Annotated in this window: 47 protein-coding genes, 1 pseudogene and 1 riboswitch (1 of these 49 only partly in view); of the genes and pseudogenes, 12 read left to right on the top strand and 36 right to left on the bottom strand. The window is 46.3% G+C overall.

The features are described 5' to 3' along the window. Nucleotides 1-31 precede the first annotated feature (31 nt). The 6 genes from I3X05_RS09660 to I3X05_RS09695 all read right to left on the bottom strand — a co-directional run bounded on the left by I3X05_RS09660 (nt 32) and on the right by I3X05_RS09695 (nt 3,880). Entirely contained in the window at nt 32-541 is a 510-nt protein-coding gene (locus I3X05_RS09660) for a ClbS/DfsB family four-helix bundle protein (RefSeq protein ID WP_176314209.1), read from the bottom strand. Continuing rightward, on the bottom strand, nt 519-914 hold the full coding sequence (locus tag I3X05_RS23790) for a hypothetical protein (protein WP_425304502.1): 396 nt from the start codon (nt 912-914) through the stop codon (nt 519-521). The genes I3X05_RS09660 and I3X05_RS23790 overlap by 23 nt, the downstream gene beginning before the upstream one ends. Beyond that, entirely contained in the window at nt 830-1,030 is a 201-nt protein-coding gene (locus I3X05_RS09670; protein ID WP_337970659.1) for a hypothetical protein, read from the bottom strand. Before I3X05_RS09670 ends, I3X05_RS23790 begins: the two co-directional genes overlap by 85 nt. A 1,559-nt stretch (nt 1,031-2,589) precedes the next feature. Next, on the bottom strand, nt 2,590-2,754 hold the full coding sequence (locus I3X05_RS09680; protein WP_157722376.1) for a hypothetical protein: 165 nt from the start codon (nt 2,752-2,754) through the stop codon (nt 2,590-2,592). A gap of 58 nt (nt 2,755-2,812) precedes the next feature. Continuing rightward, entirely contained in the window at nt 2,813-3,367 is a 555-nt protein-coding gene (locus tag I3X05_RS09685; RefSeq protein WP_337970660.1) for a hypothetical protein, read from the bottom strand. A 210-nt stretch (nt 3,368-3,577) separates the two neighbouring features. Next, nucleotides 3,578-3,880 carry a hypothetical protein gene (locus tag I3X05_RS09695; protein ID WP_193168296.1) on the bottom strand — a complete coding sequence of 101 codons (303 nt, stop codon included), beginning with the start codon at nt 3,878-3,880 and terminating at the stop codon, nt 3,578-3,580. 208 nt (nt 3,881-4,088) lie between these two features. Here I3X05_RS09695 and I3X05_RS09700 point away from each other — a divergent pair, with 208 nt between their 5' ends. Both I3X05_RS09700 and I3X05_RS09705 read left to right on the top strand, forming a co-directional pair. Continuing rightward, the gene (locus tag I3X05_RS09700) at nt 4,089-4,337 is read left to right on the top strand and encodes a type II toxin-antitoxin system Phd/YefM family antitoxin (RefSeq protein ID WP_045571639.1); all 249 of its coding nucleotides are present in this window, start codon (nt 4,089-4,091) and stop codon (nt 4,335-4,337) included. Continuing rightward, nucleotides 4,327-4,617 (top strand): type II toxin-antitoxin system RelE family toxin, encoded by a 291-nt coding sequence (locus I3X05_RS09705; protein ID WP_337970661.1) that lies wholly within the window; start codon nt 4,327-4,329, stop codon nt 4,615-4,617. The genes I3X05_RS09700 and I3X05_RS09705 overlap by 11 nt, the downstream gene beginning before the upstream one ends. A gap of 170 nt (nt 4,618-4,787) precedes the next feature. Here the strand turns inward: I3X05_RS09705 and I3X05_RS09710 are convergent, their stop codons facing one another. The 10 genes from I3X05_RS09710 to I3X05_RS09765 all read right to left on the bottom strand — a co-directional run bounded on the left by I3X05_RS09710 (nt 4,788) and on the right by I3X05_RS09765 (nt 14,771). Then, a complete protein-coding gene (locus I3X05_RS09710; protein WP_337970662.1) occupies nt 4,788-5,165 on the bottom strand; it encodes a hypothetical protein in 378 nt (125 codons plus the stop codon). A 194-nt stretch (nt 5,166-5,359) separates the two neighbouring features. Then, the gene (locus tag I3X05_RS09715) at nt 5,360-5,704 is read right to left on the bottom strand and encodes a hypothetical protein (protein ID WP_337970663.1); all 345 of its coding nucleotides are present in this window, start codon (nt 5,702-5,704) and stop codon (nt 5,360-5,362) included. Between the two features lie 147 nt (nt 5,705-5,851). Next, nucleotides 5,852-6,187 (bottom strand): hypothetical protein, encoded by a 336-nt coding sequence (locus tag I3X05_RS09720; RefSeq protein ID WP_038964898.1) that lies wholly within the window; start codon nt 6,185-6,187, stop codon nt 5,852-5,854. A 608-nt stretch (nt 6,188-6,795) separates the two neighbouring features. After that, nucleotides 6,796-7,437: an alanyl-tRNA editing protein gene (locus I3X05_RS09725; protein ID WP_096036974.1), complete on the bottom strand. Its 642-nt coding sequence runs from the start codon at nt 7,435-7,437 to the stop codon at nt 6,796-6,798. Between the two features lie 194 nt (nt 7,438-7,631). Then, the gene (locus I3X05_RS09730; protein ID WP_337970664.1) at nt 7,632-8,288 is read right to left on the bottom strand and encodes a hypothetical protein; all 657 of its coding nucleotides are present in this window, start codon (nt 8,286-8,288) and stop codon (nt 7,632-7,634) included. Nucleotides 8,289-8,911: 623 nt separating this feature from the next. Beyond that, a complete protein-coding gene (locus tag I3X05_RS09740; RefSeq protein ID WP_080608937.1) occupies nt 8,912-9,376 on the bottom strand; it encodes a GNAT family N-acetyltransferase in 465 nt (154 codons plus the stop codon). Nucleotides 9,377-9,523: 147 nt separating this feature from the next. Further along, nucleotides 9,524-10,036 carry a hypothetical protein gene (locus tag I3X05_RS09745; RefSeq protein WP_115340102.1) on the bottom strand — a complete coding sequence of 171 codons (513 nt, stop codon included), beginning with the start codon at nt 10,034-10,036 and terminating at the stop codon, nt 9,524-9,526. A gap of 138 nt (nt 10,037-10,174) precedes the next feature. Further along, entirely contained in the window at nt 10,175-10,996 is an 822-nt protein-coding gene (locus I3X05_RS09750; protein WP_045571652.1) for an NAD-dependent epimerase/dehydratase family protein, read from the bottom strand. 152 nt (nt 10,997-11,148) lie between these two features. Then, nucleotides 11,149-11,592: a hypothetical protein gene (locus I3X05_RS09755; protein WP_337970666.1), complete on the bottom strand. Its 444-nt coding sequence runs from the start codon at nt 11,590-11,592 to the stop codon at nt 11,149-11,151. A 1,568-nt stretch (nt 11,593-13,160) separates the two neighbouring features. Then, nucleotides 13,161-14,771 (bottom strand): IS1634-like element ISSpu7 family transposase, encoded by a 1,611-nt coding sequence (locus I3X05_RS09765; RefSeq protein ID WP_337970596.1) that lies wholly within the window; start codon nt 14,769-14,771, stop codon nt 13,161-13,163. A gap of 223 nt (nt 14,772-14,994) precedes the next feature. Between I3X05_RS09765 and I3X05_RS09770 the strand changes: the two are divergent. After that, nucleotides 14,995-15,968, top strand: a pseudogene (locus I3X05_RS09770) (IS3-like element ISVpa4 family transposase); the annotation flags it as partial. Nucleotides 15,969-16,146: 178 nt separating this feature from the next. Here I3X05_RS09770 and I3X05_RS09775 read toward each other — a convergent pair. The 6 genes from I3X05_RS09775 to I3X05_RS09800 all read right to left on the bottom strand — a co-directional run bounded on the left by I3X05_RS09775 (nt 16,147) and on the right by I3X05_RS09800 (nt 22,913). Next, entirely contained in the window at nt 16,147-16,278 is a 132-nt protein-coding gene (locus I3X05_RS09775) for a hypothetical protein (RefSeq protein WP_264299425.1), read from the bottom strand. A gap of 238 nt (nt 16,279-16,516) precedes the next feature. Beyond that, entirely contained in the window at nt 16,517-17,965 is a 1,449-nt protein-coding gene (gnd, locus tag I3X05_RS09780) for a decarboxylating NADP(+)-dependent phosphogluconate dehydrogenase (RefSeq protein WP_045571834.1), read from the bottom strand. 36 nt (nt 17,966-18,001) lie between these two features. Beyond that, entirely contained in the window at nt 18,002-18,718 is a 717-nt protein-coding gene (gene pgl, locus I3X05_RS09785) for a 6-phosphogluconolactonase (protein ID WP_045571835.1), read from the bottom strand. Continuing rightward, nucleotides 18,715-20,217 (bottom strand): glucose-6-phosphate dehydrogenase, encoded by a 1,503-nt coding sequence (gene zwf, locus I3X05_RS09790; protein WP_045571836.1) that lies wholly within the window; start codon nt 20,215-20,217, stop codon nt 18,715-18,717. The genes pgl and zwf overlap by 4 nt, the downstream gene beginning before the upstream one ends. A 393-nt stretch (nt 20,218-20,610) precedes the next feature. Then, nucleotides 20,611-21,297: a response regulator gene (locus tag I3X05_RS09795; RefSeq protein WP_045571837.1), complete on the bottom strand. Its 687-nt coding sequence runs from the start codon at nt 21,295-21,297 to the stop codon at nt 20,611-20,613. Next, nucleotides 21,294-22,913 (bottom strand): ATP-binding protein, encoded by a 1,620-nt coding sequence (locus I3X05_RS09800; protein WP_045571838.1) that lies wholly within the window; start codon nt 22,911-22,913, stop codon nt 21,294-21,296. Before I3X05_RS09800 ends, I3X05_RS09795 begins: the two co-directional genes overlap by 4 nt. 343 nt (nt 22,914-23,256) lie before the next feature. Between I3X05_RS09800 and I3X05_RS09805 the strand changes: the two genes are divergently transcribed. The 5 genes from I3X05_RS09805 to I3X05_RS09825 all read left to right on the top strand — a co-directional run bounded on the left by I3X05_RS09805 (nt 23,257) and on the right by I3X05_RS09825 (nt 28,303). Further along, a complete protein-coding gene (locus I3X05_RS09805) occupies nt 23,257-23,484 on the top strand; it encodes a hypothetical protein (protein WP_045571839.1) in 228 nt (75 codons plus the stop codon). Nucleotides 23,485-23,620: 136 nt separating this feature from the next. Further along, the gene (locus I3X05_RS09810) at nt 23,621-25,039 is read left to right on the top strand and encodes a TolC family protein (RefSeq protein WP_045571840.1); all 1,419 of its coding nucleotides are present in this window, start codon (nt 23,621-23,623) and stop codon (nt 25,037-25,039) included. Then, nucleotides 25,036-26,010 (top strand): HlyD family secretion protein, encoded by a 975-nt coding sequence (locus tag I3X05_RS09815; RefSeq protein ID WP_045571841.1) that lies wholly within the window; start codon nt 25,036-25,038, stop codon nt 26,008-26,010. The genes I3X05_RS09810 and I3X05_RS09815 overlap by 4 nt, the downstream gene beginning before the upstream one ends. A gap of 11 nt (nt 26,011-26,021) precedes the next feature. Then, nucleotides 26,022-27,179 carry an ABC transporter permease gene (locus I3X05_RS09820; RefSeq protein WP_045572041.1) on the top strand — a complete coding sequence of 386 codons (1,158 nt, stop codon included), beginning with the start codon at nt 26,022-26,024 and terminating at the stop codon, nt 27,177-27,179. Beyond that, nucleotides 27,176-28,303 (top strand): ABC transporter permease, encoded by a 1,128-nt coding sequence (locus tag I3X05_RS09825; protein WP_045571842.1) that lies wholly within the window; start codon nt 27,176-27,178, stop codon nt 28,301-28,303. The genes I3X05_RS09820 and I3X05_RS09825 overlap by 4 nt, the downstream gene beginning before the upstream one ends. Before the next feature lie 56 nt (nt 28,304-28,359). Here I3X05_RS09825 and I3X05_RS09830 read toward each other — a convergent pair whose 3' ends face one another. Together I3X05_RS09830 and I3X05_RS09835 are read right to left on the bottom strand one after the other, a co-directional pair. Beyond that, nucleotides 28,360-29,097: a chromosome partitioning protein ParA gene (locus I3X05_RS09830; RefSeq protein WP_045571843.1), complete on the bottom strand. Its 738-nt coding sequence runs from the start codon at nt 29,095-29,097 to the stop codon at nt 28,360-28,362. Nucleotides 29,098-29,127: 30 nt separating this feature from the next. Beyond that, complete coding sequence (locus I3X05_RS09835; protein ID WP_039429357.1) at nt 29,128-29,286, bottom strand: hypothetical protein; 159 nt, start codon at nt 29,284-29,286, stop codon at nt 29,128-29,130. Between the two features lie 330 nt (nt 29,287-29,616). After that, nucleotides 29,617-29,716: riboswitch (glycine riboswitch) on the top strand. Nucleotides 29,717-29,851: 135 nt separating this feature from the next. Here I3X05_RS09835 and I3X05_RS09840 point away from each other — a divergent pair. Further along, complete coding sequence (locus tag I3X05_RS09840; RefSeq protein WP_045571844.1) at nt 29,852-31,228, top strand: alanine/glycine:cation symporter family protein; 1,377 nt, start codon at nt 29,852-29,854, stop codon at nt 31,226-31,228. Nucleotides 31,229-31,292: 64 nt separating this feature from the next. Here I3X05_RS09840 and I3X05_RS09845 read toward each other — a convergent pair whose 3' ends face one another. Both I3X05_RS09845 and I3X05_RS09850 read right to left on the bottom strand, forming a co-directional pair. Next, complete coding sequence (locus I3X05_RS09845) at nt 31,293-31,862, bottom strand: threonine transporter RhtB (protein ID WP_242402039.1); 570 nt, start codon at nt 31,860-31,862, stop codon at nt 31,293-31,295. Beyond that, the gene (locus I3X05_RS09850) at nt 31,859-32,494 is read right to left on the bottom strand and encodes a LysE family translocator (RefSeq protein WP_045572043.1); all 636 of its coding nucleotides are present in this window, start codon (nt 32,492-32,494) and stop codon (nt 31,859-31,861) included. The genes I3X05_RS09845 and I3X05_RS09850 overlap by 4 nt, the downstream gene beginning before the upstream one ends. A gap of 238 nt (nt 32,495-32,732) precedes the next feature. Between I3X05_RS09850 and I3X05_RS09855 the strand changes: the two genes are divergently transcribed. After that, nucleotides 32,733-34,208, top strand: a complete 1,476-nt coding sequence (locus I3X05_RS09855) for a carboxypeptidase M32 (RefSeq protein ID WP_045571845.1) — start codon at nt 32,733-32,735, stop codon at nt 34,206-34,208. Nucleotides 34,209-34,288: 80 nt separating this feature from the next. Here the strand turns inward: I3X05_RS09855 and I3X05_RS09860 are convergent, their stop codons facing one another. Continuing rightward, nucleotides 34,289-35,107, bottom strand: coding sequence for a PhzF family phenazine biosynthesis protein (locus I3X05_RS09860; protein WP_082069780.1), 819 nt, complete (start codon nt 35,105-35,107; stop codon nt 34,289-34,291). Between the two features lie 248 nt (nt 35,108-35,355). Between I3X05_RS09860 and I3X05_RS09865 the strand changes: the two genes are divergently transcribed. Then, the gene (locus I3X05_RS09865) at nt 35,356-36,303 is read left to right on the top strand and encodes an integron integrase (RefSeq protein WP_337970667.1); all 948 of its coding nucleotides are present in this window, start codon (nt 35,356-35,358) and stop codon (nt 36,301-36,303) included. 445 nt (nt 36,304-36,748) lie between these two features. After that, nucleotides 36,749-39,460 (top strand): NB-ARC domain-containing protein, encoded by a 2,712-nt coding sequence (locus I3X05_RS09870; RefSeq protein ID WP_337970668.1) that lies wholly within the window; start codon nt 36,749-36,751, stop codon nt 39,458-39,460. 287 nt (nt 39,461-39,747) lie between these two features. Here I3X05_RS09870 and I3X05_RS09875 read toward each other — a convergent pair whose 3' ends face one another. From I3X05_RS09875 to I3X05_RS09915, 9 genes are all read right to left on the bottom strand, one after another. After that, nucleotides 39,748-47,133, bottom strand: a complete 7,386-nt coding sequence (locus tag I3X05_RS09875) for an LPD38 domain-containing protein (RefSeq protein ID WP_337970669.1) — start codon at nt 47,131-47,133, stop codon at nt 39,748-39,750. A 97-nt stretch (nt 47,134-47,230) separates the two neighbouring features. Next, a complete protein-coding gene (locus I3X05_RS09880; RefSeq protein ID WP_337970670.1) occupies nt 47,231-48,751 on the bottom strand; it encodes an ATPase in 1,521 nt (506 codons plus the stop codon). Further along, on the bottom strand, nt 48,751-48,990 hold the full coding sequence (locus I3X05_RS09885) for a bacteriocin (protein WP_172565589.1): 240 nt from the start codon (nt 48,988-48,990) through the stop codon (nt 48,751-48,753). Before I3X05_RS09885 ends, I3X05_RS09880 begins: the two co-directional genes overlap by 1 nt. Before the next feature lie 3 nt (nt 48,991-48,993). Continuing rightward, nucleotides 48,994-49,314 carry a hypothetical protein gene (locus tag I3X05_RS09890; RefSeq protein WP_337971188.1) on the bottom strand — a complete coding sequence of 107 codons (321 nt, stop codon included), beginning with the start codon at nt 49,312-49,314 and terminating at the stop codon, nt 48,994-48,996. A 152-nt stretch (nt 49,315-49,466) separates the two neighbouring features. Beyond that, nucleotides 49,467-50,129 carry a hypothetical protein gene (locus tag I3X05_RS09895; protein WP_337970671.1) on the bottom strand — a complete coding sequence of 221 codons (663 nt, stop codon included), beginning with the start codon at nt 50,127-50,129 and terminating at the stop codon, nt 49,467-49,469. After that, nucleotides 50,129-50,392: a hypothetical protein gene (locus I3X05_RS09900; protein ID WP_337970672.1), complete on the bottom strand. Its 264-nt coding sequence runs from the start codon at nt 50,390-50,392 to the stop codon at nt 50,129-50,131. Before I3X05_RS09900 ends, I3X05_RS09895 begins: the two co-directional genes overlap by 1 nt. A gap of 327 nt (nt 50,393-50,719) precedes the next feature. Next, nucleotides 50,720-55,849, bottom strand: coding sequence for a phage tail tip protein (locus tag I3X05_RS09905; protein ID WP_337970673.1), 5,130 nt, complete (start codon nt 55,847-55,849; stop codon nt 50,720-50,722). After that, nucleotides 55,849-57,453, bottom strand: a complete 1,605-nt coding sequence (locus I3X05_RS09910) for a hypothetical protein (protein ID WP_337970674.1) — start codon at nt 57,451-57,453, stop codon at nt 55,849-55,851. The genes I3X05_RS09905 and I3X05_RS09910 overlap by 1 nt, the downstream gene beginning before the upstream one ends. Nucleotides 57,454-57,522: 69 nt before the next feature. Further along, nucleotides 57,523-57,671 carry the 3' end of a hypothetical protein gene (locus tag I3X05_RS09915; protein WP_337970675.1) on the bottom strand. It continues 649 nt past the right edge of the window, so the window shows 149 of its 798 coding nt (coding positions 650-798); its start codon lies beyond the right edge, outside the window — the gene reads right to left on this strand; its stop codon occupies nt 57,523-57,525.

The following is a 57,671-nucleotide window of genomic DNA, read 5'->3' on the forward strand; positions in this document are numbered from 1 at the left end:
CAAGCGTTGTGAATCCCTCTTAAATTGCTTGTTATGTGAATTCTCGATTGAAACGCCGAACTTTTGTACGCATATTTTTCATCGGTGATGATGTATTAAACTGAATCATGCGCCCCAACGTCCATTGTTCATACCACGCAACACCATACAAATCATGGTCGCTTAGGCTTGAAATGAGTAAAAGTATCTCGTTAACTGTAGACTCAAGCTCAATGAGTAAATCATCATATTTCCACTCACAGTACTCTTCGTGGAAGCTTTCAGCGAGTGAGCCTAATTGGTTCCATTTATAACCAGTTTCTGGGAAATCAACATGTTGGTTTTGAGATCTTAAGTAATGCCATTTAAGAACGAGTTTTCCCCAACCAATCAAGTAAGCCACTGTATCACTAACGCTAATGACTGTACCTTTGACGTTTCCCTCTACTCCAGGTGTGCGAGCTTTGCTTTCCGGAATTGAACGATAGTCAGCCATGAGTTTCGGAAATATTGAGTTTATAGCTAACTCCAATTCATCCTTATTTCTTGGCACAGAAGACATTTTGACCTCCATTCACATAACGCCGCGTTAAGGGGTGAGTGCCGCACAAACCAACTTTCCGCAGACCACTTTCACCACAAAAATTACCGCATACCAAAAATGCCACGCGGCACGAATCCCTCTTGAACGCTTTGTTATGTTTAAGCTTCAAGGGCTTACGTTTTACCAAAACCAAGATTAACTCAGCGTTGACTCGCAAACAAAAGCCAAGACCTAAAAAACTGAAATGACTCATAGATTTGAAAAACAGACTTCGAATTTTAGCAATGCAAGCCCAAAAAATTGTGGTCAAAATACTGATTGAGCCAACCGCCTTAACCTCGCGCTTGCCCCAAAAATTGATTGAGGCAATTCTCTGAATTTCCAGCGCCAAAGAATAAATGTCCAGAAAACAGCGCCAAACGAAGCCAACTTGCCGACGTGCACAAAACCAACAAGCCGACGGAGCAAAGAAAAGATACAACCCACTGATTTGACGTGATTAAACATAACGCCGCGTTAAGGGGTGAGTGCCGCATAAACCAACTTTCCGCAGACCACTTTCACCACCAAAACCAACCGCATACCAAAAATGCCACGCGGCACAAATCCCTCTTTAACGCTTTGTTATGTTTAAGCTTCAAGGGCTTACGTTTTACCAAAACCAAGATTAACTCGACTTTGATTTACAAACAAAAGCCAAAGCGTAGAAAACTGAAATGACTCATAATTTTGAAAATCAGACTTTGAACTTTGGCAGATAAAACCGAAAAACTAAGATCAAATTTCTGATTGAGCCAGCCGCCCTAACCTCGCGCTTACTCGAAAATTGACTGAGGCAATTCTCTGAATTTCCAGCGCCTAAGAATGAATGTCCGGAAAACAGCGCCAAACGAAACCAACTTGCCGACAAGCACAAAACCAACAAGCCAAGGGAGTAAAGAAAAGATACAACCAACTGATTTTGCGTGATTAAACATAACGCCGCGTTAAGGGGCGCAGGCACGCACTACAAACGTGACCGCATACAACTTAACCACTAAACAAACTGCAAGCCAAAAATGCCACGCGTGCCAAGTCCCTCTTGAACGCCTTGTTATGCTTAAGCTTCAATGACTTACGGTTTACCAAAACCGAGATTAACTCAGCTTTAACTCACAAACAAAAGCCAAAAACCAAAAAACTGAAATGACTCATAATTTTGAAAATCAGACTTTGAACTTTGGCGATAAAACCGAAAAACCTAAGATCAAACTTCTGATTGAGCCAACCGCCCTAACCTCACGCTTGCCCGAAAATTGATTGAGGCAATTCTCTGAATTTCCAGCGCCAAAGAATAAATGTCCAGAAAACAGCGCCAAACGAAGCCAACTTGCCGAAAAACTAGAAACTAACAAGCCGATGGTACAAAGAAAAATCACAAAGCACTGAATTTACGTGATTAAACATAACGCCGCGTTAAGGGGTGCAGGCACGCAATACACAAGTTACCGCACAATGCCGTAACCACCAAACCTAACGCAAACTGAAAATGCCACGCGTGCCAAATCCCACTTGAACGCTTTGTTATGCTTAAGCTTCAATGACTTACGTTTTGATAAAACCAAGATTAACTCGACCTTGATTCACAAGCAAAAGCCAAAACCTAAAAAACGGAAATGACTCATGATTTTGAAAATCAGACTTTGAAATTTGGCTGCTAAAACTTAAAAACCTAAGTTCAATTTGCTGATTGCGCCAACCGCCCTAACCCCGCGCTTACCCGAAAATTGATTGAGGTATTTCTCTGAATTTCCAGCGCCAAAGAAAAAGTGTCCGGAAAATAGCACCCACTGAAGCCAACTTGCCGACAAACTCAAAACTGAAAAGCCAAAGGAACAAAGAAGAACCATAACCCACTGATTTTCGTGATTAAGCATAACGCCGCATTAAGGTGTGACGCACGCTTGGCTACACTTGAGCGAAGCGAAAATGCCAAGCGTAAGGAATCACTCTTAAATGCTTTGTTATATGCTTTTTTGCGCATAAAAAAGCACCGCCTATGCGATGCTTATTGTGTTCAGCTTTCTTTATGCTTTTGGCGGACCAGCGAGTCGACCGTATGTAGCACTAGGAGCTTTAACTTTTAAAGACTTAGCAAATGAAGACTTACTTTTATTTGCATGAGATAGCATACGTTTCAAAGCTTTATCTACACTCAAGTCATTTGTATTTTTCGCTGTTGATGTCAACATAGTTTGCCCCCTTAGTTGCTATAACTATAACCGATCATTCTTTAATTGGGAAGATTAGTTAATCTCCATCCACCACTACTCGTTTAAACAAAGCATTATTACGTGGGTCAAATGGATCTCGTTCATCAAACCCTAACTCACGATAATAATTTATGAGATCATCTTCATCGATTGGGTCCTGTATACCAACCCAATCGGCTTCAATTGCTACAGCAAAGAGTTCGGCACACCTTGAAGCTATTGGAACGACAAAGCCTTTCATCGGATTATCGATCTCTCCACCTTGAACATAATTAATCTTAACAACCAATTTACCTTCGCTAGCTTTACCTAACATCAAACCACATAACTGATCATCATGCCATACAGCTAACTCCAATCGAGCCATATGGTCTCGTCTATACTGGTTGCGAACTATACGCCAATCCCAACCAATCTGACGATTAACCGGAATAACCCATTCGCCTTGAGACAGTAGTGCATCTTCTGTTATTTCCGTCAAATCAACGTGACCGACAAAGTCAGGCTCAAGAAGCTCAAATTCATCTTGAGTTTGAGCTAATGCAGCATTTCTAAGCTGTTGATATTTATTAGCTATAACTCTGTTGCCCATCACTTACTTCCACTTTAACTGATAATTGGAGATAGAATATCACGGTTTGCAATCGTTTTGCATATAACGCCGCGTTAAGGGGTGAATGCCGCATAAACCAACCTTCCGCAGAACACTTTCACCACCAAAAATCACCGCATACCAAAAATGCCACGCGGCATGAATCCCACTTAAACGCCTTGTTATATTGATGCAGGACAAGTCAACTTATTAGTTCAACTGAGATGAAAGCAGCAGTAACGAAAAAATCGCAAAACTGTATCTAAGGTCATTCCTAAGCTTTAGCAGCCTGTTATTATTCAATTGGTCTAAATCTTTACCAAAGAGCATCGGAATCGGAACAAATAAGAACATACCAAAATGGAACACTACAAACGGTGGAGCACCTCTAGATCGCCAATGTTCATTCTCCATTTCACTCCATTCCTCATAAAAGCCCTTGCTAGATTTTATAAGCGGAAACAGTGATACCAACACTGCACAAACCATCAGAGTATTTAATAACTCATTCATATTAGCTCCAAAACTCAAAAAACAATATAACGCCGTGTTAAGTGGTGAGCAGCGCTACCACCAAAACTAAAGACATTGTGCCATAAACACATAAGCAAAACTTTGAACTGAAGCCGCCGAGCGTTGCGAATCCGTCTTAAACACCTTGTTATACCGCTTGCTTGCAACTAAAATGACCAAGTTAAAGACCGCTTTAAGGAGCTTTTAAATGACTGCTAGAATATTAGCTGATGTTGCTGCAAGTATTACTGAGTTTAAAGCAAACCCGATGAAGGTTGCTTCAAGTGCTTATGGTGAACCAGTAGCCGTGCTAAACCGAAATGAGCCAGCATTTTACTGTGTGCCAGCTGCCGCATACGAAATGATGATGGACAAACTTGAAGATATTGAGCTACTTGCTATAGCAAAAGAACGCGAGTCTGAATCAAGCATTTCGGTGAGCATCGATGACTTATAATCTTGAATTTAAAAGTAGCGCACTTAAAGAGTGGAAAAAACTCGGCGCTACTTTGCAACAGCAATTTAAGAAAAAACTGATTGAGCGTTTAGCTAACCCACATGTTCCTGCATCCAAATTATCCGGGTCAGAGAACATGTATAAGATCAAATTACGCCAATCTGGCTATCGCTTAGTATACAAAGTGCAAGACCACGTAGTTATTGTTACCGTTTTAGCCGTAGGTAAACGTGAACGTAGCGATGTATACAGAAAAGCGATGACAAGGCTCAACGACTGATTGCGGTATAACGCCCTGCTAAGGGGTGAGCAATGCACTACAAAAGCTACCGCACACCAACTTAATCACAAAACCCACCGCATGCTGAAAATGCCACGCATTGCGAATCCCTCTTAAGCAGTTTGTTATAAGCGTCTAAAAGTTTTTACCGAAACTATTAAGGAGTGTTTCTATAAACTTATTGGCCTTGTGAAAAATGTATTGGATAATTTTCTTCTTGAGTCAGTATACTTGTTCATAGCTTCTAGCCACTTATCTTGATCTGGATTAATGACCAGATAGTCAATATATGCCGTTAGCAAGTCAATCACATTACAAAAATATAAATAAGAAATTCGGTTTGCCCCTTCACAGTTCAAAAAACCAGAAATATACGTTACTTCTTTATATTCAAATATTTGCTTATGAAACGTAGCCATAAAATCTATTTGTAACCTAAGCTCTCCTATTTCATCACGTAGAAGTGAAACTTCCTTTGATGTAAGCCCCAGATGACTTTCACTTAGTTCAAAAGCTAGCTCAAGTGAATTAGCCAGATCACTTTGCAACTCTCCAATTTTTTTAGTGTTGTCTTCAATTATTCTCTTATAAAGCTCAAAGCGCTCAGACTCCTTACTATCAGCATCCGAAAAACCATCTGAAATACAGTTACTCAGCGCTGTAACATTATTGTCAGCAGATTTATATTCTGTACCATTAGGAGTAGACGCAAAGATATCAGGTGTCGGCTGGCAAATGTTGTCTAAGTGTTTTTTAACTTGCGAAGTTGTATTCTGGAATTTACAGCAGCATCTATATATTTATCAAAGGAGATTTGTTGCCTCCAATTGTTTGCAGAGTCTTGGGCTGCTTTCGCAGCTTGAGCTGAAGAGCGAGCAGCAAAACCAGTTGCTATAGCTGCTACAGATGTTGAAATCCCAGCTATCCATGCCCCCGCATTGGCAATACTTTGTTGCCCCCAATCAATTGAGAGCCACCATACAAAGAAACCATCTATCGGGTTAAAGATCAATAGCCCTAAAATAAGCCCAAGGCACAAAGGAAAACTGAATGAGAGAAATGCACTAATTTTTTTATCTGAACTCATAACATACCACTAAGCTTATAACGCCGCGTTAAGGGGTGAGTGCCGCCTAAACCTGCTCTCCGCAAACCACTTTCACCACCAAAATCACCGCATACCAAAAATGCCACGCGGCACGAATCCCACTTGAACGCTTTGTTATGTTTGTAATCAAAGCGTACAACTTACACTTTTAGAGTAAGAATGAGCAATTTTGACATTGTTCACTCTTATATAGTGCTCCATACGCCTTCTTAGCGATGTAGCGTCATGGCCTTTATCTTCTGTTGGTTCCGAAACTAAATAACCATGTGGGCAAAGCTCATTAATTTTTTCCACGAAAATACTATCAATTTCAACATTTGAACTTGTTAGATTCTTTTCACTAATAGCTATCAATGTGTAATGGTTATCATCAACTTCATAACTGAGAACTTCTATTGGTGCTGCCTGACTAGCGGCACACCCAGTCAAAAATACTAAACTCATAAAAACTGATTGTTTCATTTTTATCCTTAAAACATAACGCCGCGTTAAGGGGTGCAGGCACGCAATACAAAAGCTACCGCACAATGCCGTAACCACCAAACCTAACGCAAACTGAAAATGCCACGCGTGCCAAATCCCACTTGAACGCTTTGTTATGCTTAAGCTTCAATGACTTACGTTTTGATAAAACCAAGATTAACTCGACCTTGATTCACAAGCAAAAGCCAAAACCTAAAAAACGGAAATGACTCATGATTTTGAAAATCAGACTTTGAAATTTGGCTGCTAAAACTTAAAAACCTAAGTTCAATTTGCTGATTGCGCCAACCGCCCTAACCCCGCGCTTACCCGAAAATTGATTGAGGTATTTCTCTGAATTTCCAGCGCCAAAGAAAAAGTGTCCGGAAAATAGCGCCCACTGAAGCCAACTTGCCGACAAACTCAAAACTGAAAAGCCAAAGGAACAAAGAAGAACCATAACCCACTGATTTTGCGTGATTAAGCATAACGCCCAATTAAGTGGTGAGCAACGCACTGGCCAAGCCGCTGCATTACACCGTAAACACTTTACCTGACGCATAGTAAAACTGCCACGCGTTGAGAATCCACTTAAATTGTTTGTTAACTTACGATCGCAAGGCTATTTCTACCCTTTCTTTCCCTTTACCGATATTCTTACGCTTTAGTTGAACTTGGCCAACTTCTGATGTGCGCTTTAAATGAGTACCACAACAAGCTACCTGCGAAAAACCGTGTACTTTCCAATACCTTTTTTCATTCGCTTTATCAGAAAAATCACTAATGATTACTGAGTCAGAATCGATCAGCTTTTGGGCTTCAGTTTCCATTTCTTTCAACAACGGACTAATACTTTCCGGCCACTCAAAATCGATACGACTCTTATTTTCAGAAATATGAGCACCAATCTTTACAATCCCTTTGTGTCGCTGATAAAACATCTTCAAGACCACTTCAGCTGCAAAGTGCAGCTTCATTAAGGCATATCTACGCTCCCAGTCAATGCGCGTTATGACTGTATCACCAGGAATAAAATTTGGAGGATATTTCAACGTGTAAATAAGTCGAGTGCCTACTTTGCGTGCAAGCAATACAGGAATACCGTTAATCGTACCTCTATCGCTTTCTTGACCACCAGACTCCGCATAGAAAATCGTTTGGCTTAATTCAACGTTACTACTATCTACACAAGTTACCGTTGAACTAAGTTCTGTTTGGTAGGGATTAGCCCAAAATACTTTTTCGCACATACTACTATCCTTGCAGTAAACCAATCTCGAGATAGTACCCTAAGCAATAACCAAGTCAATTCGATAGACTAGTAAGTTAACGCTCTGTTAAGGGGTGAGCAACGCAATACCGAAGCCGCAGCAAACCACCTTAATCACTTAAACCAACGCATAGTGAAAATGCCATGCGTTGCGAATCCCACTTAAACAGTTTGTTATGCCATATAGCTCAAAAGGAATGACTCAACATCACGTATCATATTTCGGACATCTTGCTCAGAAAATAATTCTGGTTTTCCATGAGCGGCACTATTACGAATATCGGCTATTGCGGTAATTTGCTTCTGCTGCAACTTACTATAGAGTCCTGATTTGGCAAGTTGGGAGTTCATGGAATCCAACTTGCCATGCGAAATACCATTATCAGTACAAAGATCTCGAAGTGCTGTTTCTAGAACTACACCGGCAATGACTGCAGACGCTAATTTGTAACCGCTGTTGAGCAATTCTTCAGCTTGTTCTAACTCACTCTCAAAAACTTCTGCCTGTACAAGCTGTTTTAGTGAGATTAGGTAACCCCCTTCAAAATCTTCTTTTGCAGCACCAAAAATAGCACCTACTCGTTTTTTGATGCCATAGTCAGATTCCATCGTTCGGCGCTTTTCACCTTCAACAAATGCGATGAAATGCTGCGAGTTTTCACCGCATGCAGTTACAAGTAGATTCTTTGCCTTTACTTTCCAACTTGTAAATAGTTCCGTATCAATTGTTTCTGCTGAGCCATAAGCACCATTTACAGTTTTTTTCGTTCCTTCTATTGTATCTAGTTGGTCTTGAAGTTCATTAAATCGCTGGGCTAATTTTTTATTCATTTCATACTCCTAACCTTTTAGCTACCATTTGGCATAACGCCCGGTTAAGGGGCAGCCAACGCCACAACCAAGCTTCCGCATAACACAGTAACCACAAAAACCAACACATAATAAAAATGCCACGCGTTGGCTGTCCCTCTTGAACCGTTTGTTATGCTTAAGCTTCAATGACTTATGTTGTACCAAAACCAAGATTAACTCAGCTTTGATTCACAAACAAAACCCAAAAACCAAAAAACTGAAATGACTCATGATTTTAAAAATCAGACTTTGAACTTTGACCGCTAATTCTAAACAAACCTAAGATCAGATTGCTTATTGAGCCAACCGCCTCAACCTCGCGCTTGCCCGAAAATTGATTGAGGCAATTCGCTGAATTTCCAGCGCCAAAGAATAATTGTCCGGAAAACAGCGCCCACTGAAGCCAACTTGCCGAGAAACACCAAACTAAAAAGCCAAGGGAACAAAGAACAATCATAAACCACTGACTTTTGGTGATTAAGCATAACGCCCAATTAAGGGGTGAGCAACGCTACCACCCAACCTAACGCATTGTACCGTAAACACTAAAATTGAAGTAAAAGCGAAATGCCAAGCGTTGGGAATCCCTCTTAAATTGTTTGTTAGCTGAATTTTTCCATAACAAAGTTCTGCAGTTTTTGGCCCCGAACTTCTATCGCTTGCTCTTTCACAACCTTAAAACCAAATTTTTCGTAGAAAGGTCGAGCTGTAATACTAACCTCAGAACAATACTTGGCAATACCACGTGCTTTCCCGACTTTAAAAACGTGCTCCATAAGACAACGAGCAACACCTTTACCTTGGTAGTCATGATGACAAAAGAAATGATCGATTAAACCACTTTCTTGAAGGTCAGCATAACCAACAATGACACCCTCTATTTCTGCAATAAAAGGTGAAATAGCGTTAAGTTTATTCTTCCATATCTCGCGGTCAAAATTATCTGGTGCCCAAGCCTCAACTTGCTCTTGGGAATAGTCTCTTCGATTCACGTTACGAACCGTATGATAAAAAAGTTCCCACAACTCACTTGCGTCAGATTCTTCGTATTTTCTAATTTTGATCATGCTACTTGTACCAATATTCAGCTAACGCCCAATTAAGGGGTGAGCAACGCTACCACCCAACCTAAAGCATTGCGCCATAAACACTTAACTTGAAGTAGAAGCAAAAATGCCAAGCGTTGGGAATCCCTCTTAAATTGTTTGTTAGGGCTAAATTTCCAATGTTGGAAGTTCAACATTATTAATTAGCGCTCTTAGTCTCAGAAAGTGCTTTTTGTTTACCTTTCCAACTAACTTTCGACTTCTATATAACTCTCCCGTGCCTAGATGCATAACCACATTCTCATCGTAATTATGTGCATGTGGCGAGGAAGGGAAAGGGTCAACGTCATCTTGGTGTACGTCCCAAACTTCACCCTTAATTTTATACTTCTTCTTGGTGAGTTCACGTTCAATCCCACCAGGTAAAACACTATCTTCATCGCGTAGAACTATACGTTCTAATATTGGGGTGCAAGTATCTAAGTAACTAGACGATGAAATAAAACTGTGAATTATATTTTCATCCAAAGGTGGCTCGATACCCTCCTTGTCAAGTGCATCGACTAATTCTCCGACCTCAATTACACATTTGTATTTGGCTTCCAAATGGAAAACGAAATCTTCACCAATGCCCATGAAATCGACTAGCAACATGACTTTGTTCATATTCATACTTTCCATAGAAACTATCCTTTTTAGCCCTAACGCCCGCTTAAGGGGCAGCCAACGCTACTACTCACTTTCCGCATAGCACCGTAACCACAAAAACCAACGCATAGTAAAAATGCCACGCGTTGGCTGTCCCTCTTGAAGCGTTTGTTATGTGTAATTTTCTATGTACTCCCTTAAGGACTTTGTCGGTTCAAACAAAGGACTAATTGGAAGGTTAAGATTTAGCTTTTCAATTTCCACTGCCGAATAACCATGGTATTTCTCAAAGTCACTCCAACTGCTCTTGTGAACCTGCTTTACGATTTGAAAGTCTAGTAGCAACTGAGAAAAGGCTTCAGGACTATACCCCTCAGTCTCAGCAATAAAGTGTTGTATCGCCGGATGTTTACCTTGAACCAATGCTAAATAGAATCTAGCGATGTCATTAACATGGATATATTGGTTATAACCTTTAGAGGGTATCGCTACTTGGAGAGTTTGGTTTGATAAAGAATCTACAATTCTCTTTAGCTGACAGTTTTCACCACCATAAACCAAACTAGGGCAGTAAACGACATGCCACTTATTGGTGATAGCGCAATCAATCGTAACTGTGTCCGGTTTTACCATTTCTAGAGGCTTAAGCCGAAATTCTTTGAGATCATTACGAGAAGCATTACCAAATAGCCAAACGCCCGATGTGTGGATTTTTGTCGCTCCTTTAGCTGCGAGTCTATCCAACTGCATTAGCAGCTTGGACTCTATATCAGCGATTTCCTCCGGCGAAAATTCTGACCAATGTGGGCGAGCACAATTTATAACGATGTCAAAGTAACCAGAGAGATCTAATGGCATTTTAGTAAGTTTCCGAGCAGGAAGTAAGACACCGCTAGTCCTGCTGTAGGTCGAAACTTCAAAACCATTTTCGACAAACATCTTAGTCACGTGGCTACCAATATATCCATTGGCTCCTGCTATAAGTACTTTCATTCTTTCCCTGAACTCTCGATTACACATAACGCCCTGCTAAGGGGTGAGCAATGCACTACGAAAGCGACCGCACACCGCCTTAATCACAAAACTCACCGCATGCTGAAAATGCCACGCATTGCGAATCCCGCTTAAGCAGTTTGTTAGGCTTATTATTCGCCGTTTATCTGCTTCGCAAAATTAGCGTGGAACCTGATTAGCTCGACACCATCTATTGCTTTTATACATGCATTATTTCCCTCTGCAGTGCAGAAAGGTGGATACGCAAATAATAGCTGACCAACCTTTAAATCCAAGTCGTTTGGAATGCTCAACCTTTCAATTGGATCCCCGTCAACCCAAGCCAAAAACTGTTCCCAACTACAACCAAATTCATCAATATCACCAGTTTCGGCATTCAATTTAACTACCAAGTTATCTCGAATAAAAAATTGGTCACCAAAGCAATCCTGAGCAATAGGAAAATCACTTGCTTTAACTTCTCGATATAAGTTGTGGAAAGCCAACTCACCATCTAAGAAAGTATTAACATTTAACAATCGCTCTTGTGCATGATTAGAGCGGATTTGTAGACCGCCTGAATATAATATTTTCATAGTTTCTCGCTCTATAAGCCTAACGCCGCGTTAAGGGGTAAGTGCCGCATAGATCAACTTCCCGCAGACCATTTTCACCACCAAAACTCACCGCATACCAAAAATGCCACGCGGCACGAATCCCTCTTTAACGCTTTGTTATGTTTAAGCTTCAAGGGGTTACGTTTTACCAACACCGAGATTAACTCAGCGTTGACTCACAAACAAAAGCCAAGACCTAAAAAACTGAAATGACTCATAGATTTGAAAAACAGACTTCGAATTTTGGCAATTCAAGCCTAAAAACTTGTGGTCAAAACACTGATTGAGCCAGCCGAACCAACCTCGCGCTTACTCGAAAATTGATTGAGGCAATTCTCTGAATTTCCAGCGCCAAAGAATAAATGTCCAGAAAACCGCGCCCACTGAAGCCAACTTGCCGAGAAACACCAAACTAAAAAGCCAAGGGAACAAAGAACAATCATAAACCACTGACTTTTGGTGATTAAGCATAACGCCGCGTTAAGGGGCGCAGGCACGCACTACAAACGTGACCGCATACAACTTAACCACTAAACAAACTGCAAGCCAAAAATGCCACGCGTGCCAAGTCCCTCTTGAACGCCTTGTTATGCTTAAGCTTCAATGACTTACGGTTTACCAAAACCGAGATTAACTCAGCTTTAACTCACAAACAAAAGCCAAAAACCAAAAAACTGAAATGACTCATAATTTTGAAAATCAGACTTTGAACTTTGGCAGATAAAACCGAAAAACCTAAGATCAAACTTCTGATTGAGCCAACCGCCCTAACCTCGCGCTTGCCCGAAAATTGATTGAGGCAACGCTCTGAATTTCCAGCGCCAAAGAACAAGTGTCCGGAAAACCGCGCCCACTGAAGCCAACTTGCCGACAAACTCAAAACTAACCAGCCGAGGGAACAAAGAAAAAACATAAACCACTGACTTTGCGTGATTAAGCATAACGCCGCGTTAAGGGGCACAGGCACGCAATACAAAACTTGCTGCATAGCGCCTTAACCACTAAACCCAACGCAAATTGAAAATGCCACGCGTGCCAAGTCCCTCTTGAACGCTTTGTTATGCTTAAGCTTCAATAACTTACGTTTTGCCAGAGCCAAGATTAACCCGGCTTTAACTCACAAACAAAAGCCAAAAACCAAAAAACTGAAATGACTCATGATTTTGACAATCAGACTTTGAACTTTGGCAGATAAAACCGAAAAACCTAAGATCACATTTCTGATTGAGCCAATCGCCCTAACCTCGCGCTTGCCCAAGAATTGATTGAGGCAACTCTCAGCATTTTTAGCGCCCAAGAATGGATGTCCAGAAAATAGCTCTCACAAAAGCCAAGTTGCCGACAGACACCAAACTGAAAAGCCAAAGGAGCAAAGAAAAACACTAAACCACTGATTTTTGGTGATTAAGCATAACGCTTTCTAAACTACACAATATCTCACAATCTGCCATTGAAGTGTCGTGTTTGTATGAGAACAATCGTATAGAAAACAAATAAAACTATCTAGAACAATCTGCTAGTGTTGGAGCCGACATTCCGCAGCTAATTTAGGAATAAACTACCTCATAGAATCTACCGAGTAATTTGAGTAGTTGTGTTTGGTGCTCTTGAAGTCCAGTGATGAACCGTTGGCCGTTGATTTCTAACGTATCTATGCCTTCGAATTGCAAGAAGACCCAACGTGCCGTCGGTCTGGAGGTCGTCTTGTTCTTTACCATACTTGGGAAGAACGCTTCGGTTTGTGCGAGTTGCTCTCTGATTTTGTGTTCTAAACTGGCGTAAACAAGCAAGCTCAACGTCATTATCATTAGCAACGCTTCAATGCGTTCAGGCTTTTTCAAGAAGATGGAAGAGGTTAAAAATTCAGGGCTTTTTAGAAAGCGGAAGCCGCGCTCGACTTTTTGTTGCGATTTGTAATGTGCTAGAAGAGCCGTCATGGTGAGTTCTTCATTGTCGGTGTCATTTGTCGCGAGGATAAACATGCCTACTTTGAGCTTAGCCAGTTTTACTTTTTCTAGGTCGGTGAAGGGAGCGGCTTCGATAAAGTATTGGTATCCTGTCGGTGCTTCATCTGTCTTTGGGCGGCCCGAATGAGAGTAAGTCGGCAGTTTGATGAGAGTGCCTTGTTCAAACCCTAGTAAGTCAGATTGTTTCTTGAAATCGTTAAACGCTAATTCTGCGTCAACTTCACAAGCGAATGGTTTTTTACTTAGCTTTTCCAACGCTTTGATTTCTTTTGCTATGTTTTTCTCTAAGTTCTTGAAGAAAGTGATTTCTTCCCGCTTGGTGGCCTGTTCACTGTGAACGAGCAACCAACGTTGATTGACCTTTCCGTAATCCGAGTCTATCCAACATCCTGAGTAGCCATCATCAATAGCGATTAATTGCTCTGGCTCTAGCGCAAACAGTGCTTGTTTTGCGAGCTTGATGGTCATGGGTACACGGGTAATGAACTTTTGATTTTGCTCATCTAGCGAGGAGATGCTTTCTTCGGTGTACAAGGCGGCATCAGCGATAAAGTAACGACTATTTTGCGCGGCTTTTAGGCAATGTATGTGTCTTTTAGTGACTTCAGCGAATGCCTTGGCATCATTGGTGTTGCCACTCAGTGCTTGCATGTAAACAGGAATACCTGCTTGGTTTTCACAGATGAGTTCAAGCACCACTTGGTTAAGCTCTGGCCTATGATCCCGACTGTAGCCTCTTACAAGCTTAATGACGTTGGTGTTTTCATCTTGTGCATACTCACCATCAACGTGGAAGCTAGTGATATCAAGATGAACAGAATCCGTCGTCAAGCCCAGTTTATCAACAACACGCTCAGCAATAACCTGATAGAGCGCTGAGACATCGGCTTCGTATAGAGCATCTAAGGTGCGGCCTAGTACATCATCAGTAAGGTGGTGTGCTTCAATGTCTTTGGCGAGTAGCTTAGACACAGGCTTGGTCTTAAAAAAGTCCGAGAACATGTGCAGTGTTCTGCTATGAAAGCCAAGTCCATTTAGGAGCATGGCCAATACCGCGTCACCATGAGAAACATTGTGGTCAGAATATTTTGGGATAACGGCATCTATCATCCGTGGCAGGCCAATTTCGTGACAAAAGGCGGCAATGAGACCAAGGTGATCTAAGCGTTTAATAACAGGATGGGTAGACATATTTTGAGACCGTCAAATAGCAGTAATAGATCAAAACTGTCGATCGCGGTCAAGATGGTGTCGTGGTTTTTATGAAAAACTGATCGCCAGATCACACTATTTAAATTCTGGAATTAGCTGCGGAATGACGGTTGGAGGATTGCTCACATCGAAAATTAGACTGCGAAACGTTGTCTAGTTGTTGATGTTCTCGATATTAGCTTGAGGAGACCTGTCGCCTAACAACGCAGCCATGATTTTTGCCACCGAAAATCACACAGGAAAAGAGAATTCCGAAGAAGTGGACAAACTTCACGCCAAGATCGGTCAATTGACCATGGAAAATGATTTTTTGGCCAAAGTGCTCGGTCGTTAGACCGAGCCCAGCGAAAGAGTTCGCTGGTTAAATCCACCCCATTGCCGATAAAGCGCCAGTGTGAGCTGCTCAATATTGCTCGCTCTACCGCTTACTATCAACCCATAGGACTCTCTGCTGAGGAGATTGCGTTGCGCCGTATGATTGACGAAATTCATCTTCAGTATCCGTTTATGGGCAGTCGGCGCATTCGAACTGAGCTGGCTAAGAAGGGTCATAGCGTTAATCGTAAGCGTGTTGTTCGACTCATGCGCGATATGGGGATTGGGGCGATTTACCCCAAGCCCAAAACGACGCTGGCGAACAAAGCACACAAGGTGTATCCCTACCTGTTGCGTGATATCGAAGTCACTTACCCAAACCAAGCTTGGGCGATTGATATCACGTACATCCCAATGGCGAAGGGGTTCCTGTACCTCGTTGCGATTATCGACTGGTATAGCCGCAAAGTGCTGGCTTGGCGACTATCCAACACCATGGACACGAGTTTTTGTATCGAAGCGCTTGAGGAAGCGCTGAAGCATTATGGGCCACCTGATATCTTTAACTCAGATCAAGGCAGCCAGTTTACCAGCACAGAGTTCACACAGAAGTTAATTGAGCATAACGTACGTATAAGCATGGATGGGAAAGGCCGTTGGGTTGACAATGTTTTCATTGAGCGATTATGGCGAAGCCTGAAATATGAGGAGGTTTACTTAAAAGCTTATACCACGCCCCGTGAAGCCGAGCTTGAAATCGGCAACTACATGGTGTTTTATAATGAAGAGCGTAACCATCAAGGACTCAATAACCTCACTCCTGATGAGGCCTACTTCGGTAGGCAAAGATACGCAGCATGAGTTGGGTCAACCACTTAAGAAATGAGCTTATGTGTCCAACCGTTGGGGTCCACTTCTTACTAATCTTTGGGCTATGAAGACTAACAAGATTGTGGCTTTATCAAAGGCCTAGCTTGGGTGCTAGACCTTTGTCAGCAGAGTGAGTGCATCTATGCACTCTTTGCAATGGAACCTAGCGTTACAAGCCGCCTTCCTGCTGGGCCTGTTTGACTAATGCCTGACGTTGAGCTTCCTGATCTGATACCAATTGATTTTCTATTTCTTGTTCAACCTCTTGTGGAACAAAAACAAAGTATTTATTAATAGTCATCTTAAGAACCTCGAACTGTTAAATTCACCTTCCCGGTAGCTAATTGTTAATACCACATGAAAAACCATTGATCCCTGTGGCAGCATAAAAATAGTGGATGCCCAATACACCGTCATCCTCCATGGAATAAAATTTATAGGATGAGATGAAGGGCGTAGAATTTTTGTTCAACTCTGCTTAGATACGAAAACAAAGAGATGCCACTAAGGCATCTCTTTTAGCGTATTACAGATCTGGATTATACGTCGTAAGTGGTTGACGCAGTATCACCACCTGTACCTGTCCAGTTGGTGTGGAAGAACTCACCACGTGCACGATCAGTACGCTCATACGTGTGCGCGCCGAAGTAGTCACGTTGTGCCTGCAGCAGGTTCGCTGGCAGACGAGCAGTGGTATAACCGTCTAGGAAGGTCAGAGCAGATGTGGTACATGGCATTGGAATCCCCGCTTCCAGAGATTTCGCTGCCACTTTACGCCATGCTGCTAGGCTACCCGTCAGGATGTTTTTGAAGTAATCGTCAGAACCCAGGAATGCTAGGTCTGGGTTCGCTTCGAACGCGTCACGGATGTTGCCCAAGAATGCAGAACGGATGATACAACCACCGCGCCACATCAGCGCTACGTTGCCGTAGTTCAGATCCCAGCCGTTTTCGTTTGACGCTTCACGCATCAGCATAAAGCCTTGTGCGTAAGAGATGATTTTTGAAGCCAGCAGCGCTTGACGCAGTTCATCAACCCACTCTTGTTTGTCACCTTCAACCGGAGTGATGGTTTTGCCAAACAGTTTTTCCGCTTCAACACGCTGCTCTTTCAGTGCAGACAGGCAGCGAGCAAAGACAGATTCAGAGATCAGCGTCAGTGGAATACCCAGGTCCAGTGCGTTGATACCTGTCCATTTACCAGTACCTTTTTGACCTGCCGTGTCGAGGATCTTCTCAACCAGCGCTTCACCGTCTTCATCTTTGTAGCCAAGGATGTCAGCCGTGATTTCTACTAGGTAGCTGTTCAGCTCAGTTTCGTTCCAGTCAGCGAACACTGCCTGCATTTCGTCAGCAGTCATGCCCAGGCCATCTTTCATGAACTGGTAAGCTTCAGTGATCAACTGCATGTCGCCGTATTCGATACCGTTGTGAACCATTTTCACGAAGTGGCCAGCACCGTCGTTACCAACCCAGTCACAGCAAGGCTCGCCAGCATCCGTTTTTGCCGAGATCGCTTGGAAGATAGGTTTCACAGCTGCCCAAGCTTCTGGAGCGCCACCTGGCATGATAGACGGTCCGAAACGAGCGCCTTCTTCACCGCCTGATACACCAGTACCGATGAAGTGGATGCCTTTTTCGCGCAGTGCTGCAACGCGGCGGTTAGTGTCTGGGTAGTTGGTGTTACCACCGTCGATGATGATGTCGCCTTTGTCCAACAGAGGAACCAGTTGATCGATGAACGCGTCAACCACCGCGCCAGCACGAACCATCAGCATCACTTTACGTGGTGCTTCCAGTTTGTCCACCAGCTCTTGCAGCGTGTAAGCACCAACGATGTTGGTACCTTTGGCCGGGCCTTCTAGGAACTCGTCAACTTTTGCCGCAGTACGGTTGTGCGCCACCACTTTAAAACCGTGGTCATTCATGTTGAGGATAAGGTTTTGACCCATAACTGCTAGGCCAATTACACCGATATCACCTTTCATTTTTTCTCTCCAATAAATTTTACTTGGCTATCGCGATTACACGATTTTCGCCGCTGCGTCTAAATCTAAATACCATTCCGTTAGCCCCTGATGAGACTGAATCTTGGCTGCCGGATATGGAAGAATTTCTGCGGGTGAGCGGTTAATCTCATCCACGATATCTGCTTTACCAGCGCCCAAAACGAGGTAACTGATACGTTTCGCTGCCTCAACCACGCGTGCACTTTTGGATACACGAATCTGACCCGATTCAGGATGGCTTGCTAAAATGGCGAGTTTTTCTTCGTCGTAGTTTGTTTGACCAGGAAAGAGCGAAGCGGTGTGGCCATCGGCGCCAACACCGAGCAAGACCCAATCAAACACGGGGGTACCATTTTCGGTCGGGATCAACGCCAGCATTTCTCTCGCGAAACGTTCCGCTTCCATTTGAGGCTCATCTTCACCACAAATACGGTGGATGTTCTCGGCTGGCAAAGCAACTTGGCTAAACAAAAGCGCATTGGCTTCGCCGTAGTTGCTTTGTGCATCATCCGGCGCTACACATCGCTCGTCCCCCCACCAAAAGTGCAGATTCTGCCATTGGATTGCCGTTGCATACGCATCGGACGCTAATAGCTTGAACAACATTTTGGGCGTGCTGCCACCTGAAAGAGAAATATGAACAGGTCGGCCCATTTCGCTAAACGCTTTCATATCGTTCGCGAGGCTTTCAACTACCTGCTCTGCGGTATTAAAAATCTTATGATTGATCATAGTTCGCAGTAATCCGTGTCAGTTAGGTTTTTGCATGGGAAGCGCCATGCGCGATCATCGCGCTGGAGCAGATCATCCGATTCTTTTGGACCCCAAGTGCCACAGGCGTAGCCAAACAAGGCTTGCGGATCTTGTTTGAAATCAAGGATCGGCTGGACATATTTCCAACACGCTTCCACTGCATCACTACGCGCAAACAGTGTCGCGTCGCCATTGAGCGCATCTAATAGTAGACGTTCATACGCGGTCAACATTTGGGTTTCTTGAAGTGAAGTGTAATGGAAATTCATTTTCACTTCTTTGGCATGGAAACCGGCACCTGGCTGCTTCAAGCCAAAACTCATCTGGATGCCTTCATCGGGCTGAATACGAATGATCAGCTTGTTTTCAGGTGCATTTTGCCCAAACACAGGATGCGGTGTGCGTTTAAAGTGGATGACCACTTCTGTGACGCGCGTTGGTAGACGTTTACCGGTACGCACATAAAAAGGCACACCATTCCAACGCCAGTTGTTGATATAAGCTTTGAGGCCAACATAAGTTTCGGTACGCGAATCTTCGGCAACACCGTGCTCTTCTCGGTAACCGGGAAGGTGTTGTCCACGCACATCGGACGCGGTGTACTGACCTAGCACAAGGTTGTTACGCAGATCGTGCTCATCCAACGGTTTGAGGCATTGCAGTACTTTTACCACTTCATCACGCATAGAGTCCGCGTTGATCTGCGCAGGTGGTTCCATGCCGACCATTGCCAACACTTGCAGAAGATGATTTTGGAACATATCGCGCACCGCACCAGAACCATCGTAGTAACCGCCACGTTCTTCGACGCCAAGAAACTCTGCGCCAGTGATTTCTACGTAATCGATGAAATTGCGATTCCATAGCGGTTCAAACATCGCGTTGGAGAAACGAAACACCAGTAAGTTCTGCACCGTTTCTTTGCCCAGATAATGGTCAATACGGTAGATTTGATGCTCTTGGAAACACTCGTGAATGTCTTTATCCAGCTGTTTGGCAGAGGCCAGATCGTAACCAAAAGGTTTTTCGATGATCAGTCGCTTCCAGCCATCGTCTTCGTTGTTCAAACGATGGTGAGCTAGGCTCGCTGGAATCACACTGTAAAGGCTCGGTGGCGTTGCCATGTAGAACAAGGTATTGCGCTGTTCAAACTGATACTGCAGCGCCAACTCGTTCAAGCGAGTCACTAACTTGGCATAATCTGCAGTATCTGAGGTATTGATTGCTTGATAATGCAAATGGTTAATGAAGGCATCCAGCGCTGCTGGCTCTGTTTTTTCCATTTCCTGAAGCGAATTCTTGAGCTTTTCGCGGTAGGACTCATCACTGTACTCTGTGCGGCTGACACCCAGAATAGCGAAGTTTTCTGGAAGCTGCTTACTTGCATAGAGGTGGTATAAGGCAGGAATCAACTTGCGGTAGGTCAAGTCACCCGAAGCACCAAAAATCACGATGCTACTGTTTTCTGGTATTACCATCATCTTTCCCTTAAAAACGAGGTACTTATTTGTGCCTGGATACGGCTTAAAGGATGAGCCAACCATATCAATGACACTAAAAAATCGATAGTTGATCTTACCTATATCAGCGATAGGCAAAACCTAGAGTGTGTGGGTTGGTAATAAGAATGATTTGCCCGACACGGGGGCGTATTGTCTACGACTCTTTGACATACATCAATAGTTGAAAGTGCAATCGTTTAAATAATGACGCGATTTCAAGATAACTATTTGTATCAGAAGTGATATTTGATTTTTTACTGATTAGACCAGTTAGCCCTGTTTTTTGTGGCTGCATCACGCTATTTTTGCGCAAATTTCGCCACAAAATCGCCCACCATCTGTGCTCGCAATGGGACAAATCGAGCGATTTTATCTCAGCACTTTTTTATAACAACGCTCTGGCCGACCCACTGTGCCGTAGCTGAGATCGGCTTGCAGCTCGCCCGCAGCAATCAAATATTCCAAGTAGCGCCTCGCGGTGGTGCGGCTGGCACCCATCTTCTCCCCCGCTTCATCGGCAGTATACGTTTCTTCTTGCTGAAAGAGTGCGCGTATTTTATCGAGCGTGACACCATCAATTCCTTTGGGCAAATGGCCTGCTTTTTCCTGTCCACTGCCTGACTGTAACATCTTGTCCACCAGCCCTTGATTGAGATCCGCAGATACATGACCAAGTTGCTCTAGCTGCGCGCGATATTTGTTGAGCGCGGCTTCAAGGCGCACAAACATCACGGGTTTGAGCAAATAATCGACCACCCCACCACGCATCGCCGTTTGCAGCGTTTCTACATCGCGCGCGGCGGTGATCAGAATCACATCACAATGGCGGTTACTGCCACGGATTTGGTTTAAAATATTCAGCCCACTGCCATCGGGCAGATAGACATCGAGCAAAACCAAGTCCGGTTCCAACAGTGTCAACTGCAGTTGCGCTTCCGCCGATGTCGTGGCGATGGCTATCACCTCAAAACCATTCAACTGCTGCAAATAGTTATGATGTAATTGCGCAATTGCTAGGTCATCTTCAATGATCATCACTCGGCTATTGGTACTCATTGCTGCTCTTCCTTGGGAATGTAAACGGTCATTCGTGTTCCGTGTAACTTATTTGGGCTCATTTCAATGTGGCCACCGTAACGCTGGGCTAATTGGCTGACTAAATAAAGCCCGACACCACGGTTGGCTTTTGCTTTGCTTGACACCCCTTTTTCGACCAGTTGCTGTGGTAAATAACCTTCGGGTAGCCCGCAACCTTGATCGATCACTTCCAAGATGATTTCAGTGCCGTAATCGCTCACTGAGACTTCAATATTCCTTCTCGATTTGGCAAACGGTTGTTGATGAGCAATACCACTCATGGTGGCGTCAAAGGCATTATCAATCAAATTGCCTAATATGGTGGTAATGTCTTCCGCGTTGACCCCGTCCGGTAGTGGCTCCAAGCGAGTGCCCTCTTCCACAATGAGTTCAAGGCCAAGTTCTCTTGCACGTTCCGTTTTACCAAGCAGCATACCCGCGACCAACGGATCTTTAATCGTGTCACGCAAAAATTCAATGAGAGCTTGATAATGTTCCGTTTCCTTACCAATCAGTTGCTGCACCGCGTCCAGCTCCCCCATTTGCACCAAACCGCTAATGGTATTGAGTTTATTGCGATGTTCATGCGTCTGAGAGCGCAGTAGATCCGCGTACTCCTTGGTTTGCGATAGCTGCTCTGTCAGTTCACTGATCTCATCGCGCAGACGAAAACTCGATACCGCGCCAACGACCTTTCCATCAACCAAAACGGGCGTGCGGTTAGCGATCAAATGTTTGTGATTCAGATAGAGCTCAATATCGTGATCTTCTTGTCCGGTCTCCAGCACCCGATAGAGATCGCTGCTTGGCAAAGAATCGGCCAGAGGGCGGTTGAGTGCCAAGGCGGGATCAAGCCCCAAAATCTGCGCTGCACTGCGGTTAATCGAACGCAGCACACCGTTGGCATCAATACTGAGAATCCCCTCTTTGATGGTGCTCATAGTCACATCCAACTCGCTGTATAAACGGCCAATCTCCTCCGGTTCAAAACCCAAGATCGCTTTTTGGAACTTACGCGCAGCGTAATTGGACACCAGTGCGTTAGCGGCAACCACTAAAACCGTCATCGCGATCAAAAACCAGATAAATGGCTCGATGCGATCTTGCAACCTTTCAAGCAGATAGCCGACGGAAACGACGCCGATCACTTTTCCTTGCGCATTAAACACGGCGGCTTTGCCACGCACCGAATAGCCAAGCGAGCCTTTTGCTGTGGAGATATAAGCTTCACCCTCTTTGAGCGCTCGCTCGTTGTCGCCACCGCTCATTGGCAAACCTAGGCGAGAATCGAGCGGATGGATGAGACGCAAACCTTGCTCATCGCCAACAACAATAAAAGCGGCTCCAAGTGCACCGGTAAGTTCACGAAAGCGGGTTTGATGGGTCACGTTATCGCGCTGTTCTATCAGCTCAATAACGATAGAAGAGTTGGCCAAAAATCGTGCAACGCCTAACGCTTTTTGTCCCATTTCCTCCTCTTGGGAGTGTTTAAGATAGGCAAAACCAGCGGCGACCAGAATCAGCAGTTCAATCAACCCTGACAACGTCATAATCACCAACATTCGCTGCCGAAAACTGACACTCTGCCACTTCATCTCACTCTCCAATCACTATCTCTTTCGCGGTAAGTTAACACTTAATTAACACTCAAGTGCAGAGTAGCGTTTGGAACTGTGAGACAGGAATGGAAAATACCGACAGATTTTTGAGCATGCTTTTGCGTCTGTTTCACTCAAACTAAAACTACATAAAAATAAATAATCAACAAGTTACATATAAAGTTTGATTTTAGTTGATCTAGATCATCTCAATTTTAGGAATTTTTGAGGATTTTTTAACCAACAGAACGTATACTTTTTCGAGTCTAGAGTGACAATCTACCTAACATAACGACAATAATAAGCACAAGGTGGTATCAATTGATAAGGAACGATCAATATGGAAAGAGATACCTTTGGAATTTGCCTTAACAAGGCAATGCTGTCGAAGAACATGCATTCAACCTTTACACACGTCAGAGCTTACGAGAAAAACGGTCATACAGAGAGTGACCTTCGCGTTCTTCTCGCTTTCCCTCAAATGAGCGGGCGCGATCTTCTGCAAACCATGCAAGGCTCCAAGCAGCTTGAATGGCGAGCCGAGTTTTTCTGCCCTTCATTAAAATAGTCAGCTCATTCTTCATGAGGAAGCACAGCCGACGCGCTGTGCTTTTTTATTTCCTCCCACTTAATCAACGTTGTGCTTAACAGAAAACGACAATTCCTATATATTAGAGTCATTGCTCTATTTTGATGCGACTATCATGAAACGAACTCATCAGTTACTAATGATTGGGCTGCTTTCAAGCTCCATATCATTGGCTTGTCAGGCCGCGCCGATCACTTTTCAGCAAGCCTGGCAACTGTTACAAGACAATAACCACTCGCTCGCAGCGCAGCGAGCTAACGTGGCCAGCCAAGAACACATGCAAAGTGCCACCCGCAGTTTGGACTGGCCTTCCGTGAGCATCGGTGCCAATTACACCCGCCTTGATACTGATGTCACGCTCAGTGGCGAGCAGTTAATGTCCAATACCACAATGCCCGCGCTCAACGCGTCAACAGGACCAATACTGCAAGCGCTTCTGCCAGTATTAAGCGGGATAGAAACCACCATCGCAGAAAAAGATCTCTTTAGCTCATCTATCCGCGCTATTTGGCCCATTTTCACTGGCGGGCGCATTAGCGCAGCACAAGCGGCGGCGCAAGGCAAAACCGAAGAAGCGCGCAGTCAGTTGAAAATGGAAACGCAGGCGCGCTACGAAGACCTCAGCAAGTACTACTTCTCCGTGGTACTCGCCAAAGAGGTTTTGCAAACGCGCCAAGCGGTCGAACAAGGGCTGACTCAACACCGCGATTTCGCCATTAAACTGGAAAAACAAGGGCAGATCGCCCATGTCGAGCGTTTACAAGCCGAAGCCTCGTTGGATAAAGCCAAGGTAGAAACGCGCAAAGCGCAAAGTAACCTTGAGATCGCGCAGTCAGCGCTAAGCAAAATTTTGGCTCAGTCAAGCTTGGTCGAACCTGCCGAAGGGTTGTTTATCAACCATCACTTGCCCCCTCTCTCTGCGTTCACTGAGCAGACTCTCGCCACTTACCCGGGCCTTGCATTATTGGACGCCAAAGAGCAGCAAGCCAGCGCGCTCATCAAAGCAGAAAAGGGCAAATACTATCCGCAAGTGTACCTCTATGGCGACTACAGTCTGTATGAAGATGATTCACTCGCCAGCGAAATGAAACCGGACTGGTTGGTCGGTGTTGGGGTAAATGTCCCGTTGATTGACACATCTGGGCGCAGCGAAAAAGTCAAAGCCGCCAGCAGCATGGTCTCGCAAGTACACTCACTCAAAGCGCAAGCGCGAGAAGATCTGTCGGTGCTGGTACAAAAAACCTATCTTGAAGCACAGCAAGCGGTGGATGAAGTGATCGGTTTAGAATCGAGTATTCGCCTTGCCAAAGAGAACCTCGATTTGCGGGAAAAAGCCTTTAATCAAGGGCTTTCGAACTCACTTGAAGTAGTCGATGCACAGTTATACTTGGCCAGTATTGAAACGCAGCAATCCGCCGCTCGCTTTCGCTATCTCATCTCACTCAATAAGCTGCTGGCACTGAGCAGTGAAATGAATAGCTTTGCTCAATACCAATCTAGCGCCTACGCACCCACTCAAAAGGAATCACTATGAAATCGCTCAAACCTATTCTGCTTTCTCTCTGCGCTGTGGGTGCGGTGAGCTGGATCGGCTACCAGTTTTACCAAGCATACCAGCCAAAGCCGGTGCGTTTACAGGGAATGATTGAAGCGCAGCAATACAGTATCTCCTCCAAAGTGCCAGGGCGCATTGACCAAGTTTTGGTCCGCAAAGGCGATAGCGTGAGCAAAGGGCAATTGGTGTTTACCTTGCATAGCCCAGAAATTGAGGCAAAACTCGAGCAAGCCAAAGCGGGAGAAAAAGCCGCGGGAGCACTGGCGCAAGAAGCAGAAAAAGGAGCTCGCACACAGCAAATTCAAGCAGCCAAAGATCAGTGGCTTAAAGCGAAAGCCGCCGCTGATTTGATGGAGAAGACTTACCAGCGCGTCAATAACCTATACAAGGATGGCGTGGTCGCTGAACAAAAGCGTGACGAAGCGATGACCCAATGGCAAGCCGCCAAGTACACGGAAAGCGCCGCATTCCAAATGTATGAACTCGCCAAAGAAGGCGCGCGCGATGAGACCAAACTCGCGGCGGCAGAAAAGGCGCGCATGGCGGCAGGAGCCGTTGCGGAAGTCGAAGCTTACGCGAGTGATACCCGTATTGAGAGTTGGTTTGACGGTGAAGTGTCTCAGGTTTTGCTACAAAGTGGCGAGTTAGCGCCTCAAGGCTTCCCTGTCGTGACGGTGATTGATACCCATGACGCTTGGGCCGTGCTTAACGTGAGAGAAGATTTGTTAAAACACTTTCAAAAAGGTGAGACCTTCAGCGCTTATTTGCCTGCTCTGGATAAAAAAGTGCAATTTCGCGTTACCCACATTGCAGTGATGGGCGATTTTGCCACTTGGCGGGCGACCGATGCCTCGCAAGGTTTCGACTTACGCACTTTTGAAGTCGAAGCTCGTCCTGTGGAGCCCATTTCTGCTCTGCGCATGGGCATGAGTTTAGTGGTTGAGCTGTAATTGGCCTTATGATGAAAGCTATCTACGCGCAACTGCATGTGCTGCGGCACGACAAATGGCTTTTGTCGTGCTTGACTTGGATCCCGCTGCTAATTGCCTTAATGATTTGGGGCGTATTTTCTGCCGGGATCGCTCGTGATTTGCCAATTGGCATTGTTGATCAGTCACACAGCACCTTATCACGCAAACTGGTGCAGATGCTGGATGCTTCGCCCACACTCAGCACAGAGAGAGCATACTCTGATGTTGCCGCCGCCAAAGACGCCCTGATTAGTGGTGAGATATACGCTTACGTGATCATCCCCGACCATTTTGATCGCGATATTTATCTCAAGCAGCCTCCGCAGATTTCTGCCTTTTACAACAGTCAATACATACTGACTGGCCGCTTAGTCAACTCTGCCATTGTGCAAACGCAAGGGCACTTTAACGCCGCGTTAGAAACGGTCAAAAGCCTCAGTCATGGTAACCAAACCACTGCGAGCGCCATGGGGAGCGCCGTGACCATTACCACGCAAATCTCGCCGCTGTTCAACCAAAATACCAACTACGCACAATTCTTGGTTTCAGCGGTGGTGCCCGCTATCTGGCAAATTATGATGGTGGTGTGCACGATTTTAATTCTGGCGGCAAATTTACGAGTCTATGCGCGCTCCCCTGAAAAACTGGGGTTCTGGCTCGGAGACAACATTCTATTTACCCTTTTCCGTACTCTGAGCTGCTATGTGCCTATTTTTATGCTGCATGGTTTGGCTTTTCTGTGCTGGTTCTACTTCATCCTTGACTGGCCTTTTCACGGCCACTTTTTGCCCATTGTGATTGCGCAGCTTTTCACCGTATTAGCATGCATGATCATGGGCGCTTTCTTTTTTTCTATGACGCTTGATGCTGCCCGTGCGATGAGTTTTGCCGGCGCATTTACCGCGCCCAGTTTTGCCTTTATGGGCATTACCTTCCCGGTTACCGACATGAGCGCGCCCGCGCAGTTTTGGCGTGGATTATTACCGGTGAGTCATTACATCGAAGTACAAGTGTCTCAAGCCAGCTATGGGGCTGAGTTCTATCAAGCATTGCAAGCTCTTGCGCCGATGGTGGGTTATCTGCTTCCTGCCCTGCTCACTCTCCTTTTGATGAAAAAGCACCTTAACAAAGCGGAGGGAAAATCATGAGCTGGCTTGATCTACTCAAAGCAGAGTTGAAAGCGCTACTAACCAATCCGGTGGTAACCCTGACTGTGTTCGGTGGTGTGCTGTTTTACTCGTTTCTCTATCCACTGCCCTACGCGCAGCAAACGCCACGAGAGCAGGCGATTTCAGTCGTCAACCTTGACAAGAGCCCAACCAGCTGGAAGCTCGAACGCATGGTGGACGCGACTTCTCAAGTGGAAATCGTACGCCGCGATGGCACGCTGGCTGAGGCCAAAGCGGCTTTTCTCGCTGGCAAGGTGAGCGGCATTTTGTTGATCCCGGAGCATTTCTACAAAGACCTGTTGCTGGGTAAAAGTCCGACACTGTCCTATGCAGGCGATGCCTCCTACTTTCTAGTGTATGGCACCGTGGTGGAAGGGCTGGCACAAACTGGTGGTACGCTGGCAGCTCAGGTCAAGGTCTCGAAACTGCTGATAGACGGTGTACCGCTCGCTTTCGCGGCCGATCAGTACAGCGCGGTGAAGCTCAACCTCAAGCCGACCTTTAACCCAACCATGGGCTACGTCGACTATGTGGTGCCTGCGGTGTTTGTCTTAATCCTGCAACAGACTTTGATCATGGCAGCGGGGCTTATCGTCGGTACACAAAAACATGGCCAAGGTTATTGGTCACTTGTGCCGCGCTGGAAGTTGCTCAGCGTGAGAACCGTGGTACTGGTGGCTATCTATTATCTGCTCAGCGCCTACTATTTCGGTGCCAGTTTTACTATGCATGGCATCAACACGCTTGCCAGCATCTCAACACTGCTCAGCTTGCTGTTGCCGTTTCTGCTTGCCTCTTGCCTACTTGGCTATTGGCTGGGTGATTTGCTTCCGCGCCGTGAACTGGTCACACTGGTGGTGCTTATCAGCTCCATGCCGCTGATTTTTCTGGCTGGTTTCATCTGGCCTGTCGAGATGATCCCAGCGCCGCTTCTATGGCTCGCCCAATTGAGTCCGAGCACTAGTGCAATAAAAGGCTTCCTTGCTCTCAATCAAATGGGGGCTAGCTGGCAACAAGTCAGCCTTCAGTGGAGCAGTTTGTGGGGGTTGGTGCTGTTTTGGCTTTGTGCCTGCTTGCTATTGTGGCGCCGCCAACGGCTGTGATTGCTAAGAGGTAAACAAAACAACAAGGGCTCAAAATTGAGCCCTTGTTGTTGTCGTTACAATCCCATCTCTTGGGTAATGGATTTAATCTGCTTCAAGTCCATTTTGTACACTTCGATCAGTTGATCCACTTGGCTTAAGCGCGAACTGGCTTCGTCTTGGTTATCGCATGCATCGGATTTAGCGTCCCAAGATTTACCGGAAAGATACACTTCACACGCTTTCTTCAATGTTTCCAACTTCGGAACCAACACTTCTCGCTCTTTTTGCAGCGCGTCCAGCTCTTGAGAAATCTCCATTTCACGACGGAAAAGTTCTCGCGAGCGCTCAAACATATTGTTTTGCATATCGGCCTGACGGCTGAGCTTATCGTTCTCGTTTTGCGTGGTTTCAATCTGCGCTTTTTGCGATTTGATCTGCCCTTCCAAGGTGATGTTCAGTTTTTCCATTTCGGTGAGCTGATTTTGCAGCTTTTCAAGCTCTGCCTGATGCTCTTTTTGTCGTAAGGCGATTTCTGCTTCGAGTTTCTTGTCCACCTCAGAGTCCAAACTCGCTTCGCGCGATTTAACACTCGCTACCAACTGAGTTTTGTCAGTCGCTAGACTTTGGTACTGCTGCTGCAGCCCTTGATAGGTTTCTTGCCACTTTTGTGCCGTAAAGTGAGCGCCGATCAAACCGCCAAACGCCATGCCTAATACGGCAGCAATCGCAATATACACGAATGTACGTTTGTCTCGTTCCTCGATGACGACCACATCATCTTGTTCATCAGTTTGATTATTTGGCGAAGTCACAACATCTCACTCCAATCTCGATTAATAGAATTATCTAAACAGCTCTGTAGCCACCAAAACCAAGGTATAAATGGCGAAGAGACCGAGTAAGGTCACCACCACCCCTTTTTGGATTTTTTCGTTCGTGCGGTATCTCAGCAAGAAATACGCCAGCACAATTAACACCGCAATCACAATCAGCCGAATCATGACCTCTCCTTGAGTCATCAACTTATGTGACTAAACGGTAGCATTCTATGCCATTTGGCGTCCAGATTAAGTCAAGGTTCGGTAGTTTTTTCTGGCGATTGAGCAATAAATATTCGATCGAAAAATATGGGGATGACATCACAAAATTATTTGGTTAGGATTCGGGTACAGATTATCTGGCATACCCAGATAATTGTTCCGATGAAGACTACAGGAGAGTGGTAATTAACCAATTATTAACATTTGGTTAGTCATACCCGCCGAAGAAGTAAATCTTTCAGGTGCAATCATCTTTCAAGAAATTGGATCGATGATGCGAGGACTGTAGTTGGAGGAACCTCTGGAGAGAACCGTTAAATCGGTCGCCGAAGGAGCAAGCCCTGCCCATGTGCAAGGTGAAACTCTCAGGCAAAAGGACAGAGGAGTGGAAAGTAACATCCCAATGATGTGAGCATTTTGCGGATCTCGCTATCTAGCAAAATCTCGCTGCTACTTGGCTATTTAAAAGATCGCTGATCTTGCCTTTCCCTCTTCTCCTTATTAGTTGTTTTATTAAGGGGAAATCATGAACGACCTGCAATCTTTGCTACAAACTATCGATAACTTTGTCTGGGGACCACCACTGCTGATCCTGCTGGTTGGTACGGGCATCTACTTCACCTTTACTCTTGGCTTAATACAGTTCAAACATTTACCGACCGCTTTAGCGATGGTCTTTAGTAAAGAGAAATCCACCGACAAACAGGGTGATGTGTCCAGTTTTGCTGCGCTGTGCACCGCACTTTCCGCCACCATTGGTACCGGTAATATCGTCGGTGTCGCCACGGCCATTAAACTCGGTGGCCCGGGTGCGCTGTTTTGGATGTGGCTTGCTGCCTTATTCGGCATGGCAACCAAATACGCGGAATGCTTACTGGCGGTGAAATATCGCAAAGTAGATGAAAAAGGACAGATGATCGGCGGTCCTATGTACTACTTGCAATACGGTGTCGGCTCAAAAGCGTTGGCAATTTTGTTTGCTGTGTTCGCTCTTGGCGTTGCGTGTTTCGGTATCGGTACCTTCCCGCAGGTAAATGCCATCCTTGATGCGAGCGAAATTTCTCTGGGTGTGTCACGAGAAATAGCCGCGTCGGTGCTCACTCTGCTGGTAGCGTTCGTCACTTTAGGCGGCATCAAATCAATTGCAAGCGTGGCAGGCAAAGTGGTTCCTGCGATGGCGCTGTTTTATGTTCTGGCTTGTCTGAGCGTCATCATCATGAATGGCGATCAACTGCTCAGCGCGCTTGAGCTGGTGCTGACTTCAGCGTTTAGCTCAACGGCGGCAACTGGTGGCTTCCTTGGCGCAAGTATCATGTTAGCTATCCAATCGGGTATAGCGCGCGGTGTGTTCTCCAACGAATCGGGCCTAGGCAGTGCGCCTATGGCGGCCGCGGCGGCCAAAACCGACTCTTGTGTAAAACAGGGGTTGATCTCCATGACTGGCACCTTCTTCGACACCATCGTTATCTGTACCATGACGGGGCTGGCACTCATCCTTACGGGCGCTTGGCAAAGTGATTTCTCTGGCGCGGCGATGACAACCCATGCGTTTGCCGTTGGGCTCAATGCGGAAACTCTGGGGCCCATTCTGGTTTCAATCGGCCTGATGTTTTTTGCCTTTACCACTATCTTGGGCTGGAACTACTACGGCGAGCGCTGTGTGGTCTTTTTGCTCGGCACCAAGGCGGTATTGCCCTACAAGGTGATTTTCTTAGCGCTGGTCGCCTCTGGCGCGTTTATGCAACTCGACATGATTTGGATTTTAGCTGACATCGTGAACGGTTTGATGGCCATTCCCAATTTGATCGGCTTGATCGCGCTACGCCACGTGGTCATCGAAGAGACCAAGCTCTTTTTTCAGTCCGCATCGCGCAATGACGAGTTGGACACGGTAAACGCATAACCAACAGCAAAAAGCCCACGATCTCACGTGGGCTTTTTAACATTCCATTACGCTCAAAACCGCTTTAATCTCTCAGCCACTGATGGGGCACTTGAGCACCTTGCTTTTTGAAGAACTCTGGATGCTGCTGCTGGAACTGATCTACCTTTATATCCTTGATAGGCCAGTCAACAAACGCTTCGGTAATAAAGGTTTCATCAATACCAAACTCCAATGTTTGTGGCCTTGGCGTAACGTATCGAAAGATTGAACTCTGGCCGGATTTTTCACAGACCATCGGAATATGGGAAAGAGATTGGTTGTTCACCGCTGCCGTTACCCACTGCTGCGTACTGGCCTCACACGCTCCCTCCTTCACCACATCGATCTCAAACTTATTATCAATCGTGGTTGAGAGATACACCACCAGAGCATCATTAAGATAGACTCGGCGCAAAACCAACTGCTTAGTATCTTGCGTACGAGTCACCTGAATGCCATTAGCAAAAGGTTGAAAATAGGACCAGTGCCAATGCCAGTCTATTCCTCGTGGAGCATAAGTAAGCTGTGGTAACGTTATCCACGCTACTACGCCACCTAAAACCGCAATCAACAAAAGTTGCAAACCAATCAAACGATAGATAACGCGAGTCACACGGGTTTCTCAATCAGCAATTTGATACCCAGAACCACCAAAACCGTTCCTGTTGCCCCTTCCATCCATTTCATGAAGCTGGCATTTTTGAGCAAATTTTTCGCCGAGTTCAACGCCCCTGCTAGTCCGCATTGCCACACCATCGCAATCACAAAATGAATCGCCGCCATAGTCATGGATTGCAGCAGCGGAGAGCCTTCTGGGTTAACAAACTGAGGCAAAAACGCCAAATAAAACACCGCCGTTTTCGGATTAAGCACGTTGGAAAGAAACCCTTCCCTGAGCGAACGCTTGGCACTGTATGACTGGTGAGCCATTTCCGCGACCGTCATGCCAGCGCCACTTTCCATCAGCGCTCTTAAGCTACTGAGTCCCAGCCAAATAAGATAGGCAGCACCAATCATTTTTACCATCTGAAAAAGCTCGGCAGACTGTGTAAGGATGGCAGAAATGCCAATCGCAGAGAAAAGAGCGTGCACAAAAAGACCAAAGCAGATACCCAGACTGGTCATACAGCCATCTTTAAGCCCTGCGCGACTGGTATTACGGATCACCAGTGCGGTATCTAACCCGGGAGTCAATGTCAGTATGGTGATGGCGAGCAGAAACGCTTCGAAGTTTAGAATGTCCATATTGTTGAATAAAAATGTGAAACAGGCGTTGATCAATACTCTGATTTTTTCATTTGCGCAAGCCGCTTTCACATTAGCGATAACAATCGCAACCGCTTGTATACAATCGTTCTCATTTGTGGAGAATAATAGGCTTGGTTTTTGTTTACCCTTGGTTAACAAAACGAATGAAGTAAAGAGGAACCCTGCACTTAAAAACAGGTGTTTACGGAAAGAACAATAAATAATGAGTAGTCACATGAACGCATTTCAACAACTGGTCGAACATTCAAAGAAAGTGGCCAATTTTCAACATCTCTCCTCCATCATTGGCTGGGACCAAGCCGCGGTGATGCCGTCAGGCGGTGCTGAAGCTCGTTCCAACGCAATGGCTGAACTTGAAGTACACATCCACTCGCTCATGACACAGCCGCACCTCGCTGATTTGTTTGACCAAGCACAAGAGCTTCCGCTCTCAGCAGAAGAACAAGCCGTGCTGCGCGAGATGAAACGCACTTGGCAGCAAGACAACCTGCTACCGGAAGCGCTGGTTAAAGCTCAATCACTTGCAGGTTCAAAATGCGAGCACGCTTGGCGCAGCCAACGTAAAAACAACGATTGGGCGGGCTTTGAGAAAAACTGGGCTGAAGTGGTTAAGCTTTCCCAAGAAGAGGCGCAAATTCGTGCTGACGCCAATGGCACATCTCCCTACGATGCTATGCTCGATCTCTATGAACCCGGCACGAGCTCTGCGTCACTCGATGCGCTTTTTGCCGATGTAAAAACTTGGCTTCCTTCGCTCATCGATAACGTTATCGAAAAGCAGAAATCACGTTCAATACTGTTGCCCAATAGCCACTATCCGGCTGAAAAGCAGAAAGCACTTGGTTTAGAGGTGATGAAGCTGCTGCAATTTGACTTCGAACACGGCCGTTTGGATGAGAGCGCCCACCCATTTTGTGGTGGAGTACCGAGCGATGTGCGCATTACTACCCGTTATAACGAAAGCGAATTTGTACAGTCCTTAATGGGCATTGTTCACGAAACGGGTCATGCACGTTATGAGCAAGGCTTACCTCAAGCCTTCGCAGGCACACCTGCTGGTGAAGCGCGCTCTATGGGCATCCACGAGTCTCAGTCCCTGTTTTTCGAAATGCAGCTTGGCCGCAGCGAAACGTTTGTGGAACACTTATCGCGTCTCGCCTCACATCATTTCCAAGGTGCGGAGTTTGCCAAAGACAACCTGTCAAAAATCTACACCCACGTTGAAAAAGGCTTTATTCGGGTTGATGCGGATGAGCTCACCTACCCCGCTCACGTTATTTTACGCTACGAAATTGAGCGCGATCTGATGAACGGTGTCATCAAACACACCGACGTACCTGAGCTGTGGCATGAAAAAATGCAAGCTTACCTTGGCCTTTCTACTGCTGGCAATTTCACCAATGGCTGCATGCAAGACATTCACTGGACCGATGGCAGCTTTGGCTATTTCCCAAGTTACACATTAGGCGCGATGTATGCGGCGCAATTTATGGCAGCAATGAGAAAGACGGTAGATGTGGACAGCGTGGTTCGTTCTGGCGACTTAACGCCAATCTTCCACTGGTTGTCGAGCAATATCTGGAGCAAAGGCAGTCTTTTAACCACCGACGAACTGGTCAAGGCGGCAACGGGCGAGACATTAAATTCCGAGCACTTTAAGAGTCATTTGGTTTCTCGCTATCTCGGATAAACAAACTTGTAAATTACCATCCTCTGAAGAATAACGTGCTCTCCTTCAGAGGATGGCAACTATGACCTACGCCAGTGTTTCTATTCATCCTCAGGCGATAACTTCACCATCATGCGCCCACGTAGAGTGGTAACCGCTTGTCCAGACAAGCGCACCATTTCTGGATCAATGAGTTCCACATCAACAAGGCCACCTCTTGGAGAAGCTTGATAGGCTTTCATTCGTGTTTTTGCTAACTTGCGCGACCAGTAAACACCAAGCGCACAATGGGCAGATCCCGTCACCGGATCTTCATTCACCCCAACCCAAGGTGCAAAGTAGCGAGAAATAAAATCTATGTCGTCGTCTGCTCTCGCGCTCACCACAATACCTCGGCCTTTAAGTGTTAAGAGCCGGCTAAAGTCGGGGGTTAGTTCCGTCACTTTCGACGCCTCGTCTAAAATCAGCAGCTGCTTAGAGTCAAAAGTTGCAAAATCGAGCACCTCCGAAGCATCAATGCCGAGAGCCTCAAGAAAATCGTCGCGAAGCTCAGTTCCCATCTCCAGCATTGGGGTAGGTAACGACAGGTGAATCGCATCACGATCAAGCTCGGCTGTTAAGATGCCTGACAAAGTATGAAACTCAATCGTCTCGCCCTGAGCATACTGCCCCTGCTCTTTGAGAATATGCGCAGTGGCGAGCGTGCCGTGACCGCACAATCGAACCTCAATCTCTGGCGTAAACCAGCGAAGATTCATCGTATCCAACGATAAAAATGCCGTTTCTGATACCGCCATTTCACGAGCAATAGCCAACATCAGCGACTCATCCAACGCCTGCGCGGTAATGCAGACTCCGGCAGGATTTCCCTTAAACAGTTCACTAGTAAACGCATCGACCTGATAAATATCTACTTCCACTTAAAATCCCTTATTACATTGCTCCCATCAGCGAGCTTTCGCTAAATTTCATTCTCCAGGTGAAATCCCGTAAGGCACCTTCCTGAAGCTTTTCGACATGCAGCTGTTTCTGCTGCAACAACATTGTCTGAGAAGGTTTACTTTTTACAGCATCGATTACAACTTCATCAATTGATCAGAAAACATCTTGCTGGTTAGGATAAGCACCAATACTGTTTATACAAACAGTTAAATGGATACCGTACGCAATGAAATCTCAGTTCTTTCTTAGCCTGCAAGAGTTTATGCATGCCAAGTACTATGCCAATAAAACAATAAAAAGCTATCTGTTCTGGATCAAACGTTATATCGTCTTTCATCAGATGCAACATCCTTCTCGCTTGAATGACGAACAGGTAGAGCAATTTTTAACTCACTTGGCAGTCAAAGAAAAAGTCGCGGCCAAAACACAAGCGCTTGCTCTCAATGCGATTCAATTTTTATACCGTGATTACTTTCGCACACCTCTAAATCAGGATTTGAAATTTAAGCGATCCTTGGTCGATAAAAAACTGCCCGTAGTACTGACCAAAGATGAAATGCGCCGCTTCATGCAGTTCATTGACCCCAAATACAAACTGCACGTAATGCTCCTCTATGGCTCAGGATTGAGAGTCATGGAGTGTGTAAGGCTCAGAGTTCAAGATATTGATTATGACTACGGCGCGATCCGTATTTGGCAAGGTAAAGGCGGAAAAAATCGAACGGTGACATTGGCTAAGGAGCTCCACCCGTTGCTCAAAGAGCAAGAAGCACTGGCACGACGATATTATCAGAAAGATATGATCACACCCGGTTATGCGGGCGTGTGGATGATGAACGCGCTACAGAAAAAACACCCAGGCGCTGAGTTTGAGTTCAACTGGCACTACCTGTTTCCATCAACCAAGCTTTCCATCGATCCTGAAACAGGCTTACAACGCCGGCAACATATCAACGAAGCCGCTTTACAGCGTGCGGTGCGAAGAACTGCTGCCGACGCTGGCATCACAAAGAGCATCACTTGCCACACCTTGCGGCACAGTTTTGCAACTCACTTACTTGAATCAGGCGCTGACATTCGTACCGTGCAAGAGCAGTTAGGACACTCAGATGTCAAAACGACGCATATTCACTCACTTAGAACAATTAATAATGCAAGTTACTGTAAATATTGAGCTTTCATTCTTAACTGTTCAATTTTCCCACCAAAACCACTGTATATACATACATAAATCAGAGCCAAGATTGTCCCATTATTGCCCCATATCGCATACGTGTGCCCCATTTTTGGCCCATTTTAAGTTGCCCACCTTCATGATGGGTTAAAGTGTTACACCATAACAGTGATGAACAATTAAGAAATTACTCTGAATGCAATCTGTCAATCTCGTTACTTCGATGTATCAAGTTCTGTCAGGCTAGCTAGCCTAAATCGGTTCTGCCCCTTTGAGTGTTAGATCTGATACTCGTAACATTTCCACAAATTCTTCTTTGACTTAGCTTATCTAATACTTCGAGTATAAAACACTGCACCTATCAGCTAAGTAACGATTCACTGCTTGAAAAACGAATCAATGGGCATATCATAGTTAAAAATCAGTCAGTTTGGTCGAAATGTATATGCAAGAAGATGATATAACCAGAATCAAGACATCTATGCTTATCTTTGCACTTGAAAAAGCACTAGGTAATTTTGTTCTCGATAAGGAGCACTTAGGTGATCAGCTCTCGGCGGGAACTGTTGATAGTATTATTGAGCGTTCAGAAAAAAAAGGTACGTTAGTTGAAAAAGACCAGATAGCTTTGATCGTACAGGCAAGTTATCTGGGGGAAGTTTTTGACTTTGCTTTGAATGTTGCCATGGGAACTATATGTGAGGAGTATCTAGTATCGCTCAAGACCTTAGCAAACCAACTGAACATTTTTGATATTCGGAATGCGGTTTGTCACCCTAACAACCCTTTCCCTGACTGCTATTGGTATCGTGCAGCGACGATAGCTAGCGATCCCCTTATAGAGAAGCTAGGACTACAAAATGTAACAGAAGCATTAGCATCGGCGGTGGCGGGACAATTGAATGAACCACCTCAAAGCTGGTTCTCAGATGTAAAGTGGGCAATTCCGAATAACCTCCCTAAGATGTTTCCTCATGAAATAACGGGATTACTCGGTAGAGACAAAGAGTTTAAGGAGCTTAACAGGCTTTTGATGCTACCGCGTGAAAACCTCATTACAATCGTCGCGCCAGGAGGCATAGGCAAAACCGCTCTCGCACTCCAATTATTAAAAGATCTTAGTTTAACCCCTTCATTCTCTAAGCATATTGATCGCATTATATTTTGTTCGTTAAAGAATGAGGAGTTAACGGCAGATGGGCTCAGAAATATAGATGCTGTAAGAGATATAGATTCAATAAAAAGTCATATACTCAGTGAGTTAACTGAGTTATATCCTGAGCGCTCATTCTCTTCGTTTGAAGACGTATGTACTGAGCTTAATGATGAGAAGATTCTTCTTTGTATTGACAACTTAGAAACGTTGCTTATCGAGTCCCAAAGCGAATTTCAACAGTTTAACCAAGAGTTACCTCTTAGATGGAAAGTACTCGTAACTAGTCGTGTTTCATTGGGGGCTGGTACATCAGTTCCATTGGAAGCTCTCAAAGAAAAACACTCCGTCGCTCTAGCACGAAACTACTTCAGAAAGCGCGGTGTTATGAACATTCAGCAGAAAACTTTACAACAAATAGCTAAAGCTGCAAACCATAATCCGTTAGCTATTCGATTAACAGTAGACCTATATTTGAAAGGCTATGATATACCCGAGTCTATTCAAAAATCGCAAAAAGATATTGCATCTTTCTCATATAAGAATCTAATCGACGCACTAGATGAAACTGCTGTATCTATCTTGGAAGCGATTTTTGCCCAGCATGTATCTAATAGGCATGAATTATCGGAGCTTCTTGAACTAAGTTATGAATCAGTCGTTGAAGCTGTTAATGAACTAACCAAAACAACTTTGATCACTCGGGAACCGACTTCAGAAGATGTTGATAGCTACAAATTAGCTGATTCTATTCGAGAGTTATTGATTTCTAACCCTCGTAACATAGAGATACGAAAAAAAGTCTCTGAGGAAATTAGAAAGCGTAAGATTGTAATTCAAGAGCTAAGTAATAGACAGAGACAACTAGAAATTGATGAGTTTTCAGATGATTATATAGCCCCTAAAACTGCTGATATTCTTACGATATTGGTGAATGATACCAATAAAGAGCTTAAGAATGGTGCTAACAGTATTAACCTAAGAATGTTAAAAGACAGGTACATCGACCTGTCTAACCAGTTCAGTACAAACGAGGCATTTTGCTTTAACTATTCTCGAATCCTTCATCAACTCGGAGATATGGATAGGGCTAAATCATGCGTACATTCAAAATCTGCAAGATGTCGTATGCAACTAGCTTGGGTCTATTTTAGTGACAACGACTACGAGACAGCGGCAGAACTATACCGTGAGCTATTTACTGAAGGCTACGGTGACAACAATCAGTCTAATCCTAAATTTGCCTATCGTATAAATCGCTATTATTTAACATCCTTACTCTACAGCCAGCAAACAGATGAAGTAATTGAAATCACCAAAGATTGGGAATCTCAACAATATAGAGACCTTTTTGGGGCTATGAGAGCTTCTGCGTTTAAGCGTTCAGTTGAGCACAAAGTTAATCAAGACGCGAAAAGTACCGAAGCGGCACTTCATGAAGCTATAGAGACACTTAAGAAGTTGTTTCACCTTGAGCGCTACTCATATACGAGCAGCGTAGAAGCGTATAGAATTTTCAAAGAAATTAGATATATAGTTTCAAGATCCAATTCATACAGCAAAGACTTCATTAGAGGCTCGTTACAGTTTATAGCCGACCATTTCTTTGACGTATGTGAACTAGCAAAAGTGCCAGAGAAAGAACAAGTGAAAGTGATTCAAGACCTAGACTTAGTCACTATTGATAATAATCCTATCCACTCAATGTCGTGGTTTAAACGAAAAGAAGGAACTCAAGATAGTTCGACTTTACGAACATATGAAAAACAAGGGTATACGATTGTTAAAGTGACCAATATTCCAGACAATGCAGAAGGCGTCTCTCCCTATATTTTTGCTAAGGATAATAATGGGACTACATTCTACCTTAATGTTAAATGTCTAGTCGGAGGCTCTTGGTTAGAATGGGCCAGCTACGAACTAGGTGACAAGCTTGCGATTAAGTATGGTAGGAGTAACAACAATGGAAAAACCTACCCAGCAACTGAGATTATAGAAATATAACTCCAGGTAAACTTGATAATAATTTGTGCCTCTATGACATGGTCGAGGCACTTTCTATTTATCAATTAATTATAGTAATTCGATAGTTACGAAATAAAGTAAAGTGTCTAAGAAACTTTTGTCCGATTGTTAATCACTGTGCTAGCAGGCATAAAGCTCGTTCTAGTCGCGACTAACTAGCGGATGTGTGAGATCGAGTAACAGTTTCTACAATGTTAGGATTGCTCATTAGTCAAAGCAATCCTACACATCAAGGTCAAACTCAACACCAATTGATTGTTCTCAATTCAATCAAAATAAGGATTTACTCTCTTAACCGTCGCTGCAACGATGGCGTTTCTCTGCTCAATTTTACGATCGATACGCTTTCGCTTTTCTTCTGCAGTCAGTTCTTTTGAACGCATAATGAGATCGATTTGGCTATTTAGCTGCCTAACCTGCTTTTGAGTTTCCTTCAGTGGCTTCCTTGCATTGAGAATTTTCCCTCGATCTTCCATCAATTCCCTAGCCCGCTCAAAGCTGCCGTCCTTTCTGTACTCGTTCACCGTCCGATACAACGCTTCTGCTTCTCGCATCATCTTATACATATCATCGAGATACTTTGTTGAGCGAGCACGATCACTTCCTTGATAAACGGATTTAATCACGAGCAAATCTTGAGCTTTTAGGGCAGGTTTTGCACCGTAATCACCCATCTGTCTCGCTACATAATCACTCATCCATAAAGCGTAGCTACCTACCGTTCCTAAATATCCATTGAAAATGTGTTCCAGTTTTTTCGGTGACATTCCGGTAAGCTCACCAATCTCGCGCATGGTGATCGACGTCCGCTCGTTATATCTCGCCTCAGGCATAACGCTTAAATCAGCCATATTCTCAATGGGCTGACCTCTGAACATGGAATAATTAAAGTATGCTTCCACCAGTGGGTTTACTACCTGAGGAACAGGGTTAAGCGCGAATGTGCTCACTAGGTTTCGACCAAATGCATTGCGCAAATCTTCCATGCTATCTTCATAGAATGCTGCATTGACTATGCGCTCAGGGAAAGTGCCAAATAACACGCCAATTTCGAACGGCTTGGGAACGCGCCAATGTTGATCACCAAACCAGAAATGCCAGTTCATGTCCTTGTCCCAATCAGGCAGCTCTTGGTAGCGCTCATCGTTACCATTGATAAGTACGAGAGCGACGGACGCTGCCGCAATCATACCGCCGCGCTGTGCAATCTGGACTGGGTTCGCTTTGGCCTCTCTGGCCAGTTTGCCTAGGCCCTGCAACCGCGCGTTAAAAAACGGCAGCACATCTCCTAAGAACATGGCGACTTTGCTATTCCCATGCAAAGAGAAATCCATCAAGTCTTTTGCTTCAAATACCGCTTGAGCTTTTGTTTTGCCTGCTTTTATTGCGGCTTCATACACGGCCTCACGGCTCGCATTTTCAAGTCCTTCTCCGAACTCAATGTATTTATCCCAACCCTTGCTCAACGCTCCCATCAACTGAGATTTATCGGTGATCAACGAGTTTTGGTATTTGCGAATGTCAGCCTCACTCAACCCTTTGCGTTTTAGGGCTTTCCTTACGCTGTCTGCCATCGCCTGCGGGTCATTACCGTTGACATAGCCTCCGAGAAATGAAGCCCCAGAGAACATCATATCTAAGGTTCCATCCGCTTTTTTAAGGGTCTTCCCTACCCCTCTGAACGAATCAACAATTGGCGTGAAGCCGTCTTTGCTGATGGCCCAAGAGGATAGCGAGTCTCGCAGGAAGTTCCTGAGCATAAAATCAGGTGATACCGTCACTGTTGCGGTTAACAACCTTTTTGCACCTCTAGCCACCTTCATGAATGGATGATTGGTCCTCTCCATGTCGATTTGAGTCATCGCTCTGAAAAGATCGGCATCTGCAACTTTAACCAAGTAGTCCTCTCCCTCTACTTTTACGTGCACAGCATCTGCCGCTTTAAACTGCATCAAGTTCGGTTTCGGTACCACTTCGATAAGATCGGTGTCAGCAAGGTTATAAACCACTTTCTGCATTGCCATATTCTTCATTGAGGCATCAACCAACTTACCTGTGTTAATGAAGATGTTTTCCAGAATGTCGTTTACGTTCTTATCAGAACCCTTGAGCTTTTTGATTTGGGCACTTTGGTTTGCAATCCCTCGCCCTTTCCATGGGCCGATAACGGAATCCAGACCTTTTTCATTGGCTTTATCATCTTGTCGATAGAAAGGAACGTACCACTCACTTTCCCATTCATTGCGGCTGTCTTTATCAATCAATCCCGCATCTTGAGCTAAATCGAGCAACGCCTTGTTCATAGCATTGTATTTTGCTTTCGCCCGCTTGAACGCTTCTTGCTTACCCTCACTGAGCAGGAGTAGTTCATTGATTTCATCCTCACTGAGAAGGTTCTCCCTACCCTGTGTTTTTAACTGCTTCGCTCGATTACCTGCCATCCAAGCAAGCCAATTGTGCAAATCCTTGCCTAATTCATCAAAAATACCGAGCAGACTATCTGCCTCTCCGGTATTGTCTCGTTTCTGAATAATGCCATCTTTCCATTCTGGGATCCCGTAGAGCATCACGGCTTGCATAACCGATGACGATCCCGCGGCTAAACGCGCAGCTACATAGCCACTATCTTCCGCGTTAGTAATTCCCGCCTTATCTTCAGCGTACTTAATAGGGGCTAGTCCATCAAACCAGCCAGTATTGACGCGCTTCATTCTCTCTTGAAAGAGTTCAAACCACTCTGCTTTGCTTTTGCCTACCAGTTCCTTGGTGAATTCTTTCGCCAGTTCAGCTTTAGATTTTTTTGGGCCAAGGCCAAGTTTTTCAGCGAGTTCAGGGGTCAACGTTTGAGAAAATAGAACTCTTGAAAGTCTGGTTTCTGAATTTGCTGCTTCCGGCCGTGTCCTATCTTTCCACTGATTGACCGATTTAATGCGGTCGCTCAGCGTTTGTACAATGTTATACAGCTCAGCCTTAGTCATATCGCTTTGCTTCATCAGACCGACACGCCTTAGCGCATGAGCTATCATTTCAGCAATACGATCTAGCCAGCGCTTTACTGCTGGTCTTTCAATTTCTGCAGCATGCGCAAGTACCTCTTCGACTTGATCAATAGCGTTAAAGCCTTGGTAGTTAGCCTCTATGTGCGTCCACAATTCTTTAAGATGTGGCGATTCTTTGGCTCTGGCGATCCGCTCCATAATCTTCATGTATTCCATATCGCCAACCACGGCGCGAAGTCCGTGGTGCACCAGTACTTCATGACGAAGCTTTTGACGCAAATCCTTTGGACTTTCGATGTTATCAGCAACGACAACCGCGAGCCGTTTTGCATCGCTGTAAAGTGCACCAACAATAGAGTTTTCAAAACTGACGCCGAGCATAGCTTCAGCTTCTGCCTGTGTTTTCACTACCTCTATGCTAACGCCTGCTCCACCTTTGTATTCTTTCAGCCACTGATCGGCAGCAAGCGTAGCCTCTTTTACTGACATCCCCTTAGCTGGGATATGCGATAAAACACTTTCCCGACTATATAGAATGATGTTTTTTCCGTTCTGCTTGTGCTTGATGGTTTTAAAGAACTTATCAAATGCTGGGGCTATGGTTTTTTCCAACTCTTCTTTTGTTGGGTAGGCATATTCTAAATCGGGATCGTCGCCATATTTCTGGTACCACTCTTCTTGAGAAATGATGTTAGCCAAATAATCGTTGGTAATGTTCTTGCCCGAATTTTTATCAATTACATATGATTCAAATGACCTTGCCATCATTTCTACCATTGTTGACCAATATGGCTTGCTCTTCATGCGATCTAGAATTTGCGAACGGTCACGTAGGCCAGTGTCACTAACTGCAGATCGCAACTCGGCAAAAGCTTCAGCCATTTCTGGTCTAATCTCTCCCTTCATATCAGTTTTGTGCTGTGCATCACTAGCATATTCACTGTACTGAACTCCGGATTGCTTTCCAAAGTAGTTATCCAGCGCGTGGAACCATTCGTGCGCCAATGACCCTGCGCCTTGTGTTTTTGTCAGATTAATGACCACAAGATCAGGCTCATAGTGTGCTTTGGCTTTTCCGCTCCCCCTAGCTCCGAATGCAAGGCCAAGTTGACCGTTTAGGGAAATAGCTCGAGGAGGAATATTAATAAGTTCAGCTAAATCAATGAGTGAATCATAGGCATCATTGAGTTCCGCTTGACGTCTTGAACCTTCAACCCAATTACCAAACTGAACACCTCGGAATCCAAACGTATCAGAGAAATTCTCAGGAGTTACGTTCTCATTTCTTCGTTCAACCCCACTTCGATCTCTATTCTTTTTGTTTCGCTGTTCTTTCGAAGATTTTTTCCGTATTTCAATAACCTGATTTTCTAAGTCAGTCCGATTAGCCACCAGATACTCACGGGCTATTTTGCCTTCGGAAAAACCGTCCTTGATTGAAATAATTTCTTTACCCGCAGATAGTCCAATGAAGTACTCCGAGTTTTTACCAGGCACACGACGACGATACACATCAATATTTGCTTTTCGTTTGCCCAAGGTAGCATTTGCTGTCACTCCACTCTCGATGATGGTTTTGATTTGCTGAACTGCCTGATCTTGGGTTTCAAAGTATTCAGAGATTGTTCGCTTAGTATTGAGATCAATGACGTGGTAGAGAGTTTTCGGCGGGTCGAATCTCTGTCCACCCGCAAGAGAATAGTGACCAGAGCTAACTCTATAATTTGTTAGCAATTCAACTTGTTCTGGTTCCAGACTCTTCGCCAATCGCATAAGATCAGGAACATCGCTCATGCTGCTAGGTAGCTTCAACTGAGATAAATCGATATCGCCTCTTGCAAGAATTCTAGATAAATTTAATCCAGATTTGATAGCCATTGCCCAGCGGTCCAGTTTGTAACCTTTTCGTGGTTTCGCGCTAGATAGACGATTTCGAACAATCGCTAATGCCGCTGCTGTCTCTGCAGAAGTCCCTTCTGTAATCAGTTTCTTAACATCTGGCTTTGGCCAACTTTTAGAGAGTGGTTGGCTAATGATGTCTCGTTCATTTTGCTCTTGCTCTAACACTTGCCCTAGCGAGCCCAATTGATGCTTTTTAGCGCCGTGCAACACCTCGCCAAAGTCTTCAATTTTCTGCGTAGGTTTTGCGACATTGCCCTCATCTTCTTCAGTGACGAAAGGTGCTTCAGATATTTCTCTTAACTCACTCTCCATAATTTGCTGAACTTGAGGGAGTGACGCAGGGTTTCCGTCAAGTTCTAACACTGTGCCTTTGGACGAGTCGCTCAGAAGCGTATTCATTCTTTTGAGTGATTGAGTTATCTCGTTCTCATTGAAGTTTCTAGCTTGCTCATCAGATACGTATGTTTTGAATAATTTTTCCACCTGTTCTCGGCGGCGAATATTATCAGGATCATTCGCTTCTCTTTCAGCCCGCTCTCTAGCCTTCTCACGATAGGCCATAATGCGCTTTTCATGATTTTGAAATTCGGCAAGAACGGCTTCAGTATCAAACCCCTTAGCATGTTGGAGCTTTTTCCTTAGTCTTTTCGTCAATGAACTCGTTTTTTGTGGAATACCTTCGAAATCCCGTATTGGCTTGATTCCTTGCTCACGCATCTTCATCGAATTAGGCCGACTCGAAAATGCTGATTTACCGCCTTGAGGTTCAATTCTCACATCGTCTTTTGTTACCTTCCTACTTTGTTCGTCTTGCTCTCTGGCCAAATCAAAATCACGCTCCCTAATTCGGTTATGTTCGGCTTCAATTTGTGCTTCTGCTAGCAATCGTTCTCGAGTATCAATAGCGGCATCCGTAACATCAGAAGGTACTACCCTTTGCATTTCTCTCGGTTCGGATTGCATTTCCAGATCGTCTCTTAGTGCGATACCTTGCTGCTCTCTGACTGCTTGAGCTTCTGTTGTAGGAATGTAGTCCCTAGGTAAGCCATATTTGTCTGCAATAGAAGCAGGCACATACTGCTGCTCAGGCTGAATAGATGCCGGTTGAGGAATATCTTGGCTCATTTCATTTGGGGATTGACTGGATGCCAATGCCCGAAATTCCTTAAGCAACGCTATTTTTTCTGTCGTTGTTGTATTTTTGTTTTTAAGGGCCTTAATGATCTGCTGGCTCCGATTGTGATCGGCTTGCTCGGCGGCATACATCATGGCTTTAAACTGTTCAGTAATGCCATCAGCTTGAGGCTCACTTGCTACCGTCTCTTGCGCGTTTAGAACTTGATTGCCATCATCGGGTTTTGGAACCTTTAACTCTGGTTGTGGTATCGATGGTTCCTGAGACAACGGCTGGCTTACTGGCGCATCTTCATCACCACGGAGTTGCGCACCTAAGTCAGACATCACAGGGGCGATCTCTTCAGGGATTGGAGTAGCACCTTCTGGTATAGTTTCAGAAGCATTATTTTGGGCTTCGTTAGATGAACTTCCACGCAACTGAGAAGCAAACTCGTTAACAACTTCGCTTTGATCGTCGGGGATAGGCATTTGTTCAGGAGCCAAATCAGAGCTCTCGTTTGCAGAGTGCTTGCCTCGGTAACCACCGATAGCACCCGGTACGCCACCAACGATTGCGCCGATGGTTCCTCCCTCTGCCGCCGCCGATTTCACCCCGATCCAAGGGTCTATATTTGTGCCAGCGACATCATTGAGAATTTGATTTTGTGCATAAGTTTGTGTGCCGGACTCCAGTGCTTCTGTGCTTGCCTCCGTTGCCGCTCCTTTAAGTGCCCCGCCAGTGATAGATTTGCCTAGTGTGCCGGTGATTGCATTGAAGAGAACCTTATCACCCAAGGCGCTCGCTGCGCTTGCGGCAATCGCTTTTGGATCACTGCTCATTTGCAAACTTGCATGGTTCGCGGTTTCTTCTTTGGCTAAATCGAATAGCTGAGTGGCGCTTAAGTTTTGATTTTCTGGATGATCAGAAACTCGCATTAGTGCATCGCGAAAGAAATCAGAATTTTCGTAGAGCCAAGCAGAATCCATATTCATCACGGCGTCACGCGCATCCATACTCGCGCCACCAAGTGAGGCACCAAATCCAGCACCAGCCGCTCCGGAGCTCGCGATCCGTTGAATTGCTTTATCAGCCACCGCCTGCGCAACTTCTTCCGTTAGCCCTTTTTTCATCATCGACTTGGTTATCGTACCGCGTAAAAGCGTTTTTGCTCCTGCCCCAGCGACACCGCCGCCAGCAAAAGTCGCAGCCAATGACCCAATTCCATTGGCTATTTTTACCGCCCAAACATCAATATCACCTGCGCCATTTCCTAACCCAAGCCCAAATGGTCCGCTACCATTTTCTGTATACAGCTCTCTCTTCATGGCTTCTTGGGCGTCAGGAGTCATGCTTTCTTGTAGGTAATCAGCACCTGTGGTTGCTACATCACGCAAGCTTTCGCCCACGCCCAAGTAATTCTCAGCAAGTTCACCCACCCCAGCAATGCTTCGTAAAGCGCCGCTGCCTGCCGCTTTTACATAATCCATCCCAGAAACATCAAGATCTTTTAGTGGCGCAGGCGAATGTTTAAACGTGAAGCCTTCCGGCAAAAATGGTTCTTGGCTCATGTCGGTTTTTGCATTCACCGTCGCTTTTGAATTCATGTTTTGTCCAAGTAACTGCTTATCTTGCATGGTTTTCTCCGGGTATAAAAAAAGCCCCACCCGAAAGGGTGAGGCTTGGCACTATGGGTAAATAATACCCCGATTTTTGGTGAATGCTATTACTGCATCAGAAGGGCCTCGGAATATTGCGCAAAGTTTGTGGCTGTATTGGCTTAAGGCCATCAGCAAGGTCGCTTAGGCCTTGGCTTACTTTCTCTGGTATCTCTTTGATAAAATCCGGAGTTGCCGCATCGTATTGATTCTGGCTTATTTGCCCGAGAATACTGCGTTGCTGATCGGGCGTTAGGCCTGCCTGTTCTACTTCTTGCTTGGCTTTAGCATAGTTGGTCTCATCCTTCAGTTTTGCCAGAAGCGTTTGATAGGTCCGCTCTCTTACAGCCACTTCCCTCATTTTCACAGCTCTCTGAAACTCAGATTCCAACTGCTCAGGCGGAACATTTGCAATATCTTTTGGGTTGAGTTCATTAATAAACTGCTGCTTTTGCGGATCATTACCCGCCCACTGGCTCGCAGCGTTCATGGCTTGGTTGTTGGCTCCACCGGATTCCACGCCAAGCTTGCCGTATATCTGATCAATCACGGTACGGCGCTCATTGAACCGAACGTTTAACGCCTCAATCTGCTCTGGCGTTGGGTCCATCAATTCATTGATCGCTTTAGTACGGTCTTTTTCAAGGTCTGTCACCGCTTCGCGCCACTGTTTACCTACTTCATCGCCGTTCTTCCCGCCTTTGTCCGCAAACAAGTTAGCGTAGTGCTCACTGGTAAAGAACTGTTTGGCCATTGAAAGCTGCCCTGTTACGTCCTTCATGAGCGCATCGAGCGGGATCACTTTCGCGGCTTCGCTTGCGCCAGGCTTGCGCCCTTCGGTCACGGGCGCTACTTGGCTCGTACCATCTTCGTAGGTCACTTTCAAGCCAATCACCACGCCTGGTTGGTCCCCTTCTCGATTTGGGTCGATGTCGGCGATAAAGTCATGACGTAAGTACTCTTTGTTTGCAATTTTCTTCCCAGATTCAGGGTCAACATCGCCAATCCCTTGTTTAACATTGCGCTCAAGCAAGACACCAAGCGACTTAGTGAACGCGGGATCACGATAGGAAATTGTGCCGTCCAGCACTTTTGGCATCGTCGCCTCGATGTCGAACGCCGCTTGCATCACGCGAGGTGTATATCGACGGGGATCATAAGCACTGTCTTTGAGGTATTCATGATCGAAGATCGGATCAAGCTGGCCAGTTTCCATAAAACCTTTCAGGTTGGATTGAATGACCGGCATATTCTCTTGCATGAACGCCAATTTCTTCTTCTGTCCAAGCTCAAAATCATGCAGTTCTTTGTTGGATTTTTGCGTGCTGATTTGCGCGTCAAGCAGCGTCCCTCGTTGCTTTGCTTCTATCTGCCGCAACGTCAGGTCTGCATCGGCACGTTTAGCTTCTGACTCGTAGCGCTTTCTATCTTGTTCATCCAACTGAGACAGTCTTGTTTTTTCATATTGATAACGCTGCTCATCGCGTTCATCAAGCCTGTCTTGCCTCTCATTATCTTTCTTACGTTGATAGTGCCCTTCGGCCACTTGAAAGCCTTGCAGCGCACCATCCACAAACCCGCGTGTATCTAAAGCCATTAGAATAACTCCCCAATCACAAAACCCGCTGCTGCACCCACTGCTGCACCCACCGGACCATACGCCATCATGCCGATACTCGCACCAGTACCGACCGCCGACATGGTTTGCTGCCGTTCCGCTTGTTTCAGGTTTTCATTTGCTTGTTCGCGCTGCTCTTCACGCGCCGCTGACTGTTGCAGCCCCGACAAAGCACGGCGGCGTGTATCTGAACCCAATTGCAATAAACTGTAACTCATTGTTTACCCCACATTCATTTGTGACAATTTGCCGCGAGCGCCACCACTTAGCACACTCAACGCTCTGTCTTGTTCGTTCTCACGCAAGCTGTTTTTGGCTGTGACTGACGTGAGCGACATCTTGGCTTGATCATTGCTGCTTGCATCAGCCTGAACGCCAAACCGCGCCAGTTTGTTGGTATTGGCCAATGTTGCGCTTTGCTGTGCGCTGGCAAAGTTTTCATCCACTCGTCCTAACTGCTGTGTGAGCAATTCACCGTTTTGCGTTTGCTCCAAAAGCTGCTTTTGATGCGGATAAAAACGCTCTAACCAGTCTTGGTACATTGAACGAGTAATGTTTGCGTAATTGGTCGCCGCCGAACCACTTGCAGAGATCGGTCCTAGCGTCCCCGCTGGTAATGGCGTAACCGGCGCAACAATTTGTGGGGTTTCAGTGGTCGCTGGCTTACTAAACGGTCTTTCACCTTCTCTTGGCATTAGCGGCCTCCTTTGTACGTCATTGCTTGTGGGTTATAAACCTGGTTGTCTTTTAAGGACGTTGCGCGAGATTGGTCAGAGAAAAACGCGGTATTGGGCTGCGCTCTATTCATATACATACTGGCCCCCACACCCGCCAGCGTCCCGACCGCTTGCGCGTTGGCACTGCGGCGGTTGAAATCCGCATAAGCATCATTTGTCGCGTTTTGTAGCGAAAGCCGCGCCGTGTCTTCCATGCCCGCCAGCCCCTCGGCTTTTTGACCTGAGCCAATCGCAACGATATCTTGCTTACCCACCACATACTTATCTTGCTCGTTCACTTGAGCTCGATTCACCGTGTCGCCTTGCGCGACCGCCTGGTCACTCGATAAGTTACTGAGCGTTTGCTTAAATTTGCCTGAGCTTGGGTCCACACCGGACGCAAGCAGGTTTTTCGTCACTCCGGTCCGCGCTTTGCTGTATTCTCGGTTGTAACTCAAATCAGCCGCGTTTTTGACTTCGGCCATATTCGCATCGGAATTGATACTATCGACGCGCTGCATGAATTTGTCTTCAAACGGCTTGAGTTCCTTGTCGTAGAGCTTCCACTCTTCCAGCGCTACTTGTGAAGCCGCAATCTCTGCGGCTGTTTCTTTCACTTCATTCTTGCCACCACCACCCATCAGTCGAGCTCCTTTTGCCAGGTACTAACATGTTTTTGCTGCGCGATTTTCCGGTAGCCAAGCTTTTGCACGAGCTTGGTAAACGCGCCATTCAGTGCGGTATGAAAAACAATCGACTTCGCGCCAATTTTCCTACTGAGCACTTCAATTTCAGGTTGATACTTTGCGGTCGCGCCTTGAGTAAACGAGTACGCAAACAGCACACACACTTTGTCACCATCGAATGGCTGCAAAGCAACAAATCCATCCTCAGACAGAAACAAAAACGCCTTACTTTCCAGTAAGGCGCGATCAACGTTCTCTGCGAACGGATGCCGATTCTTCTCGGCGGTTTTCTTTATGATGGGGAGTAGCTTGTCTCTCCACTTACAATAAGGTTGGCAAACCATTCAAAAACCCAATTCAATTAAGTATTGCGTCATATTCCGTGTCGTTGTGCCAGGGATCTCTTCTCGATGCCAGTTACCACTCGGAAGAGGAATTTGAATAAGGTAAGTTTTATCATTGTCGAGCGCAATGTTTTGCGGCTCAATAAGAAATATAAGCCACCCTAACCTCGATAGACATCGTTTGAACTCCATACACAGTCACTATGCTTTTGTCGTCCAAAGAACTAGACCGGTCCTTCTCAAATAGCTAAAAACGTAAACAGCGTTGCTACTTGCAGATAGGTACGTTTTTTTTCGTATTGAGAGGGAAAATGATTGATTCGGAGCAAGATAAATCGCATTAGCAAATGTCGAGTATTTCGCATCTACTAATTGGGTATTGCTAGGCGAATATTCGTACACGACTTGTTCATTCAGAAGGACTTCCAGAAAATCGCCAGCCGATGAGGTATCCTCATACATCACCCCAGCAGGAATGATTAGGAATCTAGGCCATTCAGCTAAACCAAGATCTATTTCACTCGCAAGATACAGGTACTCAGTAGCGCCTCGATCAACTTTAACACTAAGCTCTTCAGTCAGGTTTACAATAATTGGTTTAGCCACATCGCCGATAATTTGTCCCGCTGTCAACTTCCCTTTTATTTCACAGTTCTCTTCAATCGTTACATTATCTAATGTCCCACTGGTTGCTTGAATATGCCCTTTAATCCAAGCATTGCCTTGTGCATTCACGTAATAGTTGTAGCCTGAAAATGGTCCACCTGGGCCAATTTTTATCTCCGTCCCTGTAATGCTCCCCCCTTCAATTAACGGGGTGACAATCTTAACCCCCGCTCGCACAAAATCAGCAGTGAGTTCCTGCGCGTTAAGAATTTGAATGGTCGCCTTCTCGATCATCGCCGTTGGGATAACCACCTTGCCTTGGTCAATCGCAAAGGTCGGCGTAATCACTTCGGGGTTGTTCGGATCGAATACAAAAAACTGACTCGCGCTCACGGCCACTTGGCTCGTGCCGTCGGATTTTGCAACGATACCAATGCCTGCTGTAATGTCGCCCGCTTGTACTTTTGTGCTCCATAGCGCTTTGAATGCTTCACTGCCATCTTGATTGATGCTCGCAATGGCCTGCGAGTTGGTTTGAGCGGCGGCTTTTGCCTCGTCTCCCTTTTGATTCGCCGTTGCTTCCACGGTATCCACACGCTGGCTCATGGACGAGTTGTTGCTGGCGACTGTCTGCTGCAAAGAGGTCAAGCTGGCGTTTGTCGCCGCATCTGCTGCTTTATAGGCAGAATCTATCCCTGTAATTTGCTGTGCGAGCGCTTGCGTCTCATCAGCGACCGTTTGCTCTAATGCCGTGATCGACGCATTGGTTTGCGCGTCTGCCGCTTTGTAAGCGCTGTCTATGGCATCAACACGCTGACTCATAGCCTGGTTATTACTGCTGACCGTTTGTGCCAAGGAAGATAAATTAGCGTTGGTTTGGCTGTCTGCGGCCTTGTACTCGGTACTCATGGTATCGAGACGCTGAGACAGCGCACTGTCACCATCGGAGACGGTTTGCTCTAAAGTAGATAGGTTCGCATTCGTGGCCGCGTCTGCCGCTTTATAAGCTGCATCCATATTATCTAAACGCTGGCTTAACGCTTGCCCTGCCACCGTGACCGCCTGTTCAAGCGAGCCCAAATTAGCATTGGTTTGGCTGTCTGCCGCTTTATAAGCCGCGTCTATCTGTGTGAGCTGCTGCGCGAGCGCTTGTGTCTCATCAGCGACCGTCTGTTCCAAGTTAGAAAGATTGGCATTGGTTTGCCCCAATTCGCTGTTAAACGTCGATTCAAGCGCGGTGATTTGCTCGACCAACGCCTTTTCAGCGTCAGCAAGCGCCTTGCGCGACTCGGTAAACTTCGCGTCGCTTACTGCCGTCTCCCCCTCGCTCACCGCACCATACGCCGCGTTCAGCTGCTGGATCTGCATCGCCATCACCTTGGCCGCATTTGCCACGGTTTGATTGAGCGCTTGCAGCATAGCCAAGTTCTTGGCATCCCCCGCTTCAACACTCGCGCCCATATCAGTGATCTGCTGCGAAAGGGCTTGGTCAGTGCTGCTAGTCACTTGCTCAAGTTCGGACAGGGCGGCATTGGTCGCGACATCGGCGGCTTTATAGACCGCATCGAGATTGGTGATTTGCTGCGCGAGCGCTTGCGTCTCGTCAGCGACCGTTTGTTCCAAGCTAGACAGGTTGGCGTTGGTCGCAGCATCGGCGGTTTTGTACGCCACATCGAGCGAATCTATCCGCTCACTGAGTGCCGAATCACCATCGCTCACGCTCTTGGCCAAAGTGGTTACGGTCGCGTTGGTCGCTGCGTCCGCTGCTTTGTATGCCGTATCGAGCGAGCTGATCTGCTCGGCAAGCGCACTGTTGTTATCCGACACCGTTTTACTTAACGTCGTTAACGTGGCGTTGGTTTCGGCGTCTGCGGCTTTATAAGCCGTATCGAGATTACTGATTTGCTGCGCCAGAGCGCTATCGCCATCAGAGACAGTTTGCGACAACGTATCGAGCGACGCATTCGTCGCCGCGTCTGCCGCTTTGTATGCGGTATCGAGTGAGCTGATCTGCTGCGCGAGCGCTTGTGTCTCATCAGCGACCGTTTGTCCCAAGCTAGATAAATTGGCATTCGTCGCAGCATCGGCGGCTTTGTAGGCCACATCGAGCGAATCTATCCGCTCACTGAGTGCGGAATCGCCATCACTCACGCTCTTAGCCAAAGTAGTTACGGTCGCGTTGGTCGCTGCGTCCGCTGCTTTGTATGCGGTATCGAGCGAGCTGATCTGCTCGGCAAGCGCACTGTTGTTATCCGACACCGTTTTACTAAGCGTCGTTAACGTGGCGTTGGTTTCGGCGTCTGCGGCCTTATAAGCCGTATCGAGATTGTTGATCTGCTGCGCCAGTGCGCTGTCGCCATCAGAGACAGTTTGCGACAACGTATCGAGAGACGCATTCGTGGCCGCGTCCGCTGCTTTGTAAGCGCTATCGAGGCTGTTGATTTGCTGCGCGAGCGCTTGTGTCTCATCAGCGACCGTTTGTTCCAGGCTAGACAAGTTGGCATTGGTCGCAGCATCGGCGGCTTTGTAAGCGACATCGAGCGAATCTATCCGCTCACTCAGTGCCGAATCGCCATCACTCACGCTCTTAGCCAAAGTGGTTACGGTCGCGTTCGTCGCTGCATCTGCGGCTTTGTATGCGGTATCGAGTGAGCTGATCTGCTCGGCAAGCGCACTGTTGTTATCCGACACGGTTTTACTTAACGTCGTTAACGTGGCGTTTGTTTCGGCGTCGGCGGCCTTATAAGCCGTATCGAGATTACTGATTTGCTGCGCCAGCGCGCTATCGCCATCGGATACACTTTTCGACAACGTATCGAGCGACGCATTGGTTTGCGCGTCTGCCGCTTTGTATGCGGTATCGAGTGAGCTAATCTGCTGCGCGAGCGCTTGCGTCTCGTCAGCGACCGTTTGTTCCAAGCTAGACAAGTTGGCGTTGGTCGCAGCATCGGCGGCTTTGTACGCCACATCGAGCGAATCTATCCGTTCGCTGAGTGCCGAATCACCATCGCTAACGCTCTTGGCTAACGTGGTTACAGTCGCGTTCGTCGCTGCATCTGCGGCTTTATATGCGGTATCGAGCGAGCTGATCTGCTCGGCAAGCGCACTGTTGTTATCCGACACGGTTTTACTGAGCGTCGTTAACGTGGCGTTGGTTTCGGCGTCTGCGGCCTTATAAGCACTGTCTAACGCATCGACGCGTTGACTCATCGCCTGCTCATTATCACTGACCGTTTGTTCCAGAGACGACAAGCTGGCATTGGTTTCTGCGTCTGCCGCTTTATACGCGGTATCAAGCTCGGTGACTCGTTGTGACAGCGCCTCGTTTTCACTGACTACCGTTTGTTCAAGCGTCGTCAGCTTGGCGTTAATCTCGACGTCACCCGCTTTCATCGCCGCTTCAAGGCCCGTGACGACCTCCGCTAAGGCATGATCGGCTTCGGCCAGTACGCGTTTGGCCTCGGTAATTTGTGCGGACGTTTCGGCGGCTTGCGCGGTGTTTTGCGTCGTGTAGGCGGCGTTAAGCTGTGACACTTGCATCGCGAGCACTTTGCTTGTGTCTGCCAGTACCTTTTCAAGCTGCTTTACGTTGGCATACGCGCTGGCATCTGCCGATTGGTACTCGGCCTCAATTCGCGCCAGCTCGCCATCGATGGCGGCTTTGGCATTGGTGAGCGCCAGATCTAAATCGACATCAGCTTGAAATAGTGCCGCTTTCGCCTCTGACAGAGCGCTGTTCGTCGCGTCTATCGCTTGCGATAGAGTGGCGTCGGCTTGTTGTAGTTCATTTTTGGCTGCGTTTATCTCTTGCCGCGTCTGGTCAATTCCGGCTTGCAGTGTCGCGTCGGCTTGAGATAACTCCGCCTTCGCCGTACTGAGCTCTTGCCGCGTCTGGTCAAGGCTCGTTTGCAACGCATCATTTGCCAATTCCAGATCGGCTTTGGCTTGGACCAATGCTTGGTTCGCATCATCGATACCGGCTTGCAGCGTCGCGTCCGCCTGTTCGAGGTCTGACTTTGCTTGGACCAATGCTAGATTTGCGTCATCGATACCAGCTTGCAGCGTCGCGTCTACTTGTTCGAGATCGGCCTTGGCTTGCGCTAAATCCTGCTGCGCTTTGGCAATGTCGGCGTTTGCCTGGTAGAGCTGCGCCTTGGTTGCTTTGGTGTCGATATCGCTTTGCAGCGCCTTAAACACCTCAGAGTTTCTAAGCTGCTCCGCCAGTTCATCAATGATGTCGCCAATGTCCGGCGAAGTCTGCGCTAGAACGCCGTTCACATCCTGATACGGTCCCGCGATGTTGTTCTTATTGATAAAGCGGATCCAGTAGTAAAACGTACTACCGGTATTCACCACATCGGAAAACACGTTGGCGGGCGTGGTGGCAATCTGCACCGCTTGAGACAGATTATTCTCTGTCGAACGCCACACTTCGGCATAGGCATAGCCTTTGAACGTAGGGTTATCCCATTGCACTAAGATGGCCGAAAAGCCCCCGAACGCTTGCACGTTTTGCGGGGCGTGAGGCACTTCAACAATGTCACCACCACTGCCGCCGGAGTTACTGCCAACGACAATCTTATTCACCGTGCCCTTAATCGCGGCGACGTCTTTCTCGGTCACGGCTTTATACAGCCCGTTCCCGCGTTGTCCTGTGAGAATTTCTACGTTTTCATATAAGACATCGAGCGAGCGTCCCGCCCGAAAAGGAGATTTCTTAGCCATTAGTACAGCTCCGACAAAGAATCGGCTAACAAGATCCGCTCTACTTTGCTCGGCCCCTCAATGCGCACTTGCCATTTGGCAGCGCGTACCGGCGGCAAGCGAAAAGGATCATGGTTAAGTTCGCCAGCCGCCAAAGTGAAAATCACTTCACCGTCAGCAATAAACGTCACACTCAACTCCTGCGGGAATTCCGCTTGGATGCGAGCGCAAGTTAACGAGGCGTTTTGCGCGATAAGAAAGGTTTTGCTTTGCCAAGCCATCGGCACCAGTGCTGCGCCGCGACGCCAAGCTTTTAACGCGGTGCCATTGGCAATAAACAGGGTGTCTTCGTTCAGGTAGTGATAAGCCGCATCCCAAGAGGCAGACAAGCGGGTAAAGCTTTGTGTGCTTGGGTCAAAGATGAACGCGCCGCCGTCATACTGCGCGATATACTGCCCTTCATTGGCCCATGCTTTGATGGTTTCTGGCTTGAAGCTTTGCCAGCTATCACGGTCGATGAGCCCTTCCGTCACCACCACTGCGCTCGATGTCGAGATAGCAACCAAGCCATCCGGTGAGGCATAAAGCGCCATGCCGTTTATCACCACAAGCGATTGTGCACTGACACACGCTTGCTCGACGTTTAGGCGCATGCCGGTGATCATTTCCGGTGTCACACCAGAAAACAGATACGGCTTCCCTTTTGTGGCCACAACCAGCGAGGTTTCAATCGGGGCTATCGCCACAATGTCATCATCCGTGGTGCCGCGATTAGATTTGCTCCAGGCATAAGGCAGATACGCTTCGGAAAACATCACTTCGTTACCGGCGAACCCTGCACAAATACCGTTCGCCATCGCGCATAGCCCTTGCATGGTCGCGTCCGGCATGTCGTAGTCCCACGTTTCTAGCGCCGGACCATTCACGTCTCGCGCTGCATCGATGTATTGCGTTTGGCTAATTGGCAATTCCGCGACGAGCAAATAATCCCCTTCACCGCTGGATGTCACCGAGCGATATAAGCGGGTATGCGTGATGTTGTGCGTGTTCACGCCTGGCGCGGCAAGTCGGACCGTCACCGTTGAACCAGGCTTTTCAATCAAGGTGGGTTCACTGGCCTCCCCTGGTGCGCCTTCTTCCCCAAAGCGCGTGACATAGGTTTGGATGTAAAGACGATCTTCATCGTCGTAAGCGGGCAGCTCGCCTTCTGGCGGCTCTTCACCCGTCGCAACGCTCACGCTGGTCACAATCGGCTTGCTGCTTGGTCTGGGTACACCAAGGTCATACCAAGCGGCAGGCATGGTGCCCGCACCGGTGGCGATGTCTTGCGCGGTCACTTTGGGCTTGTCTTGCCCCGTCCAGTACACGCGTTGATACGGGTCTTGCGCCATCGGATTGGCAATCACACTAACGGGCTGACTGAACGTAAACCAATGCGTATGCGCGTAGAGAAACAGCGAATCGGGCGAGTTTGGCAAAGTCGCTTTGTCTAAATCCGAGCGAATTGGCGCAACAATGCCGCGTGTAAAGGTGCAATCTTGCGCGAGTGTTGCGGTGTCATCAGGGAGTAAATGAGGCTCAAGGCGAGGCACCTCGCCCTTCATAGTTGAGATATCAATTCGCATTTGTCTCATCCTGCAAAGACAAAAAAAAGCGGCCAGTTGGCCGCTTGATGAGTTGGGGTTAGTGTGTGGCTAGATAGTCACTTTAAAAGGGGTGAGCCGGTCGCCACTGCGCCACTGGTTGTAAGCAGTGAAGATGGCTTGTTCGCGGTCATAAAAAGCGTTAACGATGGCGCGAACGTCTTCATAAGTTAGAGAAACTATCTCGTTAGATTTGGCAA

Source organism: Vibrio navarrensis (assembly GCF_015767675.1).
Taxonomy (GTDB): Bacteria; Pseudomonadota; Gammaproteobacteria; order Enterobacterales; family Vibrionaceae; genus Vibrio.

Coding starts and splice junctions, on each gene's coding strand:
- I3X05_RS09660 (WP_176314209.1), bottom strand. CDS start 541: ATGTCTTCTGTGCCAAGAAATAAGGATGAATTGGAGTTAGCTATAAAC.
- I3X05_RS09670 (WP_337970659.1), bottom strand. CDS start 1,030: ATGTTTAATCACGTCAAATCAGTGGGTTGTATCTTTTCTTTGCTCCGT.
- I3X05_RS09680 (WP_157722376.1), bottom strand. CDS start 2,754: ATGTTGACATCAACAGCGAAAAATACAAATGACTTGAGTGTAGATAAA.
- I3X05_RS09685 (WP_337970660.1), bottom strand. CDS start 3,367: ATGGGCAACAGAGTTATAGCTAATAAATATCAACAGCTTAGAAATGCT.
- I3X05_RS09695 (WP_193168296.1), bottom strand. CDS start 3,880: ATGAATGAGTTATTAAATACTCTGATGGTTTGTGCAGTGTTGGTATCA.
- I3X05_RS09700 (WP_045571639.1), top strand. CDS start 4,089: ATGACTGCTAGAATATTAGCTGATGTTGCTGCAAGTATTACTGAGTTT.
- I3X05_RS09705 (WP_337970661.1), top strand. CDS start 4,327: ATGACTTATAATCTTGAATTTAAAAGTAGCGCACTTAAAGAGTGGAAA.
- I3X05_RS09715 (WP_337970663.1), bottom strand. CDS start 5,704: ATGAGTTCAGATAAAAAAATTAGTGCATTTCTCTCATTCAGTTTTCCT.
- I3X05_RS09720 (WP_038964898.1), bottom strand. CDS start 6,187: ATGAAACAATCAGTTTTTATGAGTTTAGTATTTTTGACTGGGTGTGCC.
- I3X05_RS09725 (WP_096036974.1), bottom strand. CDS start 7,437: ATGTGCGAAAAAGTATTTTGGGCTAATCCCTACCAAACAGAACTTAGT.
- I3X05_RS09730 (WP_337970664.1), bottom strand. CDS start 8,288: ATGAATAAAAAATTAGCCCAGCGATTTAATGAACTTCAAGACCAACTA.
- I3X05_RS09740 (WP_080608937.1), bottom strand. CDS start 9,376: ATGATCAAAATTAGAAAATACGAAGAATCTGACGCAAGTGAGTTGTGG.
- I3X05_RS09745 (WP_115340102.1), bottom strand. CDS start 10,036: ATGGAAAGTATGAATATGAACAAAGTCATGTTGCTAGTCGATTTCATG.
- I3X05_RS09750 (WP_045571652.1), bottom strand. CDS start 10,996: ATGAAAGTACTTATAGCAGGAGCCAATGGATATATTGGTAGCCACGTG.
- I3X05_RS09755 (WP_337970666.1), bottom strand. CDS start 11,592: ATGAAAATATTATATTCAGGCGGTCTACAAATCCGCTCTAATCATGCA.
- I3X05_RS09765 (WP_337970596.1), bottom strand. CDS start 14,771: ATGTCTACCCATCCTGTTATTAAACGCTTAGATCACCTTGGTCTCATT.
- I3X05_RS09775 (WP_264299425.1), bottom strand. CDS start 16,278: ATGACTATTAATAAATACTTTGTTTTTGTTCCACAAGAGGTTGAACAA.
- gnd (WP_045571834.1), bottom strand. CDS start 17,965: ATGAAAGGTGATATCGGTGTAATTGGCCTAGCAGTTATGGGTCAAAAC.
- pgl (WP_045571835.1), bottom strand. CDS start 18,718: ATGATCAATCATAAGATTTTTAATACCGCAGAGCAGGTAGTTGAAAGC.
- zwf (WP_045571836.1), bottom strand. CDS start 20,217: ATGGTAATACCAGAAAACAGTAGCATCGTGATTTTTGGTGCTTCGGGT.
- I3X05_RS09795 (WP_045571837.1), bottom strand. CDS start 21,297: ATGAGTACCAATAGCCGAGTGATGATCATTGAAGATGACCTAGCAATT.
- I3X05_RS09800 (WP_045571838.1), bottom strand. CDS start 22,913: ATGAAGTGGCAGAGTGTCAGTTTTCGGCAGCGAATGTTGGTGATTATG.
- I3X05_RS09805 (WP_045571839.1), top strand. CDS start 23,257: ATGGAAAGAGATACCTTTGGAATTTGCCTTAACAAGGCAATGCTGTCG.
- I3X05_RS09810 (WP_045571840.1), top strand. CDS start 23,621: ATGAAACGAACTCATCAGTTACTAATGATTGGGCTGCTTTCAAGCTCC.
- I3X05_RS09815 (WP_045571841.1), top strand. CDS start 25,036: ATGAAATCGCTCAAACCTATTCTGCTTTCTCTCTGCGCTGTGGGTGCG.
- I3X05_RS09820 (WP_045572041.1), top strand. CDS start 26,022: ATGAAAGCTATCTACGCGCAACTGCATGTGCTGCGGCACGACAAATGG.
- I3X05_RS09825 (WP_045571842.1), top strand. CDS start 27,176: ATGAGCTGGCTTGATCTACTCAAAGCAGAGTTGAAAGCGCTACTAACC.
- I3X05_RS09835 (WP_039429357.1), bottom strand. CDS start 29,286: ATGATTCGGCTGATTGTGATTGCGGTGTTAATTGTGCTGGCGTATTTC.
- I3X05_RS09840 (WP_045571844.1), top strand. CDS start 29,852: ATGAACGACCTGCAATCTTTGCTACAAACTATCGATAACTTTGTCTGG.
- I3X05_RS09850 (WP_045572043.1), bottom strand. CDS start 32,494: ATGGACATTCTAAACTTCGAAGCGTTTCTGCTCGCCATCACCATACTG.
- I3X05_RS09855 (WP_045571845.1), top strand. CDS start 32,733: ATGAACGCATTTCAACAACTGGTCGAACATTCAAAGAAAGTGGCCAAT.
- I3X05_RS09865 (WP_337970667.1), top strand. CDS start 35,356: ATGAAATCTCAGTTCTTTCTTAGCCTGCAAGAGTTTATGCATGCCAAG.
- I3X05_RS09870 (WP_337970668.1), top strand. CDS start 36,749: ATGCAAGAAGATGATATAACCAGAATCAAGACATCTATGCTTATCTTT.
- I3X05_RS09875 (WP_337970669.1), bottom strand. CDS start 47,133: ATGCAAGATAAGCAGTTACTTGGACAAAACATGAATTCAAAAGCGACG.
- I3X05_RS09880 (WP_337970670.1), bottom strand. CDS start 48,751: ATGGCTTTAGATACACGCGGGTTTGTGGATGGTGCGCTGCAAGGCTTT.
- I3X05_RS09885 (WP_172565589.1), bottom strand. CDS start 48,990: ATGAGTTACAGTTTATTGCAATTGGGTTCAGATACACGCCGCCGTGCT.
- I3X05_RS09890 (WP_337971188.1), bottom strand. CDS start 49,314: ATGTACCAAGACTGGTTAGAGCGTTTTTATCCGCATCAAAAGCAGCTT.
- I3X05_RS09895 (WP_337970671.1), bottom strand. CDS start 50,129: ATGGGTGGTGGTGGCAAGAATGAAGTGAAAGAAACAGCCGCAGAGATT.
- I3X05_RS09905 (WP_337970673.1), bottom strand. CDS start 55,849: ATGGCTAAGAAATCTCCTTTTCGGGCGGGACGCTCGCTCGATGTCTTA.
- I3X05_RS09910 (WP_337970674.1), bottom strand. CDS start 57,453: ATGCGAATTGATATCTCAACTATGAAGGGCGAGGTGCCTCGCCTTGAG.